The sequence below is a fragment of the Halomonas smyrnensis AAD6 genome (assembly GCF_000265245.1).
GTDB classification, from domain to species: Bacteria; Pseudomonadota; Gammaproteobacteria; order Pseudomonadales; family Halomonadaceae; genus Halomonas; species Halomonas smyrnensis.
The window spans coordinates 221,919-279,042 of record NZ_AJKS02000003.1; the positions used below are offsets into that span (position 1 = coordinate 221,919).

The window sequence follows — 57,124 nt, forward strand, 5'->3', positions numbered from 1 at the left end:
TCCAGGCCGAGGTCGACGCCCTGAAGCACAAGCCCGGCGCCCTGCTGCCGATCCTGCACGCCCTTCAGGACCGCTTCGACCATGTGCCCGAGGGCGCGGTGCCGATCATCGCCGAATCGCTGGGCCTCACCCGCGCCGAGGTGCACGGGGTGATCAGCTTCTACCACCATTTCCGCACCTCGCCGCCGGGCCGCCATGTGGTTCAGGTGTGCCGCGCCGAGGCCTGTCAGGCCCGCGGTGCCCGCCCCCTGGAGGCCCATGCCAAGGCCACCCTCGGCGTCGGCTATCACCAGACCACCGCCGACCGCGAGATCACCCTCGAGGCCGTCTACTGCCTGGGCAACTGCGCCTGCGGCCCCTCGGTCCGCGTCGACGACCAGATCCTCGGCCGCGTGACGCCCGAGCGCTTCGATGCCCTGGTCGATGAACTCCGCACCCAGCCGCTGGAGGTGCTCGGATGAGCGTCCGCGTCTTCGTTCCCCGTGATACCACCGCCCTCTCGCTGGGCGCCGACGCCGTCGCCACGCGCCTGGAGCGCGAGGCCGAACGTCGCGGCCTCGCGCTGACCGTGGTGCGCAACGGCTCCCGCGGCCTGGCCTGGCTCGAGCCGCTGGTCGAGGTCGAGACCCCCGCCGGCCGCGTCGCCTATGGCCCGGTGACGCCCGCCGACGTGCCGTCGCTGCTCGACGAGGGCCTGCTCGAGGGCCGCGACGGCCACGCGCTGGCCCAGGGGCCGACCGAGTCGATCCCCTATCTCGCCCGCCAGCAGCGCCTGACCTTCTCCCGCATCGGCGTGACCGATCCGCTGTCGGTCGATGACTACCGGGCCCACGACGGCTTCCGCGGCCTCGAGGCCGCGCTGGCCCTCGAGCCCCAGGACATCGTCGAGGAGGTCAAGGCCTCCGGCCTGCGCGGCCGCGGCGGCGCGGCCTTCCCCACCGGCATCAAGTGGCAGACCGTGCTCGACGCCCCGGCGGACCAGAAATACATCGTCTGCAACGCCGACGAGGGCGATTCCGGCACCTTCGCCGACCGACTGGTGATGGAGTGCGACCCCTACGTGCTGATCGAGGGCATGGCCATCGCCGGCCTCGCCGTGAACGCCACCCAGGGCTACATCTACCTGCGCTCCGAGTACCCGCTGGCCAAGCAGATCCTCGATGACGCCATCGCCCGCGCCGAGGCCGCCGGCTATCTGGGCGACGACCTCCGGGGCAGCGGCCGCGCCTTCCACCTGGAGGTGCGCCTGGGCGCCGGCGCCTACATCTGCGGCGAGGAGACCTCGCTGCTGGAGAGCCTCGAGGGCAAGCGCGGCCTGGTGCGCTTCAAGCCGCCGCTGCCGGCCATCGAGGGCCTGTTCGGCCGCCCCACCGTGGTCAACAACGTGCTGTCGCTGGCCGCCGTGCCCTTCATCCTCGCCGAGGGCGCCCAGGCCTACGCCAACCACGGCATGGGCCGCTCCCGCGGCACCCTGGCGCTGCAGCTGGCCGGCAACGTCAAGCGCGGCGGCCTGGTGGAGCTTTCCTTCGGCACCACCCTGCGCACCCTGATGGAAGACTTCGGCGGCGGCACCGCCAGCGGCCGTCCGCTGCGCGCGGTCCAGGTCGGCGGCCCGCTGTGTGCCTACCTGCCCGAGAGCCAGTGGGACATGCCGCTGGACTACGAGACCTTCGCCGAGGTCGGCGCGGGCGTCGGCCACGGTGGCGTGGTGATGTTCGACGACAGCGTCGACATGGCCGAGCAGGCCCGCTTCTCGATGGAATTCTGCAAGGAAGAGTCCTGCGGCAAGTGCACGCCCTGCCGCATCGGCTCGACCCGCGGCGTGGAGGTCATCGACCGCATCCGGGCAGGCCGTGACCGAGACGCCAACCTCGAGCTCCTCGGCGAGCTCTGCGAGACCATGGAAGACGGTTCGCTGTGCGCCATGGGCGGCATGACGCCCTTCCCGGTGCAGAGCGCCCTGAAACACTTCCCCGACGACTTCCTGCGCGCGCCGGAAGGAGACCGCTCATGATTCAGCACTTCGACCCCAGCCAGCACGACAAGACACTGGCCAAGGACCTGGGCACCCCGGCACCGGCCGCCGACGCGGCCCCGGTGAGCGTCGAGATCGACGGCGTCGAGATCACCGTGCCCGAGGGCACCTCGGTGCTGCGCGCCGCGGCCCTGGCCGACATCAACATTCCCAAGCTGTGCGCCACCGACAGCCTGGAAGCCTTCGGCTCCTGCCGACTGTGCGCCGTTCAGGTCGAGGGCCGGCGCGGCACGCCGGCGGCCTGCACCACCCCGGTGGCCGAGGGCATGAAGGTCACCACCCAGAACGACCGCCTGGCCCGGCTGCGCCGCAACATCATGGAGCTCTACATCTCCGATCACCCGCTGGACTGCCTGACCTGTCCGGCCAACGGCGACTGCGAGCTGCAGGACATGGCCGGCGCGGTGGGCCTGCGCGAGGTGCGCTACGGCTTCGAGGGCGAGAACCACCTGGCCGCCGAGACCGACCACTCCAACCCCTACTTCAGCTTCGATCCCAGCAAGTGCATCGTCTGCTCGCGCTGCGTGCGGGCCTGCGAGGAGGTGCAGGGCACCTTCGCGCTGACCATCGACGGCCGCGGCTTCGATTCGACCGTCGCCGCCGGCCAGGACGAGGCCTTCATGGACTCCGAGTGCGTGTCCTGCGGCGCCTGTGTCCAGGCCTGCCCGACCTCGACGCTGATGGAGAAGAGCGTCATCGACGCCGGCCAGCCCGAGCACAGCGTGGTCACCACCTGCGCCTACTGCGGCGTCGGCTGCTCCTTCGAGGCCCAGATGAAGGGCGACCAGCTGGTGCGCATGGTGCCCTACAAGGGCGGCGACGCGAATCACGGCCACTCCTGCGTCAAGGGTCGCTTCGCCTTCGGCTATGCGACCCATCCGGACCGCATCACCACGCCGATGATCCGCGATGCCATCGACCAGCCCTGGCGCCCGGTCGAATGGGACGAGGCGATCTCCTTCGCCGCCAAGCGCCTCAAGGCGATCCAGGACGAGCACGGCCGCGAGAGCATCGGCGGCATCACCTCCTCGCGCTGCACCAACGAGGAGACCTACCTGGTGCAGAAGCTGATCCGCGCGGCCTTCGGCAACAACAACACCGATACCTGCGCCCGAGTCTGCCACTCGCCAACCGGCTACGGTCTGAAGACCACCCTGGGCGAGTCCGCCGGCACCCAGACCTTCGACTCGGTGATGGCGGCCGACGCCATCATCGTGATCGGCGCCAACCCCACCGACGCCCACCCGGTGTTCGGCTCGATGATGCGCAAGCGCCTACGCCAGGGCGCCTCGCTGATCGTCGCCGACCCGCGCCGCATCGACCTGCTCAAGACGCCGCACCTCGAGGACGCCCAGCACCTGCCGCTGCGCCCGGGCACCAACGTGGCGCTGGTCAACGCCCTGGCCCACGTGGTGGTCACCGAGGGCCTGGAGGACCACGACTTCATCGCCAGGCGCTGCGACACCGAGGCGTATCGCGCCTGGCGCGACTTCATCGGTGAGGCGCGCCACTCCCCGGAGGCCACCGAATCGGTCACCGGCGTGTCCGCCGAGGCCGTGCGCCGCGCCGCACGCACCTACGCCACCGCCGGCAACGGCGCCATCTACTACGGCCTGGGCGTCACCGAGCACAGCCAGGGCTCGACCATGGTGATGGGCATCGCGAACCTGGCGCTGGCCACCGGCAACATCGGCCGCGAGGGCGTGGGCGTGAACCCGCTGCGCGGCCAGAACAACGTGCAGGGCTCCTGCGACATGGGCTCCTTCCCCCATGAGCTGCCGGGCTACCAGCACGTCGCCGACGTCGCCGCCCGCGGTCGCTTCGAGGCCGCCTGGGGCGTCAAGCTCGACGACGAGCCGGGCCTGCGCATCCCCAACATGTTCGACGCCGCCATCGAGGGCAGCTTCAAGGCGCTCTACGTGCAGGGCGAGGACATCGCCCAGTCGGATCCCGACACCCAGCACGTGGAGGCGGCGCTGCGCTCGCTGGACTGCCTGATCGTCCAGGACATCTTCCTCAACGAGACCGCCAAGTTCGCCCACGTGCTGCTGCCGGGCTCGAGCTTCCTGGAGAAGGACGGCACCTTCACCAACGCCGAGCGCCGCATCAACCGGGTGCGCAGGGTGATGCCGCCGCTGGCCGGCAAGGCCGACTGGGAAGTCACCGTCGATCTGGCCCGCGCCCTGGGCTATCCGATGGAGTACACGCACCCGTCCGAGATCATGGACGAGATCGCGCGACTCACGCCGACCTTCGCCGGGGTCAGCTACGACCGCCTCGACGAGCACGGCAGCCTGCAGTGGCCCTGCAACGAGGAGCATCCCGACGGCACCCCGACCATGCACGAGGTGGACTTCCCGATCGGCCGCGGCCGCTTCGCGATCACCGAGTACGTGGCCACCGAGGAGCGCGCCAGCCGCCGCTTCCCGCTGCTGCTGACCACCGGGCGGATCCTGTCCCAGTACAACGTCGGCGCCCAGACCCGGCGCACCGACAACCAGGTGTGGCACGACGAGGACGTGATCGAGGTGCACCCGTCCGACGCCGAGGTGCGCGGCATCCAGGACGGCGACTGGCTGGGCGTCACCAGCCGCGCCGGCCAGACGGTGCTGCGGGCGCGGCTCAGCGAGCGCATGCAGCCGGGAGTGGTCTACACCACCTTCCACCACCCGGGCAGCGGCGCCAACGTGATCACCACCAGCAGCTCCGACTGGGCGACCAACTGCCCCGAGTACAAGGTGACCGCGGTGCAGGTCGAGAAGGTCAGCCAGCCGTCCCAGTGGCAGCGCCGCTTCGACGAGGCCGACCGCCGGCAGCGCGAATACCTGGCCACGGCCAGGGACGCCGCCTCATGAGCCGCGGAGGGACGCCCTCGTCCGGCGCCGGCGCCCCTCCCCTGACGCACCGGCGCGTGGAGATCTACCGCGGTGCGTCGGGACGGGGCGGCGACGTGGTCGTCGACGCCCTGGCCCTCGAGGTCCCGGTGGCGCTGGTCTACAACGGCATCTCCCATGCGGTGATGATGGCCAGCCCCGCCGACCTCGAGGACTTCGCGCTGGGCTTCAGCCTCACCGAGGGCATCCTCGCGCACCCCCACGAGTGCTACGACCTGGAGGTGCACGAGGAGCCCGGCGGGCTGACGGTGCAGCTGACCATCGCCGGCCAGCGGCTGGCGGAGCTCAAGGAGCGCCGTCGCAGCCTGGCCGGCCGCACCGGCTGCGGCCTGTGCGGCACCGAGGCGCTGGATCAGGCGATTCGCCCGATCCCGAGGGTCCGGGCGCCGGCACTGAGCGACGACGCCATCCAGCAGGCCCTCGGGGCCCTGGCCGATCATCAGGCGCTGCAGGCGGCCACCGGCGCCACTCACGCCGCGGCGTGGTGCGAGGCCGACGGCCGCATTCGCCTGGCGCGCGAGGACGTGGGACGCCACAACGCCCTCGACAAGCTGATCGGCGCCCTGACCCGCGAGGGCGGTCCGGGCGAAGGCGGCTTCGCGCTGGTCTCGAGTCGCGCCAGCTACGAGATGGTGCACAAGAGCGCCAGCGCCGGCATCGGCGCCCTGGTGGCCGTCTCGGCGGCCACCTCGCTGGCGGTGGAGCAGGCCGAGCAGGCCGGGCTGCTGCTGGTCGGCTTCGCCCGCCCCGGTCGCCACCTGATCTATCATCGCCCCGCCGACGCTCCGTCGGCGCGGGCCCAAGGTTGTTGAGGAACAGCGCATGTCGCACGATCAAGGCGAGACCCTGGTGCATATGGTCAATCAGATTGCCACCAACCTGAGCGGCGGCCGCGAGGAAGCCGAGGCCGTGGAAGGCGTCTGCAGTCATCTGGAGAAGTTCTGGGCCCGGGCCATGAAGCAGCGCATCGTCGCCTGCCTCGACGAGCCCGACGCCGGCGGCCTGGCGCCGGTGGCACGCCAGGCCGTGGAACGGCTGGCCGAGCACCAGGCCCGCAAGGCGGGCTGACAACGCTCGCGCCGCTCCACGAAGCCGGCACAATGCAGAAGGGCCGCCCCCATGGGGCGGCCCTTCTGTTTCCTGCCTAGGCCTACTGGCCTGGTGCCGGCGCTTGCCGCACGTCGGGGGCGAATCAGCCCTGGCTGCGGGGCTCGCCCCACTGCGGTTCGCCGTTCACGACGCGCACCGTCTCGCCCTGGGGACGCTGGTCCAGCCGGCTGGTGTGGGACTGGCCGTCATAGCGCCAGCTGACCTCGTAGCCGGTGGTTTCCTCGCGGGAATCGGTGACGGTGTGGCAGCGCTGCTCGGTGGTGGAGACGGTCTGGCCGGCCTCGACCCGCTGCTGCACCTCGCGGCCGGCGAGGCCGCCGCCGATGGCACCGGCCACGGTGGCGATCTTCTTGCCGCTGCCGCCGCCGACCTGGTTGCCCAGCAGTCCGCCGACGATGGCCCCGGCCGCCGTGCCGACCACGCTGTGCGGGTCGCGGGTCGGCGCCTGACGCTGCACCACCACGTTCTCGCACACCTCACGCGGGGTCTCCACCGTGCGGGTCAGGGGTTCCACGCCGGTGATATCGGCGAACTGGGGCTGGCGGCTTTCCTGCACCTGCCAGGCGCCGAAGGCCATGCCACCGAGGCCCAGTACCGCCAGAACGCTGCCCACCACGATCGACTTGCTCATGTTCGTAACCTCTTATCGGGCGTTCGACACGCCTCTCGCCGGAATCCTGGAAACCTGCTCCAGCGGTTGCAATGGCGGGCGAGGCTTCCCGCCCCGCGCCGATGCCCGACAGTATCGGCCGCCATTGATCGCGGCTCCAGCCCATCCGATGCGGTTCCACACTTGCTGCGCCGCTGTCGCCGGACGCGGACACCCCGGTCGATCACGCCGCCATCAGCGCGCCTGCACCTCGGACCACAGCTGCTGGAAGGTCTGCAGCGACTCGCCGGACAGCGTGGGAATGAAGCGCAGGGCCTCCATGTCCTCGTCGCTCGGCATGATCGGCGGCTGGGTCAGCACCTCGTCGAGATAGGGCTCGGCGGCGGCGTTGGGGCTCGCGTAGTAGTTGTAGTTGGACAGCTGGGCACCGACCTCGGCGTCGAGCAGGAAGTCGATGAACTGGTGCGCCAGCTCGGGATGCGGCGCCTCGGAGGGGATCATCATGGCGTCGACCCACATCTCGGCGCCCTCCTCCGGAATCATGAACGCGAGGTTCTCGAAGGCCTCCGGGTTCTCGTCCTTCTGGTAGAAGTAATCGCCATTGAAGGACATGCCGGCCTGGATCACGCCGCGGGACAGCTGCTGCAGCGCCGGCGTGCCGTCGCTGAAGCCGCTGAAGGTGTCGCGCCCCTTGGTGTCGATCATCAGCCGCGCCGCCTCGCGCCAGGCATCCAGGCCGGTACAGTCATAGCCGTGGCCCAGGTAGGCGCAGGCGCCGCCCATGGTGACCTGACCGTCGCCGATCATGGCGAACGGGTACTCGCCGTTGACCGCCGGATCGAACATCAGCGACCAGCTCCTGGGCGCGTCGGGGAAGGTCTCGGTGTTGTAGACGATGCCGGTGGTGCCCCACTGGTAGGGCACGGAGTAGCGGCCGCCGGGATCGTAGGAGGGATCCTGGAACTGCGCCATAACGTTGTCCAGGTTGTCGAGCCGCGCCTTGTCCAGCGGCTGGACCAGCCCGGTCTCGATCAGGCGCGGCACGTAGTAGTTGGACGGCACGACGATGTCGTACTGGGAGGCGCCGCCGGCGTTGAGCTTGGCGAACATCTCCGGCAGCGAGTTGAAGTAGTTCTGCACCACATCGACGTCGTACTCGGCCTCGAAGGCCTCGATGATCGCCGGGTCCATGTACTGGGTCCAGTTGAAGAGATAGAGCTTGTCCGCCTCTTGCTGCGCCTGGGCCTGTCCGGCGAGGGCGAGCCCGCCCAGCGAGAGGGCCATGGCGAGGGTGCTGCGTGTCATGGTGGTCATGTTCGTTCCCTTGGCGTTTCTGGTGGTCGAGGTGATCGGTGGATGCCGCCGGTTCAGGGCGACCGGCGACGGCTGAAGACAAGACTCAGCATAGCGGCGATGGCCACGGCGGCGATCATCAGCGCGGCGATGGCGTTGATCTCCGGCGACACGCCCTTGCGGATCGCGCCCCAGATGTAGATCGGCAGGGTCGCGCTCTCCGGCCCGGCGGTGAAGAAGCTGATCACGAAGTCGTCCACCGACAGCGTGAAGGAGAGGAAGAAGGCCGCCATCAGCGCCGGCTTGAGCGTCGGCAGCATGAAGTGCACCAAGCGCTGGCGAGGCGTCGCATAGAGATCCCGCGCGGCCTCGAACAGCGCCGGGTCCAGCCCCACGAAGCGCGAATAGACGATCAGCGCCACGAACGGAATCTGGAAGGTCACATGGGCGATGATCATGGTGCCGAGCCCCGGCGACAGCCAGCCGGTCCACTCGTTGATCTGCACGAAGAAGGCCATCTCGGCGATGCCGAAGACGATGTCCGGCAGCACCAGCGGCAGGTAGATCACCAGGATCAGCCAGCCCAGGCGGCGCCGCCGATGGCGATACATGCCATAGCCGAGCACGCCGCCGACCACCAGCGCGATCAGCGACGAGACCACCGCCAGCATCAGGCTGTTGCCGAAGGCCGAGAGGATCTCCTCATTGCCCATCAGCCGGTGATACCAGCGCAGCGAGAAATCGGCGAAACGCGCCGAGCTGTTGGCCGAGTTGAAGGAAAACAGCACCACCACCGCCAGCGGCAGGTAGAGGAAGGCCAGGGTCAGCCACCAGAAGACGGCCAGGCCGCGGTGCAGGGTACGCTTGGTCATATCACCACCTGCTCGCCGCCGCCCAGCCGCTTGCCGAGGCGGCGCATCACGAAGAGCCCGAGGAAGGTCGCCAGCAGCATCAGGATCGCACCGGCCGCGCCCAGCGGCCAGTTGGCGGCGCCGGCGAACTGGCTGGCCACCAGGTTGCCGAGCATCATGCCCTTGCCGCCACCGAGCAGCTCGGACACGACGTACATGCCGAAGGCGGGAATCGCCACCAGCACGATGCCCGCCAGCAGTCCCGGCAGCGTCTGAGGGAAGATCGCGTGGCGAAAAGTCCTGAGCGGATTGGCGTAGAGGTCCTGGGCGGCCTCCACCTGGGCCACATCGAGCCTCTCGAAGGCACTGTAGAGCGGCAGCACCATGAACGGCAGGAAGTTGTAGACCAGCCCCAGGGTGACCGCGAAGTTGGAGGGATAGAGCCCCATGTGCGGCGAGATCAGCCCCAGGCTCGCGGCCAGGTCGGACAGCGGCGTGCCCGGCGCCAGCAGGTTCATCCAGCCGAAGGAGCGGATCACCTGATTGGTCCAGGACGGCACCACCACCGCCAGCAGCAGCAGCGGCCGCCACTTGGCGCGACAGGTGGTGATGTAGTAGGCCACGGGATAGGCGATCACCACCACCAGCGCGGTGGAGACCAGGGTCTGCCACAGAGAGCGCAGCAGGGTATAGAGATTGCCGGGGCTCCAGCCCAGGAAGCCGAAGCCGGCCAGACGCTCGAAGGCATCCAGCGACAGCGGCATCTGCGGCAGGCCGTAGGGGCCGCTGCTCATGAAGGCTACGCTCATCAGGTAGACGCTGGGCAGGACCAGGAACAGCAGGATCCACAGCGCCCCCGGGGTCACCGTCCACAGCAGGTGGCGGGTCTCGCGTCCCAGGCTTCGTGAGGAGGAAGCCGTTACGCCGGTATCGGTCATGCGCTGCCTCATTCGCTCAGGGTCACCAGATCTTCCGGCGCCACCGTCACCGTCACCGTCTCGCCCACCTCGGGCAGGTGGCGACCGCGGTTGCTGACCATGGCCTGAAGGGTGGTGTCGCCGACCGCCAGCCGGAACTCCGCGTGGCTGCCGCGATAGAGCCGCTCGGCCACGGTCGCCGGCAGATGGTTGGGGCCCTCCACCGCGCCGGGCAGCAGGTCCAGGGTCTCGGGCCGAATCAGCAGCAGCGCGCCGTCGCCGGGGTCCTCGGCGTCGAGCGTGCCGAGCGCCGTGGTCAGCCGCCGGCCGTCGCGGGCGCGGATCGCAAAGAGATTGTCGTGGCCCATGAAGCGTGCCACGAAGCCGTTGACCGGGCGTTCGTAGACCTCCCGCGGCGCGCCGACCTGCTGGATGCTGCCGCCGTTCAGCACGGCGATACGATCGGACATGACCATGGCCTCGTCCTGATCGTGGGTAACGAACACGAAGGTCATGCCGAGACGCTGCTGGACGCGCAGCAGCTCCACCTGCAGCTGGCCGCGCAGGCCGGCGTCCAGGGCCGAGAGCGGCTCGTCGAGCAGCAGCACGTCGGGCTCGCAGACCAGCGCCCTAGCCAGGGCGATGCGCTGGCGCTGGCCGCCGGAAAGCTGGTCGACGCGGCGCTCGACCAGGTCGCCGAGCTGGATGAAGCCGGCGATCTCGTCGACCCGGGCGTTGCGCTCGGCGGCCGGCAGGCCGCGCATCTTGAGCCCGAAGGCCAGGTTGTCGCGCACCGAGAGATGCGGAAACAGCGCATAGGACTGGAAGACCGTGTTGACGCTGCGCCGGTGAGGCGGCACCTCGGTGATGTCGCGCCCCCCTACCGCCAGCGCGCCGGCATCGGGCGCCTCCAGGCCGGCGAGGATCCGCAGCAGGGTCGTCTTGCCACAGCCGGAGGGCCCCAACAGGGTGAAGAACTCGCCGGCCCGGATGGTCAGATCAACCCCGTCCAGGGCCACGGTGTCATGCCCGAAGCGCTTGTGCAGGCCCTGCATCTCGATCGACGACGCCTGGCGGCGCGTCTCGCTTCGGGCGGAATTCTCGGCGGCCGGATCGCTGCCCGGCCGGTCGGCGATATCCGCCGTCATGGTCTCGCTCATGGACTCGTCTCTTCGCTGCGTCGGCCGCGCCCGCTGTTCGCGTCGGCTCGCCCGAGCTCATGACGCGCAGAGGCCGCCAGAGTGGAGGTCGCTCCTCCCCGGGGCTCGCATTGGCGTCAGATGGTGGCAAAGGGGAATTTTCTAGGGTCAGGGCCCCGGCGGCAAGGGCCAGAGACGCAATCGGGCAGGAAAACCCGCCTCCCGGCGGGCGGAAGGCGGGACGAGCGGGGCGTGGATGTCGTCGCTTGTCGCGATGCGCCCCTTCATGGGAGGGGGCTGCCGACGGCCTGTGGCATGACCTCCAGTCGGCCATGTCGCCATGGTGGAGACGCTAGCGGCCCGGCCTGCTCCGCCGATGGGGCGGGCCCGATGACATGAGCCGGAGGCCGTCGTGAGACAGGGGCCTTACCTGCTTGCGAAGCGACAGGGCTGTCATTCCCCAGGGGGAAGACCGGGCCAGGTACCACTCGGCCGGCGAGCCGGGCAATACCTGGCCCCAGACGTCGACAGCTTCAGGGAAGCGCATCGCCGTATCGCTCGGGCCGAGCGGCACTGTCCATCGCCTCCCAGCCGTGCCCACCGAAGGGATCGACGCCGAGCTGCTGCATGACCGACGGAAAGTCGACCATGACCCAGTTATCGACGATCTTGCCGTCCACCACCTTCCAGAAATCCATGTAGCGGATCACCACTCTCTTGCCGGTGGGGGCGATGCCCATGAACTCACCGCTGTGCACGGCCTCCTGGCGGCCGAAGGCGGCACACCATTCGCCCTGGGCCAGGCGAGCCTCGTCGATGCACACCTTGTCGGAAAAGGCCGCCTGGAAGGGCCGCTGCCAATGAGACTGGAACTCCTCCAGCCCTTGCTTGAAGCCGCAACCGGCATTGCCCATCCAGCGGAAGGCATCGCTGAAGAAACGCCCCATGTTGTCGATGTCGTGGTCGTTGAGGCCATCGACCATGGCATCGATGGTGGCTAGGGTCTCGTCGGTTTTGGAGAGGTCATTGTGCCGCGTCAGGGCGGCCTGTTGAGGGCGTGCGCCGGGCATGGAAACACCTTTGGGTCATGAATCGATAAAGTGCGAAGCAACCCGGACAACTTAGCTCCCCCCTCCCCTGCCCACCATGTCCCGCCGCCCTCTTTGCATGTGTTTTTGCACCTCCTGGCTGATATTCTAGGGTATATGCTCCATCCCGCGACGCCTCGCCGCTATCCGCCCGCGACAGGAGAGCCCCCACCATGTCCTGCTTCCCGGCGCCCCTTTCGGACCTGACCGACGCCCTGCGCTGTCGCATCGACTGGTCGACCCATCGCAGCGATCACTGCGTCAACACCGGTTGGCGGGTGCTTCCCTACTGGGTGGTCCTGCATGTGGTGGAGGGCGCCTATCACTGTGAATGGGCCGAGGGAGGCGGCGTCAGCGCGACGCCGGGGGAGGTACTACTGGTGCCCGCTGGGACGCGTCACGCCCTGTCGTTCGAGGCAGGCACGGTCACCGACGGCCTGCATATCGACTTCAGCCTGCATCACGCCGTCGATGTGTTTTCCGGCCATGCGGTGCCGACCGTCATCGCCGACGAGGCGGCCGGCGTGGCCCGGGCCACCGCGGCACTGACCGCCCTTCTGGCGAATCAGCACACCGATGCCCTGCAGGGGGCCGCGGCCCGCCAGGCCGCCGCCTACGACTTCCTTGCACAGGTGCTTGCCGTGTCCCGGGAACGCCCGGAACGCCGGCATCATCTCGCCGCCCTCAAACGGCTCGAGGCCGCCCTGGCGCTGATCGACGGGCATGTCGATCGGGCGCCTACGGTCGAGGAGCTCGCCGCCCGCTGCGCGCTGTCCCGCAACCGCTTCACCGAGCTGTTCAAGGCGACCCTGGGCCAGAGTCCGAAGCAGTACCTCGACCAGCAGCGCCTGCGCAGGGCCATGTCGTTGCTGGTCCACAGCGATCAGGCCGTCGCCGAGATCGCCGACGGCCTGGGATTCTGCGACCCCTTCCACTTCAGCAAGCGCTTCAAGCGGCTGACCGGCGAGAGCCCCAGCGACTACCGACGCCAGGTGCGGCAGACCCTGTTGCGCTGACACCGGCGACCGGCTCTCAGGCGTCCCGGGCCACCTCGTGAGCCAGCAGCTGCTTCCAGACCGCCACCTCGTCGACGGTGATCCATTCCTGGGTGACCCGGCCATCGACCATGTGAGCGTGAGACAGCCCCATGATGTAGCCCGGCGCCCCGGTCGGCGCGCCGAAGTGGCCCCAGCCGCCGTGGGTGGCACGCATTGTCCAGCGCATGGCGAGGCGCACCGGCTGACCGGGGTCGCGATTGATGATCAGATGCTCGACCCGGAAGTCGACATCGGGGAAGGACGCCAGGTAGCCGAGGCAGAAGCGATCGATATCGCCGTGGCCGTTGATGCTGTCACCGCAGGGAATATTGACCGTGGCCCCCGGATGGTAGAGATCGAAACTCGAGTTCTCCGAATGCATGGTAAGGAAGCCGCCGATATTGGCGGCTACCTTGTCACCGAGCGGCGACACAAGACTCTAGGCCAAGACTCTGGATTTCTCGAGATGATGGCCGCTCCCTAACCGATCCCCAGCCGCGTCTTGACCCTTCCAAAGGCCGCCAAAGCCCCCTCCAGGTCCTCGCGGCTCAGGGCCGCCGATACCTGGGTACGAATGCGTGCCTTGCCCTTGGGCACCACCGGATAGGAGAAGGCGATCACATAGACGCCCTCCTTGAGCATTTCCTCGGCGAAACGCGCCGCCAGGGCAGCGTCATGAAGCATCACCGGCACGATGGGGTGCTCGCCGGGTAGCAGCTCGAAGCCCAGCTCCTCGAGTCCGCGGCGGAAGTAGGCCGTGTTATCGCGCAGCCGGTCGCGCAGCTCGCGAGATTCCGCCGCCAGTTCCAGGGCCTTGAGGGCACCTGCGACCACCGGCGGCGCCACGGTGTTGGAGAACAGGTACGGCCGCGAGCGCTGGCGCAGCAACTCGACGATCTCACCTCGAGCACTGGTGTAGCCACCACTGGCGCCGCCCAGGGCCTTGCCCAGGGTGCCGGTGAGGATATCGATCCGACCCAGGCAGTCGCGGTACTCATGGCTGCCGCGACCGCCCTCGCCCAGGAAGCCGGTGGCATGGCAGTCGTCGACGTGGACCAGGGCCCCATAGCGCTCGGCCAGAGCGCAGATCTCGTCGAGCCGGGCGATATAGCCGTCCATGGAGAACACGCCGTCGGTGGTGATCAGCTTGAAGCGCGCCCCCGCCGCATCGGCGGCCTGCAGTTGAGCCTCAAGATCGGCCATATCGCTGTTGCGGTAACGGTAGCGCTTGGCCTTGCACAGCCTCACCCCGTCGATGATGCTGGCATGATTGAGCTCATCGGAGATCACCGCGTCCTCGGGGCCCAGCAGGGTCTCGAACAGCCCGCCGTTGGCGTCGAAGCAGGAAGGATAGAGGATGGTGTCCTCGGTGCCGAGGAACTCGCTGAGCTTCGCTTCCAGGGTCTTGTGCAGGGATTGGGTGCCGCAGATGAAGCGCACCGAGGCCAGCCCGTAGCCCCACTCGTTCAGGCCCTCCATGGCGGCCGCCTTGACCTCGGGATGCTGGGCGAGCCCCAGGTAGTTGTTGGCGCATAGGTTCAACACCTCGCCGTCGTTCGCCACGCCCACATGGGCGCCCTGGGGGGTCGCCAGCTCGCGCTCGCGCTTGGTCAGCCCGGCCGCGTCGATGGCCGCCAGTTCGTCGCGAAGATGTTGTTGAAAGTCGCCGTACATGGTGTCGTATCCCTTCTACTAGATGGCTCATCGAGTGTCGAAGATCCTAATGCGATGCGCTGTACCGGCGACAAGCCTTCGCGAGGCGCTGTAACCCCATCCCTGGGCTACGTTTGCCATTCATAGCAATAACACCCCGCTGCGCCTTATCCCCGGTGACCATCGCTTCCATGCGTTCTCACTCCCAGTTAAGAATCACCTTGCTGGCCTCTCCCGCCAGCATGGCATCGAAGCCCTGCTGAAACTCGCTGTAGTGCAAGCGATGGGTGATCACCGGCGAGATATCCAGGCCGGAGTCGATCATCACGGACATCTTGTACCAGGTCTCGTACATCTCCCGGCCGTAGATGCCCTTGATGGTCAGCATGTTGAAGATCACGGTGTTCCAGTCGATGGCCAGCTCCTCGCCGGGAATGCCGAGCATCGCGATCTTGCCGCCATGACACATGTTGGCGAGCATGTCCTGGAAGGCCGACGGATTACCGGACATCTCGAGACCCACATCGAAGCCCTCGGACATGCCCAGCGAGCGCTGGACGTCGACCAGGCTCTCCTCGGCGACATTGACGGTGCGGGTGGCTCCCAACGTCTTGGCCAGCGCTAGCCGCTGGGGATTAACGTCGGTAATCACCACATGTCGCGCCCCGGCGTGGCGGCAGACCGCGGCGGCCATGGCGCCGATCGGCCCGGCCCCGGTGATCAACACGTCCTCGCCGAGCAGGTCGTACTGCAAGGCGGTATGCACGGCGTTGCCCAGGGGATCGAACAGCGCTGCCACGTCCAGATCGATGCCGGGGCGATGCTCCCAGACATTGGACATCGGCAACGCCACGTACTCGGCGAAGGCCCCGGGGCGATTGACGCCGATGCCACGGGTATGGGCACACAGGTGGCGCCGCCCGGCCAGGCAGTTGCGGCAGCGCCCGCAGACCACGTGCCCCTCTCCGGAAACGATCTGCCCGGGGTGGAAATCATTGACGTTGGAGCCTACCTCGACGATCTCGCCGACGAACTCGTGGCCCACCACCATCGGTACCGGAATGGTTTGCTGGGCCCAGCTATCCCACTTGTAGATATGCAGGTCTGTGCCGCAGATCGCCGTTCGCTTGACCTTGACCAGGACATCGTTGATGCCGACGTCCGGCTCGGGCACGTCATCGAGCCAAAGCCCCGGTGCCGCCTCTCGCTTGACTAGCGCCTTCATGCACGCCTCCTCGCTATGGTGGATGTCTCTTCGACTAGGTCTCCGGCTGGCAATCCCTGACAGGATGATTACCATGAAGGAATTAATTCCAGCATAGTGGACAAATTCCTCTATGCAAGAAAAAAATCCAACATACTGAACATCCAAGGAGACCAAGGTGCCAACGACTTCCCCCCTGCCGCCGGAGCATGGCGGCCAATTGCTCTGCGATCGCGTCATCGCCCTGCGCAAGAAGCGCGGCCTGACCCTCGACCAGTTGGCCTCGGCCTGCGGCGTCAGCCGCTCGATGCTCAGCCAGATCGAGCGCGGGCGAGCCAACCCCACCCTGGCGGTGACCCTGCGCATCGCCCAGGCCTTCGGCCTGAGCATCGGCGACCTGGTCGACCAACCCTGGACCGCTTCCACCATCGAAGTGGTCCGAGGCGACGACGCGACCCACCTGTTCCGAGACGACCGCGAGTGCCGGATTCGCACCCTTTCGCCACTGCACCTGGAGAAAAGCGTCGAATTCTACGAGCTACGCATCGCGCCCCGGGCGCAGCTATATAGCGCCCCCCACTTCGAGGGCACCCGGGAACTACTGACGATCACTCGGGGAAGCGCCCGAGTGATCGCCGGCGACAACGAATGCCAACTGGGCGTGGGCGACTCGGCCCACTACCACGCCGACCAGGAGCACACCATCGAGAACGACAGCGAGGAGGAACTGCTGGCCTTTTTGGTGGTGACCTACGAGTAGTCGGTGCCCACCAGCCCTGCGGTGCGCTCGAGGATGTCGAGGCCTTGCTGCTTCAACCAGTATGGCAGGTCGATCAGCACCCAGTTCTCGGCCAGCTTGTCGCCCTCGCGGCGGTAGATGTCCACCACCCGCATGTCGGCGCGAACGTCGCTGCCGGGCAGCCCCAGGAAGCCACCGATAGGCGTATTGGTCAGGTTCGGCCAGCCAAAGAAACCGGCGTAGTCACCCTCGGCGAAGCGCGTCACGTGGCCATTGAAGACCTTGCCGGTCAGCCCGGTGCGAAACGGTAGCTGGTGCTGTTCCTGGTAACGGGGAATCGTGTAGGTCGCGCCGATGCCCGCGGGGCCATACCAGATCATGTCATCGTGCCAGCTGCGCGCCAGCAGCTCCGGTGGCGGCAGGTCATCGCCGCTCAGGTTGAGGGCGGTCAGGTCGTCGACCATGCGGTTGACCAGCGCCAGGGTCTTCTCCCCCGCCGCCGGGTCCTGGGCCTCGAACAACAGGCCATCATGTGTCCGCGGGCCGGGGTAGACGAAGGAAGCGCCGGTCTGGGGTGGCAGCGGATTGATGCCGGCCTGATGCATCACGTCGATGATGTCGCAGAAGAAGCCGCTGCGAACGATCCTGCCATCACGGATGCAATGGAAATCCGCATAGCGCAGGAAGCCGATCCTGCGGGTCGCCGGGATACCCAGCCAGGGGCGATCCCTGAGCCCCATGAAGTGGCCCATGCTGACCACCCAGTCGGTACCGTCGCGGGTGTTGGTACCGGCGAAGAACACATCCTGGCGCCGCTGAACCGACGACCAGGCGGCGAGGAAAGGCCGCCAGAAGGCATCGGTGACGGCCTCGGCGCCATGCTGCTCCTCGAAGGGATAGACACCGTGCCATTGGTAGTCGGCGGAGGTATAACGATCGACGATGCCGCCGACCGTCTCGGCATCGGCGCCCTCGAGCTCGCGATAGAACTCGAGAATCAGGGCCTTGTTGGCTTGATGGGTGGTCATGACATTCTCCGGGATCGGGAAACAGACGACGGCCGCCCCCGGTATCGACGACACCGAGCGCGGCCAGGGACGAGGAAGAGGCCTAAACGCGACGCTTCTCGAAGGCCTCCCAGGCCTCCAACAGGGCATCAAAATCGAAGCCGGGCACTCTGGCGCTGGCCAGCAATTCCTGTTCGGCGCCGATGATCGTGGCGATGGCCTCGGGCAGCGCCTGGGCTTCGTCCGGGGTCAGCCGCACCGCGCCATGCTTGTCGGCATGAATCAGATCGCCGGGGGCGATATCCAGGCCGAAGACTCTGACCGGCACATCGACGGCAGTGACCCGCACATAGGCATGAGAGGGGCCGACTCGGCCGCCCAGAACGGTGAAATCCGGTTCCAGGTCGTCGAGGTCACGAATCACCCCATTGGTGAGCACGCCATCGACGCCCAGGCGCTTGTGCAGGCAGGTGTTAACCTCGCCCCAGTAGGCGCCCACGGTTTCCTCACCATCCTCGTCCTCGATCACCATCAGCGAATCGGCTGGACTGTCGGCGACATAGCGGTAATAGGCGAGGCGCCGCTCGCGGATGACCGCGGCGTCTTCCTCGGGAGGCGTCAGGGCGCGGATCTTCGCACAGCGAGCATAGCCGACCAGGGGCGCGGCGCCGGGGTCGGCGGCCACCAGCGGCAGCCGACTGAAGCCCTCGGCACTGCGAGTGCCACGCACCAGGTCGAGGGCATTGGCCACCGTGGGAGTGTCGAAGCGCCGCAGTTCGTTCAGCAGTTCCGGGCTCAGGGCCATGGGTCTCTCCGGGTCTAGGGGGTAGATGAGCGCTCGAGCCAGTGCGCCAGCGCCTGGTTGACGGCCTCGGGGGCCTGCAGAGTACTCAGATGGCCGACTCCCTTGAGGATCACCAGCTCAGCTCCGGGGATATGATCGGCCAGATAAGTGTGCCGGGATACCGGGCACAGCCGGTCGCCGTCGCCACACAGCACCAGGGTCGGCACGGAAATGGACGCAAGCGCGGCGCTGCCGTCGGGACGATCGCGCAGGGCGATGGCCTGACGCCGGAAGGTCTCGAGGCCACCGCGCTCGGCCATGGCCACCACCAGAGCACTGTGCTCGGGGTCCACGGCGGCGCCCTCGGCGGGATACAACGGCGCCAGCACCTCGCCGGCATAACGGGCCACGCCCAGGGCCTCGGCCTGGGCGATGTCGTCGGCCCGCTGTGCCCGGCGCTCGGGCGCCTCGGCGAAGGGGTTGGTATCGAGCAGCGCCAGCCGCTCGATGCGCTCCGGCGCCAGGCGCATCAGCGCCAGTGCCAGGATACCGCCCATCGACAGCCCGGCGACGCTGAAGCGTGGCCAGGGCGCCTGATCGAGGATGTCTCGGGCCAGGGCTTCCAGATCGTCACTGGCATCGAGGCGCGGCACCCGAATATCGGCCCGCCCTTCCAGGGCCTCGACCTGGGGTGCCCATAGCCGCTCGTCGCAGAGGGTGCCGGGAATCAGCAGCAGCGGCTGTCGCCGGGTCACATTATGCATACGTAGTCCTCTTTGCCCTTCAGGCAGCGCGACGCGGGCCGGTGGGCGCATCCCCGCCACGCACCACGACCACCTCGGCGTCGGCATCGGCCTCGAGGCGATGCGTCCAGCCCTGGGGCGAGGTGAAGGTATCGCCGGTGCCCAGCGCCAGCTCGCCGGCCTCGCTGACCAGACGCACGCCGCCGGACTGCACGAACAGCACCTCCGGTTCGTCGCAGTGGTAGTCCGGGGTCACGGCCCCTTCGGCGATGCGCAGCACGCGCAGCTGGAAACCATGGGGCCACCAGCCGCTGATCGGCCCCGGCCCGAAGCCGTCGCCACTGGCCGCCGGGGCGATGACGCCGCATTCCTCGACGCCGGGGGCGGCGAGCACGGCGTCAGCGTTGCCGCGCAAGGCCTCGTGGCGCACCATGCATTCGGCGAGGCGCTCCGGCGAAGGCGTCACCAGCCGCGCGATCTCTTCGCCGTCGGGGGCGGTCTCGATCTCCTCGTCCTCGGGGATGGTCTCGCCGGCGATGCGATCCACCAGGCGGCCGCTCTTGAGCAGCACCAGCCCATGATGCTCGGCCAGGTCGAAGACGCTGGGCGCCCAGCGCACCCGCCCCGGGTCGTCACCGCCCAGTACCACCCACAGGAAGCCGGTGCCGGCATCGAGCTTCTCGAAGCCGCGGAACATCTGGGTCGGCACGCTGACCACGTCGCCCGGGGCGATGTCCAAGGTACCCTCCTCCCGCTCCGGGCCGAAGAACAGCCGCCAGCGCCCGGTGTGCACCACGAACACCTCGGCCCCCTCGTGGGAGTGCTGGGAGTTCAGGCAGCCATCGGGCTGGCGGGCGCCGCCGACGTTGAAGCCGTGGGGCTCGGAGATATGCACGTGCTGGTCGGCGCTCTCTGCTACCCCGGGGCCGATGATGGTGAAGTTCTCCTTGCGATCGGAGCCCGGCGAGCGGGTATCGATGAAGGCATTGCGGCAGGGCACCAGGTCGTCGTAACGCACCCGGCGCTGGCGCAGCGTGTCGAGGGTCCAAGTCATGAGGCCTCCTGCTGTCGGTGTTGGGCGATCTGGGCGTGGATAGCGATCTCGTCGAGATGACGCCATTCGCGTGGCGCCACCCTGACGTCTTCGAGGTCGCCCCTGTGATGAAGGCGGCACCGGGAGGTGCCGAGGTAAGTGGTCATGTCAGGCCTCGCCTACGGGGAAGGGAATCTCCCCCACCACGCGAGCCTTGTTGAATTCGCGCAGACGCGCGAAGACGTCCACGCCCAGCTGGCGATAGGCATCCAGTAGATCGACCGTCACCCAGTTTTCCCGGATCTTGCCGTCTTCCAATCGCCAGAAATCCAGCGACCGCATGGCGATCTTCTTGCCCGAGGGCGCGATGCCCAGCCAGCCGTCGTCGGTCACCGTCTGCATCATGTTGGGCCAGCCGGTGACCGCCGCGTAATCGCCATCGCCGAAGAAGTGATAGGTGATCTCATCCAGATACTGACCGCGGTCGGGCATGCCGCTCAGGAAGGGAATCTGGTGCCAGTTTCGGAAGCCGGCGATGCCACGGCCCGTGCCGATGCCGGCCGGCCCGTACCAGTTCATCCGCTCATGCCAGAACCTTGGCATCTCCATCACTTCCGGCCCGCCCTGGCCGGGGTGTTTCGTCATATGGTCCAGCATCTCTACGATGTGACGGCAGGAGGCCTGTGACTTCTCCTCGTCCCAGGGACCCGGCACAACGCCATCCATCGTTGCCGGCCCGGGGATGCAGAATTCTAGACCGAGCGAAGGCGCCAGCGGCCAGGCCTTTGCCTGCATCATTACCTCCGGGATATCCCAGATGGCTTGGATCTCGACGACCCGGCCTTCCTCGAAGCGATAAAATTCATGGAAGCGCATGTGCGTCAAATGGCCGGTCGGTGGAATATCCAACCAGGGCTTCACGAAGGTGCCATAGTAATGGCCCCCGCAACCGATCCAGTCACCACCATGTTCGGTGCGCCCGCCCATGACGATCCAGTCACGGCGCTCCAGGTCGGGCATGGACTCGAACAGCGGCGCATAGCAGCTGTCGTAAAGCGCCTTCGGACCGGCCAGGTCGCCGAAGGGGTGGCACATGTGCACCACCGCGTCCGGGGCGATCAGCTCCTCCAGCGCGGTCCGCACGCCTTTCTCGCTAAAATCGCGCATCGCTTCCCGCATCGGGGCAATCAGCGATTTATTCCGGGTATGAGTGTCCGTCGTCATTCTGCAACCTCTCCATTGCACACATTCTTGCCGCCAAGCCTGGTTTTCTCGCCAACCCTCGCGGTCTGGAGCACCCATCACGCTCTCTATACCGATACTCGGTAATGGGAACAGAACAACCTGGCGCCAGAATTCCTGTTGAATACGAAATCAGTTGAGGCCGCCTTATGACCCGCCACTCACCACGACCCACCTCAACGTCGAGATGGGCCAGGAGCGATGCGATCGCCCCTGGTGAGAGGTAAAGACACCAGCGGCATCCAGCGCTAGTTCGGCGGTCGCACTCGCCGACCGCCCCCTGACATCAGGTCTTTTGTTGACGGTGCTGGGCGATCTGGGCGTGGATGGCGATCTCGTCGAGCTGGTGCCATTCGCGCACCACGGTGTCGCCGCACAGTTCGGCATGAGTGATGCCGAGCAGCACCACCGGGGCGCCGCTGGCCGGCCCGAAGACGCCGCCGCCCTGATGGGTGGTGGAAAGCGACCAGCGGAACGCCACCCGGCGCGGCTCGCCGGCGTCTTCACGATCGATCCAGTGATGAATGCGGAACTGCCCCATGGGGAAGGCGCCCTTGTAGCCGAACCAGAAGCGCTCCAGGTCATCGTGGCCACGCAGGGTGCGCGCTCCCGGCACCTTGGCATCGATGGCCCGGTCGTAGCCGTCGCGCAAGCGCTCGAGACGAGCGTGCTGCCAGAGATCCCGATAGCGCACGGCCACCGGCCCCAGGGCGTCGATGTCCAGGTCCCCCTCGGGGCCCCGCCAGCGCTCCACCAGGGCCTCGGCGTCGGGCAGCGCGGCCTTGGCCGCCAGGGCCTCGCCAAGCGCCGCCGGGGAATGACCCAGTTGCTGGGCCAGACCGGCCTGGTCGCGGACCAGCCATTCATCGACGATGCGATTCTCCCGACACAGGCAGTCGGCGATGGTCATCACACCGGCCCGCACGCCGGTGGGGGCACCGAAGGCGCCCTCCCCCGCGTGGGTCATATGGGAGAAGATGCGATGCGAGGAATAGTAGGTGCCGGGGGCATCCTCGCTGTCGATGACGTCCTCGCCGAGCAGGGTGCGATCGGGGAACTCCTGGAGGGTCTCCAGGGTACCGCGGATCACTCCTTCGACGCCGCTGAAGGCGCCTCCCGGGGTCTTCACCGGGCAGTCCTTGGCGTAGTAGTCGCGGATCAGGTCGATGCCGCGCCCCTCCCAGATCCACTCGGTGATCTTGAAGATGTAGTCACGCAGATCGACGAACTGCGCGTCGAAACCGGTCAGGCTCATGCCATGTCTCCTTGTGGGTTCAGTGGGCCGTCCAGCCGCCGTCGACCATCAGCGCGCTGCCGGTCACCAGGGCGGCGGCGTCCGAGGCGAGGAAGGCCACCGGGCCCATGATGTCCTCGATCCGGCCGAGACGCCCCAGCGGTATCTTCGCCAGCACCGCCTCGCGAAAGCCCGGCTGCTCGAAGAACGGCCGGGTCATCGGCGTCTCGACGAAGGTCGGGCAGACGCTGTTGACGCGGATGCCACGGGGGCCGAGTTCCACGGCCATGGCCCGGGTCATGCCCTCCACCGCGGACTTTGAGGCGCAGTAGAGGCTGCGGTCGGCGGCGCCCACGTGGCCCATCTGGGACGACATGTTGATGATCGAGCCGCCCTCCGGCATCGAGGCGATCACGGTCTGGGCCAGGAAGTAGGCGGCCCGCACATTGATGTCCATCACCGCCGCGTAGTCATCCTCGCTGATCTCGTCGATCGGCTTGGGCCGATTGGTGCCGGCATTGTTGACCAGGATATCGATGCGTCGGCCGCTGAGCGCCTCGCGCACCGCCGCGGTATCGGTGACATCCAGGACCAACGCCTCGGCCGAGTGGCCGGCGGCGGTCAGCGCCGCCACCGCCTCCTCGAGGACCGCGGGGTCACGGGCCACCAGGATCACCTTGGCGCCGACCTGGGCCAGGGCGCAGGCCGCCGCCAGCCCCAGGCCCTTGCTGGCCCCGGTGATCAGTGCCGTGCGGCCATCCAGCCGCTGGCTCGGTGTCTGGGGTAGCGTCATGATTGGCTCCTCAATCGGACCGCCTCAGGCTTCCACCTGGCCGGCATAGGGCACGTCGCGCTGGCCGTAGCGGCGCACGCGCTCGTTGGCCTGCTCGCCGTGACCGGCGAAGCCTTCAAGGGCACAGAGCCGCGAGCAGTAGCCACCGATGCGGGCGGAGGCCTCGTCGGTGAGCACGCGCTGGTAGGTGCAGGTCTTGAGGAACTTGCCGACCCACAGGCCACCGGTGTATCGCGCCGCCTTCTTGGTGGGCAGGGTGTGGTTGGTACCGATCACCTTGTCACCGTAGGCGACGTTGGTGCGCGGCCCCAGGAACAACGCGCCGTAGTTGACCATGTTGTCGAGGTACCAGTCGGCGTTCTCGGTCATGATCTGGACATGTTCGTAGGCCATGTCGTTGGCGACCTGAAGCATTTCCTCGTGGCTGTCGCAGACGATGATCTCGCCGTAGGTCTCCCAGGACTGACGGGCGGCATCGGCGGTGGGCAGCTTCTCGAGCAGCTCGGCGATCGCGGTCTCGGTATCGCGGGCCAGGGCCTCGGAGTTGGTCAGCAGCGCACAAGGCGAGTTGGTGCCGTGCTCGGCCTGGCCCAGCAGGTCGGTGGCGCACAGCAGGCCGTCGACGCTGTCATCGGCGATCACCAGGGTCTCGGTGGGGCCGGCGAACAGATCGATACCGACACGACCGAACAGCTGGCGCTTGGCCTCGGCGACGAAGGCATTGCCCGGGCCGACCAGCATGTCCACCGGGTCGATGCTCTCGGTGCCGATGGCCATGGCACCCACCGCCTGAACGCCACCGAGCACCAGGATCTCGTCGGCGCCGGCCAGGTGCATGGCGGCGACGATCGCCGGGTGGGCCTTGCCCTTGTAGGGCGGCGCCGCGGCGACCACGCGCTTGACGCCGGCCACCTTGGCGGTCAGCACACTCATGTGAGCCGAGGCCACCATCGGATAGCCGCCACCGGGGATGTAGCACCCCACCGCCTCGATGGGCACATGCTTGTGACCGAGGATCACGCCGGGGCTGTTCTCGATCTCGACCGGCTGCATGGACGCGAGCTGAGCCTCGGCAAAACGACGAACCTGCGCCTGGGCGAAGCGGATGTCTTCCAGCGACTGGGGGTCGACCTCGCTGATCGCCTGATCGATCTCTTCCTGGGTCAGGCGGAAGCTCTCCGGCGACCAGCCGTCGAAACGCTCGGAGAGTTCGCGCACGGCGCTATCGCCGCGGGCCTCGATGTCGGCCAGGGTGGTTTCGACGACGTCGCGCACCTTACGGTCGGCTTCGGCGCGCACATCCTGGGTGGCACCGGACTTGAGATAACGGATCATGGATTCACCTCGGAATTGCGGAATAGTGATGTTGGGTTCGGCGCCTTCGTTCGCGGCCCGGGCGCTGGCACAGGATCAACGTGGCGCTGATGGTAATCTGGCATTTTTTGCATACGAATGCAACAAGGAGGAAAAAGGGCTCCCCCGGGCATTAAACCATGCGAAATGTCGGCTCTAGATCCACGGCTTCGGCGGGAGCGCCATCATGTCAGGTGACAGCGTCCCACCAAGATAGTCCAGTACATTCTGCGCCGAGCGGGTCGCCATGCGAATCGCCCCTTGTCGGGTCATGGCGGCCGAGTGGGGCGTCACGAGTACATCCGACCGGCCAAGCAAGGGGTCTTCTAAGCTAGGGGGCTCGTTATCCAGCACATCCGTGGCATAGAAACCGAGGCGCCCCGCCTTGAGCGCGGACACCAGTGCCCGCTCATCGACGATACCGCCACGCGCGGTATTGACCAAGATGGCCCCCGGGCGGCATTTTCCCAGCACCTCGTGTCCAAACAGCCCCGCGGTTTGCTCGGTTCGGGGCATGTGGATACTGATTACCTCAGCCGTTTCCAGGGCCGTCGCCAAGTCGTCGACCCGCGCCATCCCCTCGGGTAGGGGGGCGTCGACGGGCATGAAGGGATCATAGATCGAGAGCCGTGCACCGAAGGCCGCCGCACGAGCGGCGTAGGCACGCCCAATACGCCCAAATCCAACCACCAGCGTATCCGCGCCCTCGAGATCTCGCGCCCCCAGGGAGTCACGTACTGTCCAGTCGCCAGATCTCACCGCCTCGGTAGCGACCCCGATATTCTTGCAAGCCCCCAATGTCAGGGCCATGGCGTGCTCGGCGACAGAAACCAAATTGCTGTCCGAAGCAATGGCTACACCAATGCCCAGCTCCGTCATCAAGTTGAAGTCGATATTATCGCAACCGACGCCATGGCGTGAAACCAATCTCAAGCGAGGGGCGGAGCGATAAGCGGACTCGGACAAACGCCGCGCGCGTAGAATAACAGCATCAGCGTCCTGAAGATGATCCAGAATCATCTCTTCAGTAGGCTCGGGAAGGTGAACAAGTTCCACATGAGGCGCATCACGCAACAGGGAAAGTCCTTCCTCACGGATGGGGTCAAGAGCTAGAACTTTTGTCATTACTCATCCCCCACTTTCACCGATGAGACAGAACCCTTAGAGAAGTACTCCTGCATTGGTTTATGCTCGCTGGCTACCGCTACCATATTCACACCACGCTCGAACCAGGCACGAGCATCTTCCATCTTCGGTACAAACGTCGCCACAGGCACGCCTCTGGTTGCACAAGCCTTGATGACACTTTCCACGGCCGACGTCACCTCCGGTGCGTCTAGATCATAAACGCCATAGGCAACGGCCAAGTCGGCCCGCCCCACGAAACAGGCACTCACACCCTCTACCGCGGCAATTTCATCGATGGCTTCCACACCCTCGGGATCCTCAATCTGCAGAATGACGGAAACATCACTGGCATTCTCAAGGTGCTCGGACATGGACACACGCCCATAGTTTCCCGCACGGTTAGTCGCCGAATACCCACGTCCTCCGGCACCGTAATGAGCCGCCTCGACAACCTCTCTCGCTTGCTCGGCACTCACGACATGTGGAACGAGGAAACCATCCGCCCCCATATCAAGCACACGAAGAATATCGGCGGGCGCTCCCTCCGTCAGGCGTACAAAAGCCGGGATTCCTACCGCCTTGGCGGCCAAGAGACAACTGTCGGTTTCTGAGATGCCAAAGGTCGAGTGCTCGGCATCGAGAACAATATAATCCAACCCACTTCCACCAAGGGCCTCAACGACAACATGATGAGGAGTCTTGATAAATGTGCCCAACAAAGGAGAGCCGCTAGAAATATCCTTGTTTATATGCATAACCACAACCCATTCAAAATAGAAGTTTAATTATCGCCAAAACCCGCTAAACAGCAGTGGAGTAGATTTTTTCTCTTAGCTATATCCGCTATCTCTTCAGCCACTTCTTTTGGCAACTCCAAACCAGAAACACACCGCTCTTTCAGGCGTTCTCGCTCGGGGTCTCCAGGTATCCTCACACGCTCGACTCCCTTCTCAGGGGCCGCTTGACGCAAAAAGGAAAGATAATCAGCCACCTCGGCGCCAAACCCATTCGTATCGTCCAACACTTCAGGACGAATAAAGATCGATAACATACCATTACCGAAGGAGTGATCCGTGGTTCCATTGGTGCCATTGCCGGTCAATGCCCCAGCCAGTAGCTCGCAGGCGAGAGCCAGCCCAGAGCCTTTATGTTCGCCAACAGTTCGCAAGGCACCGGTGCCGGCACGTGGGTCGGGCACCTTTTCATCCAGGGTTGCTCCATAGAGCTCACGGGGATCATCAGTCCGCTGGCCACTACCGGAAATCAAGGCGTCACGCGGCAAAGACTTCCCTCCTCGTCCCGCCACCAAAGCCTTGCCTTCTGCGACCAATGAAGTGGCAAAATCAAGGACGAAGTCATCCCCGGCACCATGAGGCACACCGATTGCGACGGGAGCCGTTGAAATGGCCCTCTGTGACGAACCGAAGGGGGCCACTAGGCGCGAGCCAGCCACATTCACAAAGTGGATACTCACCATTCCTTCCGCACAGGCCTGCTCGGCATAGGCCCCCAAACGCCCCACATGGCCCGCCCGCCGCAAGGCCACCAGCGATAGCCCATGCTCTCTGGCACGATCGATTCCCAAGGCGGCGGCCTCCGTCGCCAGCCGCTGGCCCATCCCGTCTTGGCCATCGAACTGCAACATCACACCGGTATCAAGGATAGTTTTCAAAGTCCGGTTCGCGTTGATCTTTCCAGTTCCCAACCAAGCGTGATACCGAAGAATTCGTATTACACCATGGCTATCATGCCCGCGTAGAGAAGCATCCACCAAATGGTCGCTTACGATTTTCGCTTCATATGATTCACAGCCATCCGACATAAGAATATCGCACAGCAAGTTAGCCAACTCACCGGGATCGACTATAGAGCTCGGCATCATACCGCCACCTTTTCTTTACAGGATTCTCCCTCACGCTCGAACAGACGCCGTGCGATGGCTTTCCCTATTGGTAAAGCTGAAGTCGCGGCTGGTGATGGCGCATTACAGACAAACACTGATCGCTCGGTATCGAGAAAAAGAAAGTCATGAATCAAGCTACCGTCACGAGACACCGCCTGGGCGCGAATCCCTGCCTCGATCGGCTTGAGATCATCATATGACAAATCCGGGCAGTATTTTCTACACTGTTTCAAATAATGCGACTTAGCCATAGAGTTGCAAAACTCACTCACTCCTGAAGAAAAATTCTTCCTCATCATTTTCCAGAAACCTGAAAACAACAGATATTCAGACATATCTCTGGCGTTCAATGAAAACTTGCGATAACCTTCGCGCGCCATCCCCAGCATGGCATTGGGACCTACCGTGGTGGAACCGTCCACCATATTGGTCAGATGAATACCCAAGAATGGAAGCGCAGGGTCGGGAACCGGATAAATAAGGTGATTTATTTTTCCTGTCCAGCGTGGAGAAAGGCGGTAATACTCGCCCCGGAAAGGCACAATTCGGAAGTCGGGATTCAAACCGGCGAGACGCGCGAGTCGATCGGCCTGCAAGCCAGGGCAGACAACCAGGCGCCTTGTGCTGATCATGTCAGACTCGGCATCCACCTCGACATATGAAGAGCATTCTCTAATCGCCAACACCTCAGCCTCAAGCTTTATCTCCCCTCCAAGAGAGATAATGTTTTTGGCCAAGGCATTACATACTTCACGATAATCTACAATAGCGGTACCTGGAACTCGCAGAGCGGCTATACCACTGACATATGGTTCCATGTCCCGCAACTCATTTTCACCCACCTTTTCAACAGCGACACCATTCTCGGCCGATCGCTGATAAAGATTTTCCATTCGATCCTTTTCCACACTGTCAGTAGCAACAATCAACTTCCCACAATCGTGGTAGTATATGTCATGCTCTCGACAGAAGGCTTTAGTCTCATGAGCCCCATCTCTACAAAGACGAGCTTTCAGTGAACCTGGAGAGTAGTAGATCCCTGAGTGAATCACCCCACTGTTGTGGCCAGTCTGATGCTTCGCGAGAGTCTTCTCTTTTTCCAGCAGCACCAAACTTGCGCCTGGACGTTTCTCCAGTATCGCGCGTGCCGTGGCCAACCCAACGATTCCGCCTCCAATGATGCAGTAGTCATAAGCCATGGAAAGGTACCTATAGACATTTCGAGAAGGCGTGGCTTATTAAGCCACGCCCTTCTCTATTATTTACTGCTCTTCGAGCTCGCTGAAGAACCGTGCGGAACCAGGGTGTTGCTCGATCCCGACGTCTTGGCCAAGTTGATCCTGGGTGGTGCCTTTGAGGGCCGCTACGGCAACGCCCAGATCATCCAGGCGGTCATGAATGGCTTCAGTGACCTTGTAGATTGCTTCCTCATCGGCGTTACAGGAAGCAATCACGTGAGTTCCAAAACTCACCGACGGGACAGGCCCCTCCATATCCGGATAAGCATCGGCTGGAATAACAAAGCGTTGATAACCGGAATTTGCCTCCTTCATGGTGGCAAACATTTCGTCCGTCACGGGCAACAAGCGAAGATCCCTCGAGGCTCCCACATCCATAATGACGCCAGCTGGAATCCCAGTAGCCTGAAAGAACCCATCCACTTGTCCGTCTTTCATCATGTTTACCTGATCCGACATCGATGAAAAAGCCACTTGATCGAGGTCTTCGTAGGTAACACCCGCCGCGTTCAGGGTTTGACGAGCGAGCTGCTCGGCGGTATTGCCCCTTGGCGTCACCGCCAAGCGCCTGCCTCGGAAATCTTCGAAGCTTTCCATTTCCATATTAACCACAGCGGCCTGAATCACCTGGGGATAAAGAAAAGCCACATTGCAAATATCACTGACAGGCTCGTCAAAAGGCGGATTTCCCTTGATCGCATCGACGGCGGAGATTGTATTACTCATCCCTAAGTCGGCCCTGCCCAAGCCAATGGCTTTGATATTCGCCAACCCCCCTCCAGGTCGCACATTAATCTGAATATCGTCGTTCAGGTCTTCCACCGCTGACTTGATAGCCCCCCCGGCCGGATACCAGGATCCACCAGGGCTTCCAGTGACAAATGTCAACTCTTCGGCTTGAGCGGTGGAGACTCCAGCCATCACAACCACAGCCCCGAACACCATTGATTTAACGTTCATCCTTCATCTCCTTGTTTTATATTAAAGGATATAATGCTGAAAGCATTATATGGTGGACACCGATTGCACTCGGTTTCGTTGAATGATATAGGCCAACCCAGCCATCGCGATCCCAACCAGATCTGTCAAGACACCCTGGTAAATAAGCACCATGGCTGACGCAACCAACAATACTCGCTCCACCGGGCCAAGAGGGCGTGTTAAATACCCATGCAGTCCCGATGCCAAAAATGTAACACCCAATATGGCGGAAAATGCGGCCATAGCAATTTGTAAAGGGGTCCCCTGAAGAATAAGAGCGGGACTATAGACAAACATGAAAGGCACGATGTAACCCGTCATCCCCAGCTTGAAGGCAGCAACACTTGCAGGCCAAAAACGCGCACCAGATATCGAATTAGCCGCAAAGAGCCCAATCGCCACCGGGGGAGTAATCGCCGACATAATAGCAAAGTAAAGAGCAAAGAGGTGTGCGGCCTCCAGTGTGACGCCCAGCTTTATCAAGGCCGGTATTAGCAATGCAGTCTGTAGGATATATGCTGGCGTCGTGGGAAGCCCCATGCCAATAATAATCCCAGCCACGGCGGTTAGTATTAACGCCAAAAGCATTGAGTCACTGGCTATATGGCGCACCACACCGGTGAATTCCAACCCTAGCCCACTATGCACCACTACACCAACGACGATACCCGCACAGGCACAGGCGAGTGCCACCTTAACCGCATTCACGACACCATTTTCTACACCTTCCAGCACCTTGATAGCACGAAATTCCTTCCGGGTTTCGCGCCGAAGCAATGAAGTAGGTATAATCGATATAATGCCCGCAAAGGCGGCATAAGCCGGGCTATAGCCTGAAACCAACACTCCGATCACAATAAACAGCGGAAGAATTTGGTGCCCCCGCTGCTTTATCACGGTCTTGAGCACCGGAATCGAAGCCTCATCTAGGCCACTAAGCCCCTGCCGCTTTGCCTCGAAATGAATGGCAAGAAAAACGCTGACAAAAAACAATACCGCCGGTATCAAAGCGATTAGCATGACATTGAGATAGCTAACCCCCATGACTTCAGCCATCACGAAGGCCGACGCCCCCATCACTGGCGGCATGATTTGTCCACCTGTCGAGGCCACCGCCTCTACTGAGCCCGCGAATGGAGCGCGATAACCCAGACGCTTCATCAGTGGAATGGTATAACTTCCAGTGGTCATGATATTGGCCACTGCGCTACCTGAAATAGACCCAAAAAGAGCAGAACTTATACTGGCAACCTTGGCGGGACCACCCGCTGTACGCCCCGCAACAGCCGTAGAGAAATCGATAAAGAATTTTCCAGTTCCCAGTTTTTCAGCCAAGGCGCCAAAAAGAACGAAGAGAAAAAGAAAGGTCGCGGAAACATTGAGAGGAATGCCAAAGATCCCCTCTGTTGTTAAGTAGAGAACATCAATAAGATACTCTGGCGTCAGTGTGCCTGACAACACCGCATAGATAATAAACAAGATCGCCGTCAAGGGTAGGGCCGGACCCAATGTCCGGCGACAGCCTTCCAACACCAGGCAGGTCAACACAACGCCGCACCAGAACTGCGAGGGAGTCAGCGGATCAACCAACTGAAAACGTGCATAGAGCACATCTTGGTTAATGATGAGGTATCCGACTGAAATGACCATTCCCGCAAAGCAGGCCAGGTCAAGGGCGCCCACAGCCTTGCCACCTCCCCTGACAAAGGGGAATAGAAGAAAGATGATGGCAAGGGAGAACCCCAAGTGGAGACCACGAAACACAAAGGGCTGAGGCGCGCCAAACATCACCACATAAACATGGAAGGCAGCCATCGACAATATGACCGCTAGCGAAACACCCCTTATCAGAGGACTAGATCTTGATTGCATAACCACCTCTAGGTATTTGATTATTCCTGGCAGGAATCTTGATTTTTTTGGCGACGCCAATTTCATTTTCTCCCGCCAGGCCTTTTCACAAGACTTCCCGCCTACGGTTCCGTCAAAATTCTTTCAGCATATTTTCACCAAGAAGGCCTCACGTCGTTATCCAGAGGAGAGCCATCGGGCCCCTTGGGTAATGTTCCTCGCATCAAGATCACTTAATGACTACGTATTCACAATATTGCCATCGATTGACCTCATCTCTTCCCTGCCCCCAATGACCTCATGAGGTTAGTATTGGCGGCCTTCAGTATCCACTAAGATCCTCCCGCTAGCCGTCGGCATCATGGCTCGCCTAACGACAACCTTGGCAACTATTGACTACGAATTCAATTCCTGTCGCCTACACCATTTGTCGAAGCCCGCCCGTCACGGACAGCCGAGTCGAGGCGTCAGATCCATGCCGCGAACAGGTACAGGAACAACAGCGTGGCCAGGAAGAACACCACCAGCAGCCAACTGACGCGATCCACCTTGCCGGGCATCAGGTACCAGCCCTCATCCTTGACCGGCAGGTTGCGGTCGCGATACATCGCCTTCTGGCCCTGGATGGTATACGCCGAGAGCTCCCCCTGGCGGCCATCCAGCAGCAAGCTGGCGACGATGGAGACCGGCACGTTGACCAGCACGCCGATGGCGCAGAACCAGGGCCAGGCAACCTCGCTCTGGGTCGCCACGTACCACACCGCCACGAAGCCGGCCGCCACCCCGATCAACAGCCCCCGCTCGCTGGTATGGCGGGAGAAGAACCCTAGGGCATACATGCTCAGCTTAGCGCCGACGAAGTAGGAACCGACCTTGGTGAGCAGCTGTAACACCGAGCCTTCGCTCTGGGCGAACAGGATCGCCGGCACGATGATCAGCACCGCCCAGCCAACGGTGAACCAGCGGGAAGCCTTCAGGTAATGGGACGAGGAAGCGCCCTTCTTGAAGTACTTCTCGTAGAAATCGAGGGTGGTCACCGTGGCCAGCGAGTTGAGCGCCGAGTCCAGACTGGACATGGAGGCGGCCACCACCGCGGCGGCGACGATGCCTAACAGGCCCGGCAGGCCATAGTCGGCGGCGAACTGCAGCACGATGGTATTGCTGTTGTCGAACTCGCGGCCACCGTAATAGCTATAGAACAACACCCCCAGCAACAGGAACAGGAAGTAGATGAAGAACGCCGCGAAGCCCATGAACAGGAAGGATTTCTTGGCATCGCCGATGTTCCTGGCGGCGAGCGCCCGCTGCACCACCATCTGGTTGGCGCCATAGACGGTGACATGATAGAGCACCATGGCGATAACCCCGGACCAGACGGTGGCCTCGACCCGAGGATCGAAGGAATAATTCAGGATATTCATCCTGCCCTCGGCCTTGAGCTCGCCCAGAGTGGTCGCCAGCGACTCCGGCATGCGGTCGAGCAGGGCGTAGAAAATGATCGCCGCCCCCACCAGCAGGATCACCGCTTGCAGTACGTCGGTCCAGATCACCGCACTGATCCCGCCCATCAAGGTATAGACCAGAGCGATCAGGGTGATCGCCAGGATCGCCGTGACAACATCCACGCCGGTGATGAAGCTCAGCACCAGCGCCGTGGCGTAGAGCACCGCCGCCGAGGACAGGGTCTGGGTCATCATGAAGATGACCGACATCACGCCTCGCGCCTTCTTGCCGAAACGACGCTCCTGATACTCGTAGATGGACGCCACGCCGCTGTTGTAGAAGAACGGCAGGAACAGGGTGATTACCAGGAACACCACCAGCGGGTAGTTGATCTGGATCATCATCACCCCGAGCCCGCTGCCATAGGACCAGGCGGGCCCACCCAAGAACGACATGGCGCTGACGTAAGTGGCCATCACCGACAGACCGATCGCCCACCAGGGGATGGTCTTGGTGCCCAGATAATAGTCTTCGGCGCTGTTGACCTTCTTGCTCAGCAGCGACCCCATCACCAGGTTACCGATGAGGTAGACGATCAGGATCGTCCAGTTGAGCGTCCCGAAACTTTCCATCAGTGGTGTCCCGTTGTCATTGTCGGTGGCTGTCGAGGATGCAAAGTGGCACACAATGAATACGATTGCAAAATTGAGCCGAACGCTTCCGCGCGACTGAAGGGCCTCGGAGAAAGCCTTAAAACCACTTTATAATCAATAACGTAAAGAATCTCGGCGACCACGCTCGATCACCGGCATTACGACTAAAGGTGGAATAGGGCATGCGGCGCGAGCCAAGGCGGGATCCGTCGGCCGTCCGCGAAGGAGCGCAGAGGCGTGGCCTCTCACCGTTCAGGACGGCGATCGGAGTCGGTTCGGGATTCGTCGAGCCTCTTCCTTGCCTGGGGAGACAAGGATCAGTCGGTAACCGGCTCTCGAGCGGGCTGACGAGCGCTGTGGCGCAGGATAGGGGTCACCGGCAGCACCCGGTTCTCGGCATTGAAATCGCCCTGGCGGATCTGCTTGAGCAGCAGTGCGGTGGCCTCCTCCACCATGCGATCCACCGGCTGGCGCACCGTGGTCAAGCGATAGCTCGGCCAGGCCGCGATCGGGGTGTCGTCGAAGCCGATCACCGACACATCCTCCGGCACACGGCGCCCCAGGTCGGTACGCAGGGTCTCCATCACCGCGACGGCCATGTGGTCGCTGGCGGCGAAGATGGCGTCGGGATAGGGAGGTTCGGCGAACAACCGCAGGGTCGCCAGCCTGGCCCGCTCGAAGTCGTAATCGCCCTGGGCGACCACCTGGCACTGCTGGCCCATCGAGGCCAGGCCATCGACCAGGCCCTGGTAACGATGGCGGCTGGTCGACGAGCTCTCGAGCCCCGCCAGATAGGCGACTCGTTCGTGGCCACCCATGGCCAGGTAGCTGCCGACCCAGTAACCGCCGTGATAGTTGTCGCTGTAGACCTGGCTGATCCCGGCGAAATCCACGTTGCGGTTGATCAGCACCACCGGAATGCCGGTCTCGACGCACTCGTGGGCCAGCGACGAGGTCAGGGAAGCGGACATCATTAGGATGCCGTCGACCTGGCTTTGCAGGATGCTGTCCATGACCCCGGCGAAGTCACCCTCCTCCGGCACCACGAACAGCAGCAGGTGGTAGTCCTCGGCTTGGAAGCGTAACGAGGCCTTCTCGACCACCAGCGGATAGAACATGTTATCCAGGTGCGAGAGCACCAGGGCGATGGTCCGCGACGAGCGAGTGATCAGCGAGCGGGCGATGCTGTTGGGACGATAGCCGAGCTCCTTGGCCGCCTTGAGCACCTTGAGCTTGGTCTTCTCCGAGATGCTGGCCTTGGGCGAGAAGCAACGACTCACCGCCGACTGCGAGACTCCGGCTCGCTCGGCGACATCCCGCGATGTGACGGCGGACTTCCTCTTCATCGGCATCGACTCAATGAGAATACGTAATCAATGTTAACAGCTTTCTCCACCGCTTTCCGCCATTCACGAGCGGGGCTCACCTACCGGACCCGCGCACTCGATGCCGGACGCACAGCCTACCCGGGCTCGCCGCCGACGTTCGTCTCAGTCGCCACACACCGGGCAAGCGGGATCCCGTGGCACCCGGAAGTGGCGCCACTGGCCACTGAGGCCATCGAAGGTGGAGAGCCCCTCGTGCACACGGCCGGCCCGGGCCATCAATTTCACCGCCTCGAGTGCCTGGAAGCAGCCGATCACCCCGACCAGCGGCGCCACCACCCCATTCTCGGCGCAGCGCAGTTCCTCGTCGCCACCCTCTCCCGGCGGATACAGGCAGGCATAGCAGGGGCTCGTCGGGTCACGCGGGTCGAACACCGCGAGTTGACCCGAGAAGCGGATCGCCGCCCCGGAGACCAGCGGCACGCCGGCGGCCCGACAAGCGGCGTTGATGGCATAGCGGCTTTCGAAGCGGTCGGTGCAGTCCAGCACCACGTCGGCCTCGGCCACCGCGGCGTCCAGCCCCCCGCCCTGGAGGCGCTCGGTGAACGTCCGGATACCACAATCGGGATTGACCGAAAGCGCGGCCTCGCGGGCCGATTCGGCCTTGGCACGCCCCAGGTCGGCCATGCCGTGGGCGACCTGGCGCTGCAGGTTGGAGAGTTCCACGATGTCATCGTCGGCGATACTCAGGCGGCCGACCCCGGCGGCGGCCAGGTAGAGGGCCACCGGAGAGCCCAACCCGCCGGCACCGATCACCAGAGCATGGCCGGCCAGCAGGCGCTCTTGGCCGGCGATCTCGATCTGTTCGAGCATGATCTGACGGCTGTAACGCAGCAGCGCCTCGTCGTTCATCTCGCTCACTTGTCCTCGAACTCCTCGATGTCGGGCACGTGAAGGGAGAACTCCTCCTTGACTTCCTCCATCACCACGTAGCTCTTGGACTCCTTGACCCCGGGCAGGGTCAGCACCACTTCGCCGAGCAGCTGGCGATAGGCCGACATCTCGGGAATCCGGCACTTGAGGATGTAGTCGAACTGGCCCGACACCAGGTGACACTCCTGGATCTGCGGCAGCTTGGCCACCGCGCGGCGGAACTCGTCGAACACCGAGGGCGACTGGGTCTCCAGACTGATCTCGACGAACACCAGCAGGTTGGCCTTCAGCGCCCGCGGATCGAGCAGGGCCTTGTAGCCGCGGATCACCCCGGCACGCTCGAGGCGCTTGACGCGCTCCAGGCAGGGCGTGGTGGACAGGCCGACCTGGGAGGCCAGGTCGACGTAGGAAATGCGGGCATTGTCCTGCAGGCAGCGCAGGATCTTTAAGTCGATGCGGTCGAGCGAACGGGTCTTGGTTTTCATTGTGGTCCTGGAACGTCGAACGGGTCACCGCCGAATCTTCTACTGAAAACCACCGCTAAACGGCGAGCTTTCGGGATTCACACATGAATAGGCGGCGGTGAGTGGCGTTTTTTACTGTTTCAACGTGTACCACAGGGCCGAGGGCCGGCTCCAGCCCCTCCGGCAGAAAGATGCCCCAGGATGTCGCTCACGGGCGGCCGGCCGGCGCCGCCACGCAAGCCCCCGGCCCGGGGAGGCTCAGCACCGCCCCAGGCTGATCCGCTCGTGCCCGCCGAGATCGCGGCGGCTCGCCACCTCGCGATAGCCGGCCGCGGCGAGGGCCCCACGCACCGCCGCGGCCTGGCCGGCCCCGTGCTCCAGCATCAGCCAGCCGTCGGCGGCCAGATGGTCGCGCGCCGTCGCCACCAGATGGCGCAGGTCGGCCAGGCCGTCGGCGGCGGCCACCAGGGCGCTGCGCGGCTCGAAGCGCACGTCGCCGCGGGCGAGGTGCGGATCGTCGTCGGCGATGTAGGGCGGGTTGGAGACGATCAGTTCGAAGCGGGCATCGCCGCCCTCCTCGACCAGCGCCGAAAACCAGTCGCTGACCAGGAAGCGGGCGTTGCCGAGGTCGTGGCGGGCGGCGTTGTCCCGCGCCAGGGCCACCGCCTCCGGCCGCAGGTCGACGCCGGTCACCGCCCAGCCCGGCCGCTCGCTGGCGAACGCCAGCGCCACCGCGCCGGTGCCGGTGCCCAGGTCGAGCAACCGCCCCGTCGCGCTGGCCACGGCCAGCGCCGCCTCCACCAGGGTCTCGGTGTCCGGGCGCGGAATCAGGGTGGCCGGCGACGTGGCGAGACTCAGCCCCCAGAACTCGCGTTCGCCGGTCAGGTGCGCGACCGGATGGCCGGCCTCGCGGGAGGCGATGAGCGTCTCGAAGCGCGCCTCGGTCTCGCCGTCGGCCTCGCGGTCGCCCCAGGTGTAGAGCCAGGTGCGATCGACCTCGAGCACGTGGCACAGCAGCACCTCGGCGTCAAGCCGGGCGCTCGGCGAGCCGGCATTCAGCAGCCGCTGGGCGGCCCGGGCCAGCAGCAGGTCGAGGCGCATCAGGCCTCCTGCTGCAGGGCGGCGAGCTGATCGGCCTGGTGTTCCTGGATCAGCGGCTCGATCACCTCGTCGAGCTGCTCGCCGCCGATCACCTCGCCCAACTTGTAGAGGGTCAGGTTGATGCGGTGGTCGGTCACCCGGCCCTGGGGAAAGTTGTAGGTGCGGATGCGCTCGCTGCGATCGCCCGAGCCCACCAGCGAGCGGCGCTCGTCTGCCTGCTGCTGGCGCTGGCTGTCCTGGGCGGCCTGCTTGAGGCGGGCGGCGAGCAGCGACATGGCCTTGGCGCGGTTCTTGTGCTGGCTGCGCTCCTCCTGGCATTCCACCACCACCCCGGTGGGCAGGTGGGTGATGCGGATGGCGGAATCGGTGGTGTTGACGTGCTGGCCGCCGGCGCCGCTGGAACGGAAGGTGTCGACGCGCAGATCGTTCTGGTTGATATCGACGTCGCCGACCTCGTCGGCCTCGGGCATCACCGCCACGGTGCAGGCCGAGGTATGGATGCGGCCCTGGGACTCGGTGGCCGGCACGCGCTGCACCCGGTGGGCGCCGGACTCGAACTTGAGCCGCCCGTAGACGCCCTCGCCCTTGATGCGCGAGATGATCTCCTTGTAGCCGCCCATGTCGCCGTGACTGGCGCTGACCACCTCGACCTTCCAGCCGTGCTGCTCGGCGTAGCGGGAGTACATGCGGAACAGGTCGCCGGCGAACAGCGCCGCCTCGTCGCCGCCGGTGCCGGCGCGAACCTCGAGGAAGACGTTGCCGGCATCGTCCGGATCGCGGGGGATCAGCAGCTGCTTGAGGCGCGCCTCAAGCTCGACCAGCCGCTCACGGCCCTCCTCGCGCTCCATCTCGGCCAGCTCGCGCATCTCGGCGTCGGCGTCGTCGGCCATGGCCTCGGCGGCCGCGATGTCGTCCTCCACGCCGCGATGCTCGCGCCAGGCCTCCACCAGGGGCTCGAGCTCGGTGTATTCGCGGGAGTAGTCGCGGAAGCGGGCCTGGTCGGTGATCACCTCGGGGTCCGCCAGCAGGGCGGCGAGCTCCTCGAAGCGCTCGGCAAAGGCGTCGAGACGCTGACGCAGGGAAGCTTTCATCAAGGATGTCCTATCGGGAAGTGTCGGAAGAGTCGTCGAGCAGCAGTGACGCGGCCGCGTCCAGCAGCTCGCGCTGTTCGTCGGCGGCGGCCTCGCGCAGGGCCACGGTGGGCCGGTGCAGCAGGCGATTGGTGAGTTGGTGGGCCAGCCGCGCCACCACCTCCTCGGGATTCTCGCCACGCGCCAGGCGCGCCAGGGCCTGGTCACGGGCCTCGTCGCGCAGGGCCTCGCCCCGGGCACGCACGTCGCGGATCAGCTCGCCGCCGCTGCGCAGCCGGCGATCGTGCTGCCAGCGGCCCACACCGTGCTCGATCAGCGATTCGGCCTCGTCGGCGGCGACCTGGCGATGGCGGCGATTCTCCTCGATGACCTCCTCCAGGTCGTCGACCGTATAGAGGAAGACGTCGGAGAGGTGGCCGACCTCGGGCTCGATGTCACGCGGCACGGCGATATCGACCATGAACACCGGGCGATGGCGGCGCTTCTTGAGCGCGCGCTCCATCATGCCCTTGCCGAGGATCGGCAGCGGCGCGGCGGTGGAGGAGATCACGATGTCCGCCTCGACCAGCGCCTCGGGGATCTCGTCGAGGGTGATGGCCTGGCCGCCCAGCGGTGCGGCCAGCTGCTCGGCCCGTTCGCGGGTGCGGTTGGCCACCGTCAGATGGCGCACCCCGGCCTCGTGGAGGTGGCGCGCCACCAGCTCGATGGTCTCGCCGGCACCGATCAGCAGCGCCGGCGAGCGCGAGAAGTCGTCGAAGATGCGGCTGGCCAGGCTGACCGCCGCATAGGCCACGGAAACCGGATTGCGGCCAATGCCTGTCTCCGTGCGCACCCGCTTGGCCACGGCGAAGGTCTGCTGGAAGAGGCTCTCCAGCTCGCCGCCCATGCCGCGAGCCTGGCGCGCGACCTGATAGGCCTCCTTGAGCTGGCCGAGAATCTGCGGCTCTCCGAGCACCATGGAATCGAGGCCGACGGCCACCCGCATCAGGTGGCGGGCGGCCTCGTCATCCATATAGTGATAGGCGCAGCGGGTCAGCTCCTCGACGGCGAGGCCGTGGAAGCGGCCCAGCCAGTCGAGCACCGCCCGCTCCCCCGACTCGCCGGTGACGCAGTACAGCTCGGTACGATTGCAGGTGGACAGCACCGCGGCCTCCTGCACTTCGGGCAGGCCACGCAGTTCGGTCAGCGCGGTCTCGAGCTGCGCAGGCGTGAAGGCGACCTGCTCGCGCACCTCGACGGCGGCGGTCCGATGGTTGATTCCCAGGGCAAGAAGCGTCATGCGTGTCGGCGTCTTCGCGATCGTGTTTCGGCGGTTTCGAGGGCGGCCCGGCGAGGCGTCGCCTGCCACTCCACGGCGCCACATTCTATCACAGGCCATGACCGCACGGCGCCCGCCGGGACTATCGAGGGCATCGATGCAGACCATCGGCGCGCCGCATCTCCCTCATCCATTGCGCCTTTGCCCCGCGCGATCAAGCCGTTATGCTGACGACTCGCCCGACACCACGAGACCGGCATGCCCCGAGGATTCCCCACGACGCTGTTCCGTCGCCGCCCCCTCGCCGCCATCGGCCTGGCCCTGGCGCTCGGCGGCTGTCAGAGCCTGTCCGCCGTGTCGGCCCCGCCGCCGCAGGACCCGATGGCCGATGCACCGCCGATCACCCGCGGCCTGGATGCCGAGGGCCTGTCGACGCTGCTGGTGGCGGAGATCGCCGGCCAGCGAGGCGACTATCGCCGCGCCACCCGCGGCTATCTGGCCACCGCCGAACGCTACCGGGCGCCGGAGCTCGCCGAGCGCGCCGCCCTGGCGGCACGCTTCGACGACGACCCGGCACTGCTCGAGGAGACCGCCCGCCGCTGGCAGTCGCTGGACCCCGCCAGCGAGGCCCCGGCCCGCCTGCTGTCCAGCCTGGCCGTGCAGCGCGGCGACTGGACGAGCGCCCTGGATCAGCGCCTGGCACTGCACGACGACGGCGACGCCGAGCTGCTGGGCTTCATCGAGGATGCGCTGGAGGCCGGCGCGGCGCCGGCGCCGCTGCTCGAGCGCCTGCGACAGGATGTCGCCGCGCCGGATGCCCCCGTCGACCGCGAACTGGCCATGGCGCTGCTGGAGGCCGCCACCGGCCAGACGCCCACGGCCCGACGCCGCCTCGACCGGCTGACCGCGACCCATCCGGACGATCCCGCGGTACAGCGCATCGACGCCGCCCTGGCGCTGGAGATGAATGCCCCCGAGCGCGCCGAGGCCGCCGCCCGTCGAGGCCTCGAGGCGTCGCCGGGCGACGCCCGCCTGATGCTGCTGCTGGCCCGCGCCCAGATTCGCCTCGGCCGACTGGACGCCGCCGAGGCCAGCACCGACGCGCTGCTCGAGGACCGGGGCGACCGGCCGCCGCTGCGCCTGGCCCTGGCCCGCCTCTATCTGGAGGAGGCGCATCCGCAGCCGGCCCGCCGCCTGCTGCTGCCGCTGCTCGATGACGACGACACGCCCGAGCTGGCCTTCCTGCTGCTTGGCGGCATCGCCGAGCAGCAGGGCGAGGTCGACAACGCCCTTCTTTATTACCGCCAGGTGCCCGAAGGCAACAGCTTCCTGCTCGCCCGGCTCCGCGCCGCGCGCATGCTGATCGAGGACGATCGGCTGGTCGACGCCCGCGCCTTCCTGCGCAACGAGCGCCTGACCCATCCCGATGCCGCCTCTCGACTCACCGGCCTGGAGGCCGAACTGCTCGACGAGGCCGGCGCCCGCGCCCAGGCCGACGCCCTGCTCGACAGCTATCTCGATCGCCACCCCGACGACGCCCAACTGCGCTACCAGCGGGCCATGCGCGCCTACGGCAACGGCAACCTGGCCGCCATGGAGCGCGACCTGCGCACCATCATCGAGCGCGACCCGGACAACGCCAACGCGCTCAACGCCCTGGGCTACACCCTGGCCGACGAGAATATAGAAGGACGACTCGAGGAAGCCCGCGCATTGATCGAGCGCGCGCTCGAGCTCGAGCCGAACAATCCGGCCATCCTCGACAGCCGCGGCTGGGTCGCCTACCGCCTCGGCAACGTCGACGCCGCCGTCCCGTGGCTGGAACGCGCCTGGTCGGCCATGCCCGACCAGGAGATCGCCGCCCACCTGGCCGAGGTGCTGTGGGTCGCCGGCGAACGCCAACGCGCCCGGGCACTGATCGCCACCGCCGTGGAGCGCTTCTCGCCGCGCCCCCGGATCGACGAGCTGCTCGAGCGCCTGCCCGCGCTCGCCCCCTGATGCCCCGCGACGGAGAAGGAAACCCGACCATGCGACGCCCCACGCTTACCCTGCTGCCCGGCCTGGCCCTCGCCCTGCTGCTGCTCGGCGGCTGCGCCACCCGGGGCCAGTCTCCCGACGCCCCCCGCGCCGCCGACGACTGGCAGGCCCAGAAGACACGCCTGGAGGCCATGCAGACCTGGGAGCTGACCGGCAAGGCCGGCCTGCGCACTCCCGAGGACAGCACCAGCGCCAATCTCGACTGGAACCAGACCCCCTACCATTTCCGCCTGCTGCTCAGCGGCCCCTTCGGCAGCGGCCGCAGCGTGCTGGAAGGCCGCGAGGGCCGCGTCTCGCTGACCACCGGCGAGGGCCGCTTCGAGGCCGAGAGCCCCGAGGCGCTGATGAACCAGCGGCTCGGCTGGTCGCTGCCGGTGGCCGCGCTGGGCGACTGGGTCCGCGGCCTGCCCGCCGACGACAGCCCGCACCGCATGAATCGCGATGCGCGCGGCTTCCCGGCCCGCCTGGAGCAGGACGGCTGGACCATCGATTACCAGGACTGGATGCGCGTCGAGGACCTGTGGCTGCCGCGCCGCATGAAGATGCAGTACGGCGAGCTGAACGTGACCCTGGTGGTGACCCGCTGGCAGCCGGAGACCAGCGATGCCTGATGCCGGCCGCCTGAGCCTGCCCGCCCCGGCCAAGCTCAACCGCATGCTGCATATCACCGGCCGACGCGACGACGGCTATCACGAGCTGCAGACCCTGTTCCAGTTTCTCGACCACGGCGACACCCTGACCCTGGCCCCGCGCGACGACGGCGAACTCCGCCTGACGCCGACGCTTTCCGACGTCGCCCCGACGGACAACCTGATCCTGCGCGCCGCAACGGCGCTGCGCGAGGCCACCGGCTGCCGCCAGGGCGCCGACCTCCATCTCGACAAGCGCCTGCCCATGGGCGGCGGCCTCGGCGGCGGCAGCAGCGATGCCGCCACCGCCCTGCTCGGCCTGAACCGCCTCTGGGGACTCTCCCTCTCTATAGGGGAGCTGGCCGAACTGGGTCTGGCGCTGGGAGCGGACGTCCCGGTGTTCGTGCGCGGCCACGCCGCCTGGGCCGAGGGCGTGGGCGAACGCCTGACCCCGGTGGAGCTCGACACGCCCTGGTTCGTGGTCGTCCACCCCGGCGTGAGCGTCTCCACGCCGGCGGTGTTCCAGGCGCCGGAATTGACACGGGACACGCCTCCCATTACTATGGCGCGCGCACTTCAGGGGGGAACGGCGAGCTGGCGCAACGACTGCGAGCTCACGGTCCGGGAGCTGCATCCCGAGGTCGCGAGTGCGCTCGACTGGTTGAGCGACAGGGCACCGGCCATGCTGACCGGCACCGGCGCCTGTGTATTCGCCCGCCTGGACCATGAAGCCGATGCCACGGCGCTGCTGGACGACCTGTCCGGCCGCTGGACATCCTTCAAGGCCAGGGGACTGAATCGCTCTCCTCTCCATGATGCACTGGATCGATGACCGCCATGCCATGGCGCATCACGCATCGGTCCGGTACGGCAAAGGTTGCTGGGGTATAGCCAAGCGGTAAGGCACCGGTTTTTGGTATCGGCATGCGCAGGTTCGAATCCTGCTACCCCAGCCATTTCCCTTCCCGAACATCCGACCCAAACCCTGATGACCCAACACTGCAAAGGTGGCTGCGCGTGTCTAAATTGATGGTTTTCGCCGGGAACGCCAATCCCGAACTCGCCCAGAAGGTTGCCGAGAGCCTGGATACCCGGCTTGGCAACGCAACGGTCGGCCAGTTCAGTGACGGCGAAGTTGCGGTCGAGATCAACGAGAACGTGCGCGGCAAGGACGTCTTCGTCCTGCAGCCCACCTGTGCCCCGACCAACGACAACCTGATGGAAATGGTGCTGATGGTGGACGCCCTGCGCCGGGCCTCCGCCACTCGTGTCACCGCCGTGGTGCCCTACTTCGGCTACGCCCGTCAGGACCGTCGCGTCCGCTCTGCCCGCGTGCCGATCTCGGCCAAGCTGGTGGCCGACATCATGGTCAAGGCCGGCGTCGACCGCGTCATGACCATGGATCTCCACGCCGACCAGATCCAGGGCTTCTTCGACGTGCCGGTGGACAACGTCTACGGCTCACCGATCCTGCTCGACGACATCGAGCGCCAGAACTACGACGACCTGGTGGTGGTCTCCCCCGACGTGGGCGGCGTGGTACGTGCCCGGGCCATCGCCAAGCAGCTCAACGCCGACCTGGCGATCATCGACAAGCGCCGCCCCCAGGCCAACCAGGCCCAGGTGATGCACATCATCGGCGACATTCAGGATCGCACCTGCGTGGTGGTCGACGACATGATCGATACCGCCGGCACCCTGTGCAAGGCCGGCGAGGCGCTCAAGGAGCACGGCGCACGCCGCGTGGTGGCCTACGCCACCCACCCGATCCTGTCCGGCCCGGCCGTCGACAACATCTCCGGCTCGGTGCTGGATGAGCTGGTCGTAACCGACACCATTCCGCTGACCGAAACCGCCCGCCGCAGCGGCAAGATCCGCCAGCTGAGCGTGGCCGGCCTGATCGCCGAGGCGATCCGCCGGGTCAGCAACGAGGAATCCGTCAGCGCCATGTTCCACTGACGACACCGTCGTCGGCGCATCGCGCGGATAGCGTGCCCCGGTTCGCCGGGGCGACTGGAAACCACCGCTCAGTCTGGTCGCGGACGACGGTGGTTTCCTGACTTTCTACCAAGAGGCAACATCATGTCCGAATACACTCTCACAGCGAACGTGCGCAACGACCTGGGGAAAGGTGCGAGCCGCCGCCTGCGTCGTGCGAACGAGCAGGTCCCGGCCATCATCTACGGTGGTGAGCAGACCCCGCAGCCGATCGCCGTCGACAAGACCGCCTTCTACAAGGCGCTCGAAGACGAGGCGTTCTTCGCTTCCGTGATCAACCTCGAGCTGGACGGCAAGCCGCAGCAAGTCGTAGTCCGCGACCTGCAGCGCCACCCGTACAAGCCGCTGGTGACCCACGCCGACTTCATGCGCGTCGACGCCACTCACGCGATCACCATGCGCGTGCCGCTGCACGTGCTGAACGCCGAGACCGCACCGAGCATCAAGGACGAGGGCGGTGAACTCCACGTCCTGTCCAACGAAGTCGAAGTCAGCTGCCTGCCGAAGGACCTGCCGGACTACCTGGAAGTCGACGTCGCCAACGTCGCTCTGGGCAGCACCCTGCACCTGTCCGACCTGAGCCTGCCGGCCGGCGTGACCTCCGTCGAGCTCAGCCACGGCGAAGACCACGACCAGGCCATCCTGAGCATCACCGCGGCCAAGGTCAGCAGTGAGCCCGAGGAAGGCGAAGAAGGCGAAAACGGCGAGTCCGCCGAAGGCGAGGACAGCGCCGAGTAAGTCCGGCACTGTTCAGGGCCGCGCCACCGGCGCGGCCCTCGTCCTTCCGATCAAGCGCTCCGGCGCTTGATTTTTTTTGTGGCCCGCCCGCCCCTGCGGCACCGCCACCGGGGCGACGCCACATCGTTTCGGATGATTGTTTGGAGGCAGTGAAGATGAGTCAGGTCAAAGCCATCATCGGACTGGCCAACCCCGGCACCGAGTACGAGGCCACCCGCCACAACGCCGGGGCCTGGCTACTCGAGGCCCTGCTGCGCCGGGCCGGCGGCGAGCTGCGCGCGGAGAAGAAGTTTCTCGGCCGCCATGCCCGCATCCACCTCGACGGGCAGGAGCTTCACCTGCTCGAGCCCACCACCTTCATGAACCGCAGCGGCGGCGCCGTGGCGGCGATGGCGAAGTTCTTCAAGCTCGCCCCCGACGAGCTGCTGGTCGCCCACGACGAGCTCGACCTGGATCCCGGCACCGCCCGCTACAAGACCGGCGGCGGCCACGGCGGCCACAACGGCCTGCGCGACATCATCCAGGCGCTGGGCAACGACAAGGGCTTCCATCGCCTGCGGATCGGCATCGGCCATCCCGGCGACGCCCGCCAGGTGACCAACTACGTGCTGGGCCGCCCCGGCAAGGCCGAGCGAGGCGCCATCGATGCCGCCATCGACGAGTGCCTGGCCACCCTGCCCCAGGCCGTGAGCGGCGACTGGACGAAGGCCATGCAGCGGCTGCACAGCTTCAAGCCCTAGGCATTGCCCGAAGGGTGCCGGCTTACAGCCGCGCCGTTATCTCGTAGAATAGCGGCCAATCACACGCCTCGAACTCTCTTTCCAGGAAGATCCCATGGGTTTCAACTGCGGTATCGTCGGCCTGCCCAACGTCGGCAAGTCCACCCTCTTCAATGCCCTGACCAAGTCGGGCATCGACGCCGAGAACTTCCCGTTCTGCACCATCGAGCCCAACGTCGGCATCGTGCCGATGCCGGACCCGCGCCTCGACCGGCTGGCGGAGATCGTGAAGCCCGAGAAGACCATCCCCACCACCATGGAGTTCGTCGACATCGCCGGACTGGTGGCGGGCGCCTCCAAGGGCGAAGGCCTCGGCAACCAGTTCCTGGCCAACATCCGCGAGACCCAGGCCATCGCCCACGTGGTGCGCTGCTTCGATAACGACAACGTCATCCACGTGGCCAACGAGGTCGATCCGCGCGCCGACATCGAGACCATCAACCTCGAGCTGGCCCTGGCCGATCTGGACACCGTCGACCGCGCCATCCAGCGCCTGGTGCGCGTGGTCAAGGGCGGCGACAAGGAAGCCATCGCCACCAAGGCGATCCTCGACCGCATCCAGCCGCACCTGGCAGAGGGCCAGCCGCTGCGCAGCTTCGGCCTCGACGACGACGAGAAGCAGCAGCTCAAGAACTTCGGCTTCCTGACCCTCAAGCCGACCATGTACATCGCCAACGTCAACGAGGACGGCTTCGACGACAACCCCTATCTCGAGGTGGTCAAGCAGATCGCCGCCGAGGAAGGCGCCGTCGTGGTCCCGGTGTGCAACCAGATCGAGGCCGAGATCGCCGAGCTCGACGACGAGGAACGCGCCATGTTCCTCGACGAGATGGGCATGGAAGAGCCCGGCCTCGATCGCGTGATCCGCGCCGGCTACGAGCTGCTGGGCCTGCAGACCTACTTCACCGCCGGGGTGAAGGAAGTCCGCGCCTGGACCGTCAAGATCGGCGCCACCGCCCCGGAGGGTGCCGGCGTGATCCACACCGACTTCCAGAAGGGCTTCATCCGCGCCGAGGTGATCGCCTATGACGACTTCGTCTCGCTGGGCGGCGAACAGGGCGCCAAGGATGCCGGCAAGTGGCGCCTGGAAGGCAAGGACTACGTGCTCAAGGACGGCGACGTCGTGCACTTCCGCTTCAACGTCTAACGCAGAAAAAGTTTGACGACACGGGGCGTTATCCGTAATATACGCCTCCGTTGTCCGGCTACGTAGCTCAGTTGGTTAGAGCACATCACTCATAATGATGGGGTCCCCTGTTCGAGTCAGGGCGTAGCCACCAAACACCGAAAAGCCCGCCTGGTTCGCCAGGCGGGCTTTTTTCGTTGGCGGGACTGTTTGGCAGATTGGCAGACCATTCTCCCACCGACGCCCGAAGGCGCCGGCGGTCACGAGGCCTCAGGGCAGCTCGCGGCGATCGACGAAGGCGGTCAGTACCCGGGTCAGGTGAGCCACATCCCTGGCGCCCGCGGTCTCGCGGATCGAGTGCATGGCCCACTGGGGCACGCCCACGTCCAGGGTCGGCACGCCGAGCTCGGTGGCGGTGATCGGACCGATGGTGCTGCCGCAGCCCATGTCGGCACGGGTGACGAAGGTCTGCACCGGCACCTCGGCCTCCTGGCACAGCGCCCGGAACAGCGCCGCGGTGGCGCTGTTGGTGGCGTAGCGCTGATTGGCATTGACCTTGATCACCGGCCCCTCGTTGAGGGCCGGGCCATGAGCGGCGTCGTGCTTGTCGAGGAAGTTCGGGTGCAGCGCATGGGCATTGTCGCAGGAGATCATCCGCGAGGCCTGGATCAGACGGATGACCCCCTCCTCGCTGGCGTCGCCCAGCTGGGCATTGACCCGCCGCAGCACGTCGCCCAGGAAGGGCCCCTGGGCGCCGCAGGCGCTGGCACTGCCCACTTCCTCATGATCGTTGGCCACCAGCACCGCCCCTTGCGTCCCGTCCGAATCGAGCAGGGCCTCGAGGCCGATAAAGCACGACAGCAGGTTGTCTAGCCGCGCCGAGGCGATCAGCTCGCCCTCCACGCCGACCCGGGCCGGCGGCTGCATGTCGTGGAAGCCGAGCTCGAAGTCGACGATCTCGACGCCGTCGAGGCCATGCTCGGCCGACAGCCAGCTCCGCAGCAGCCGATCCAGGTCGGCCGACTCGCCGCCCTGGAGGAAGACCGGCGCCATCTGCGTCTGGGCATTGATCGCCCGACCGCTGTTGGCCTCGCGATCGAGATGGATCGCGAGGCTGGGGATGATCGCCACCGCGCGGTCGACGTTGAGGAGCACGCCTTCCAGGCGGCCGTCGGGGTGGCGCACGTGAACCCGGCCGGCGAGGCCCAGGTCACGGTCGTACCAGGGCGCCAGCAACGCCCCACCGTAGACCTCGACGCCGAGCTGCAGCCAGCCGGCGGAGGTCTGGGGCGCATGGGGCTTGAGGCGCAGCCCGGGGCTGTCGGTGTGGGCGCCGATCATGCGCAGCGCCGACAGCGGCTCGCTCGGCAGCTGCAGGGCAATGATCGAGGAATCGTTGCGCGTCACGTAGACCCGCTCGCCGGGCGTCAGCTGCCAGGCCTGGGTTTCGTCGAGGCGGCGGAAGCCGGCGGCCTCGAGGCGCTCGGCCATGTTGGCCGTAGCGTGCCAGGGAGTGGGCGAACGGCGCAGGAAGTCGAGCAGTCGCTCGAGCAGGGCATCCTGGGGCATGGGACTCCTCTCGGTGTCGCATCTTGGGGGCATGGGACTCGACCGAGCTGCTACAATGGCCTTTCTGTCCGTGCAACTCGTGAGCCGAATCACGGTCTGGACGCTAGAGTGTACATGAATCCGGGAGTGCTTCATCGATGAGCCTGAATGTGACCCTGGGTCGTACCGCGGCCCTGGCCCTGCTGCTGGGCACCGTCCCGGCCCAGGCGGCGATCACCGCCACCGACGCCCAGCGCGAGGCCGCGGTGGAAGTCGCCGAATCGCTGCGCTACGGCCACTACGCGGATATCAGCTTCGACGACGACTGGTCAGAGCAGGCCTTCGACCGCTACCTGGACCTGCTCGATGGCCAGCGCGCCTACCTGCTGGCCGGCGACGTCGATGACTTCGCGGCGCTGTCGACCACCATGGACGACGCCATCCTCGACGGCGACCTCAGCCGCCCCTACGCCCTCTACCAGCGCTATCACGAGCGCGCCGAGGCACGCCTGGAATGGCTGCTGGAACGCATCGACGCGGGGCTCGACTTCGACTTCGACGGCAATCGGCGCATGGCGCTGGACCGCGAGGACGCCGCCTGGCCGCAGCGCGAATCGTCGCTGGACGAGCTGTGGCAGAAACGACTCGAGAACGCCGCCCTGACGCTGTCGATCAGCGACCAGAGCCCGGAGGAAGTCGAGGAGACCCTCCACCAGCGTTACGAGAACCAGCTGAACCGCCTGCGCCAGACCAACGCCGAGGACGTCTTCGGCCTGATGATGGCCGCCGTGACCGGCAGCATCGACCCCCACAGCGAATACCTGTCGCCGCGCCAGAGCGAATCCTTCGACATCCAGATGCGCCTCTCGCTCGAGGGCATCGGCGCCCTGCTCCAGGCCGACGGCGAGTACGTCAAGGTCGCGAGCCTGGTGCCCGGCGGCCCCGCCGAGAAGGCCGGCGTGCTCAAGCCCGCCGACCGCATCGTCGGCGTCGGCCAGGAGGGCGAGGAGATGGTCAACGTGGTCGGCATGCGCCTCGACGACGTGGTCGACATGATCCGTGGCCCCAAGGGCTCGGTGATACGCCTCGACGTGGTGCCCGCCCAGGCCGTCGACACCACTCGCTCCGAGGTCGTCGAGATCACCCGTGATACGGTCAAGCTCGAGGACCAGGCCGCCCAGAGCGAGGTCATCGAGGTCGAGCGCGAGGACGGCGTGCATCGTCTGGGCGTCATCGAGGTGCCGGCCTTCTACGTCGACTTCGACGCCTGGCAGGCCGGCGAACCGGACTACCGCAGCACCACCCGTGACGTGGCCAAGCAGGTCGAACGCCTCAAGGACGAGGACGTGGAAGGCATCGTGCTCGACCTGCGCAACAACGGCGGCGGCGCCCTTCAGGAGGCCAACTCGCTGATCGGCCTGTTCATCGACCGTGGCCCCACCGTCCAGGTGCGCGATGCCGAGGGCCGCATCAGCCTCTACGGCGATACCGACAGCGGCACCCTCTACGACGGCCCGCTGGCGGTGCTGGTCAACCGGCTCTCGGCCTCGGCCTCGGAGATCTTCGCCGGCGCCATCCAGGATTACGGCCGCGGCCTGGTGGTCGGCGGCGACACCTTCGGCAAGGGCACCGTGCAGACCCTCGACGAGCTCAACCACGGCCAGCTCAAGCTGACGCGCGCCAAGTTCTACCGCATCTCCGGCGAGAGCACCCAGCATCGCGGCGTCACGCCCGACATCAGCTTCCCGAGCCTGATCGATCCCGAGATCATCGGCGAGAGCAGCCTCGACAACGCCCTGGCCTGGGATCAGGTGCGCAAGGTGCAGTATCGCCGCTACGGCGAACCGGAGCGCTATCTGGACACCCTGCGCCAGCGCCATCGCCAGCGCGCCGATGCCCACCCCGACTTCCACTACCTGGAGCGCGAGGCCGAGCTCGCCGACCGCCTGCGCGAGCAGCACACCAGCGTCAGCCTCAATCGCGAACAGCGTCAGCGCGAGGCCGAGGCCCAGGAGGCCGAACAGCTGGCCCTGGAGAACCAGCGCCGCGAGGCCCTGGGGCTCGAGCCGCTGGAAGAGTGGGCGGATGCCCGGGACGAGGACACCGAACAGGCGCAGCCCATCGACCGCGCCCAGGTGATGGAGAGCGCCGAGATCCTGCTCGACTACGCCCGCCTCGATCACGGCCTGCGACTCGCCGACTACCACGACTGACCCCCCCCCACCTCACCGAGCCATACACGACGCCGGGCCATGCGCCCGGCGTCGCCGAACACGACGCCGAGGTAACGGCCAGACACGACGAATGCCGGCGGAAAGCCGGTAGCATCACGAGGCGATCGGGAAAGGCGTGGAGCGGAAGATTCAGGACATCAGCGCAGGCATGGCTGAAGAACAAGCATTGGCTCCCCGAACAGGACTCGAACCTGTGACCCAATGATTAACAGTCATTTGCTCTACCAACTGAGCTATCGGGGAACGACTTGTGTGCCCGGACGGGCTGACCTCAGGGGCCTGATGGCCGGAACCTGACGGTCTGGAAGAGGTAAAAGGTGGCTCCCCGAACAGGACTCGAACCTGTGACCCAATGATTAACAGTCATTTGCTCTACCAACTGAGCTATCGGGGAATGACCTTTTTTACCGTTCGACGCCTCTCAGCGCCGCCGTGCTCGTTGCTCTGGGAAGAAGCTGGCTCCCCGAACAGGACTCGAACCTGTGACCCAATGATTAACAGTCATTTGCTCTACCAACTGAGCTATCGGGGAATGGCCTCGAGCACGGTGCGTAGTATACGGATCCGCTTGTGAACGTCAAGAGCCAAAACCCTCACACGCCGCTCGCACCGCCGGAAAGCAAGACGCCCGCCGGGCGATGTGCCGGGCGGGCGTCTCATGCTGTCCTGGTGGCTACGCCCTGATTCGAACAGGGGACCCCATCATTATGAGTGATGTGCTCTAACCAGCTGAGCTACGTAGCCATTTTTCATCTCGGGAGGGATGCCCCCGACGACGGATGCAGATTATGCACGGCGGCCCGCCCCAAGGCAAGCCCGCCATGCGACAGGCCGCATCAGAGAGACAGCGCCTCCTTGACCGCGGGCAGCCCCGGCTCGCCGTCGGCGGTGGTCACGCCGTCGAGCCAGCCCTCGAGCACGTCGGGATGTGCCTGGAGATAGGCCCGGGCCGCATCGCGCGGATCGCTGCCCTCGTCCATGATCTCGCCCATCAGCTGGTTCTCCATCTCCAGGGTGAAGGAGAGATTGCTCAGCAGCGACCCGACGTTGGGGCAGGCCTCGGCGTAGCCGGCACGGGTATTGGTGTAGACGGTGGCACCGCCCAGGTTCGGGCCGAAGTAGTCGTCGGCGCCCTCCAGATAGGCGATGTCGAAGTTGGTGTTCATGGGATGCGGCTCCCAGCCGAGGAACACCATCCACTGCTCGTTCGGCTCGCGGGCGCTGAGCTCGGCCAGCATGCCCGCCTCGCTGGAGTCCACCAGCCGCCAGTCGCCCAGGCCGAAGGCGTCGTCGTCGATCATGTCCTGGATCAGCAGGTTGCCGTCGTTGCCGGCCTCGATGCCGTGCAGCGTTGACGCGAAGCGGTCGGCGTGAGCGTCCAGATCGGCCACCGAGGTGACGCCGGCGTCATACACGTACTGAGGCACTGCCAGGGTGTACTTGGCGCCCTCCAGGTTGGCGCCCAGGCGATCCACCTGTCCCCGCTCGACGTAGGGGTCACTGATCGACGCCATGGACGGCATCCAGTTGCCGAGGAAGACATCGAAGTCGCCGTTCTTCATGCCGGAATAGGCGATAGGCACCGAGACGGTATCGATCCGGGTCTCGTAGCCGAGTGTCTCGAGCACCTCGGTGGTCAAGGCGGTGGTCGCGGTAATGTCGGTCCAGCCCACCTCGGCGAAGCGGACGGGCTGACAGCCCTCTTCGGCGGCCAGCAGCGGCGAGGCGGAAAGCGCCAGCGCGGTGGAGGCCAGGCCCATGGTCATCTTGTTCATTGCATCGCTCCCTTGAGTGGATCGCGCGTATTATTGGAGGAAACATCGTGCTCGCCATTTTTATTGATTGAACGTTCAATAAAAAAATGGCAAGCTATCGCTATCTTAACCATGTCGAATGCCATGGTAGCAAGATGCTCTCGGGAGAGGAGTCAACGCAGTGCCCAAGGTCGGAATGGAACCCATTCGTCGCCAGCAGCTGATCACGGCCACCATGGCGGCCATCGACGAAGTCGGCCTGGCCGACGCCACCGTGGCGCGCATCGCCCGCCACGCAGGCGTCTCGGCCGGCATCATCAGTCACTACTTCGGCGGCAAGGACGGCCTGCTGGAAGCGACGATGCGCCAGATCCTCAATGATCTGGGCGAGGCCGTCTCGCGTCGACGCAAGGCGCTGACCACCGACGCGCCGGAGGCCCACCTGGCGGCGATCATCGACGGCAACTTCGATCGCACCCAGGTCTCCGGCCCGGTGGCCAAGACCTGGCTGGCCTTCTGGGCCAGCAGCATGCACCGCCCCGCCCTGGCGCGCCTGCAGACGGTCAACGACCGGCGCCTGTACGCCAACCTCAGCCACGAGTTCCGGCGCCTGCTGCCCAACAAGCACAAGGCCCGTGACGCCGCCCGCGCCCTGGCCGCCATGATCGACGGCCTGTGGCTGCGCGGCGCCCTCGCCCCCGAGGGGCTGGACAGCGACCGCGCCCGGCGCCTGGCCCGCGACTACCTGGAGCAGCTGCTCAAGGCCTACGGCCTCGGCGCTCGCTCTTCCGAATCCCTATCACTCGAGTCCTGACTGGAGGTTTCCATGACCCACGCAATCGAATCCCTGTACATCGACGGCCGCCGGGTGGATGCCACCTCCGGCGAGACCTTCCCGGTCGTCAACCCCTATGACGGCAGCACCCTGGCCGAGGTCCAGCAGGCCAGCGAGGCCGACGTGGACGCCGCCGTCGCCGCCGCCCGCCGCGGCCAGCGCGTCTGGGCCGCCATGACCGGCATGGAGCGCGGCCGAGTGCTGCAGCGCGCCGTGGCACTGCTGCGCGAGCGCAACGACGAGATCGCCGACCTGGAGAGCCGCAACACCGGCAAGCCGGTCAGCGAGACCCGCGAGGTCGACATCGTCACCGGCGCCGACGTGCTCGAGTACTACGCCGGCCTGGCCCCGGCTATCGAGGGCAGCCAGGTCCCGCTGCGCGACACCTCCTTCGTCTACACCCGCCGCGAGCCGCTGGGCGTGATCGGCAGCATCGGCGCCTGGAACTACCCGATCCAGATCGCCTGCTGGAAGTCCGCCCCGGCCCTGGCCGCCGGCAACGCCGTGGTCTTCAAGCCCAGCGAGGTCACGCCGCTGACCGCCATGGCGCTGGCCGAGATCTTCACCGAGGCCGGCCTGCCCGACGGCGTGTTCAACGTGGTCCACGGCGACGCCCGCGTCGGCCAGCTGATCACCGGCCACGGCGACATCGACAAGGTCTCCTTCACCGGCGAGGTAGGCACCGGCAAGAAGGTGATGTCCGCCTCCGCCGCGTCCAGCCTCAAGGACGTGACCATGGAGCTGGGCGGCAAGTCGCCGCTGATCGTGTTCGACGACGCCGACCTGGACCGCGCCGCCGACGCCGCCATGATGGCCAACTTCTACTCCAGCGGGCAGATCTGCACCAACGGCACCCGGGTGTTCGTGGCCAGCGCGGTCAAGGAGGCCTTCGAGGCCAAGATCGCCGAGCGCGTGGCCCGCATCAAGGCCGGCGATCCGATGGATCCGACGGTCAACTTCGGCCCGCTGGTGAGCTTCGAGCATCAGGAGAAGGTGCTGTCCTATATCGCGCTGGGCAAGCAGGAAGGCGCCCGGGTGCTGGCCGGCGGCGAGGCCTGGGACCAGGGCGAGTGGGCCAACGGGGCCTGGGCCGCGCCCACCGTGTTCACCGACTGCAGCGACGAGATGCGCATCGTGCGCGAGGAGATCTTCGGCCCGGTGATGTCGATCCTGGCCTTCGACGACGAGGAAGAGGTGATCCGCCGCGCCAACGACACCGCCTACGGCCTGGCCGCCGGCGTGTTCACCGAGGGGCTGAACCGCGCTCACCGCGTCATCCACCGGCTGGAAGCCGGCATCTGCTGGGTCAACACCTGGGGCGAGTCCCCCGCCGAGATGCCGGTGGGCGGCTACAAGCAGTCCGGCGTCGGCCGCGAGAACGGCGTCGAGACCCTGGCCCACTACACCCAGACCAAGTCGGTGCAGGTCGAGATGGGCGCCTTCGAATCGGTGTTCTAAGACCGGCGTAGGACCCGGGGAGGTAAGGCGCTTCCCCGGGGACGGCTCTGCGAGGAGGCGCTGTGAACCCTTCCCTGGGCGCTACCGACGCCATCCCTGGCGTAGGACCTCCTCTTCGAGCCGCCCCCGGCGCGCCTTACGCCCGGCGTCGGAGACGTCCCCTCCGACCCCCTTTCAAGAGCATGACCGGAACGCGGGACCACCGGCGTTCCCGACCGGCGAGCGGCGCCCCAGCCGCTCGCCACGAGACCCTTTTGACTGTTTCAGGGAGGCTCCATGTCGCAGTCCCGTGAGTTCGATTACGTCATCATCGGCGCCGGTTCGGCCGGCAACGTCCTGGCCACCCGCCTGACCGAGGACCCGAACGTCAGCGTGCTGCTGCTCGAGGCCGGCGGCAAGGACCACCGCTTCGACTTCCGCACCCAGATGCCGGCGGCGCTGGCCTATCCGCTACAGGGCAAGCGCTACAACTGGGCCTTCGAGACCGACCCCGAGCCGCACATGGACGGCCGGCGCATGGAGTGCGGCCGCGGCAAGGGCCTGGGCGGCTCCTCGCTGATCAACGGCATGTGCTACATCCGCGGCAACGCCCTGGACTACGACAACTGGGCCAAGCGCTCAGGCCTCGAGGACTGGACCTATGCCGACTGCCTGCCCTACTTCCGCAAGGCCGAGACCCGCGACATCGGTCCCAACGACTATCACGGCGGCGACGGCCCGGTCAGCGTGACCACGCCGAAGGACGGCAACAATCCGCTGTATCACGCCTTCATCGAGGCGGGCCAGCAGGCCGGCTATCCGGCCACCGAGGACGTCAACGGCTATCAGCAGGAAGGCTTCGGCCCCATGGACCGCTTCGTCACCCCGAACGGTCGCCGCGCCTCCACCGCTCGGGGCTATCTGGACCTGGCCAGGCCGCGTCCCAACCTGACCATCGAGACCCGCGCCACCACCGACGTCATCACCTTCGAGGGCAAGCGCGCCACCGGCGTGCGCTACGAGCGTGGCGGCCAGCCCCAGGAGGTCAAGGCGCGTCGCGAGGTGCTGCTGTGCGCCGGCGCCATCGCCTCGCCGCAGATCCTGCAGCGCTCCGGCATCGGCCCGCAGGACCTGCTCGACGAGCTCGGCATCACCCCGGTGCAGGTCAACGAGAACGTCGGCCAGCACCTCCAGGACCACCTGGAGATGTACATCCAGTACGAGTGCAAGAAGCCGATCTCGCTGTATCCGGCGCTGAAGTGGTACAACCAGCCGAAGATCGGCGCCGAGTGGATGCTGTTCGGCACCGGCGTGGGCGCCAGCAATCAGTTCGAGGCCGCCGGCTTCATCCGCACCCGCGACGAGGAGGAATGGCCGAACCTGCAGTACCACTTCCTGCCGATCGCCATCAGCTACAACGGCAAGAGCGCGGTGCAGGCCCACGGCTTCCAGGCCCACGTCGGCTCCATGCGCTCCGAGAGCGAGGGCCGGGTGCGCCTGACCTCGCTGGATCCCAAGGCCGCGCCCTCGATCCTGTTCAACTACATGTCAACCGAGAAGGACTGGCAGGAGTTCCGCGACGCCATCCGCCTGACCCGCGAGATCATCGAGCAGCCGGCCATGGACGAATACCGCGGCCGCGAGATCTCCCCGGGGCCGGAGGTGAAGACCGATGCCGAGCTCGACGCCTTCGTCCGCGAGCACGCCGAGACCGCCTACCACCCCTGCGGCAGCTGCCGCATGGGGGACGGCGACGACGCGGTGGTCGACGGCGCCGGCCGGGTCCACGGCGTGGAGGCCCTGCGGGTGGTCGACGCCTCGCTGTTCCCGGTGATCCCCACCGGCAACCTCAATGCGCCGACGATCATGCTGGCCGAGAAG

50 protein-coding genes and 6 tRNA genes (2 of these 56 only partly in view) are annotated in these 57,124 nt (G+C 65.8%); 20 read left to right on the forward strand and 36 right to left on the reverse strand.

Annotated features, from left to right (window positions below):
- The 5 genes in view from UYS_RS0205205 to UYS_RS0205225 are tightly spaced (at most 10 nt apart) and all read left to right on the forward strand, a layout consistent with a single transcriptional unit that may run on beyond the window.
- Positions 1-461, forward strand: partial view of a formate dehydrogenase subunit gamma gene (locus UYS_RS0205205; protein ID WP_016854449.1) — the 3' portion only. The gene continues 34 nt to the left of window position 1, outside the view; 461 of the gene's 495 nt are visible here — the last part of the coding sequence; the start codon falls outside the window, past its left edge; its stop codon occupies positions 459-461.
- The gene (locus tag UYS_RS0205210) at positions 458-2,014 is read left to right on the forward strand and encodes a formate dehydrogenase beta subunit (RefSeq protein WP_016854450.1); all 1,557 of its coding nucleotides are present in this window, start codon (positions 458-460) and stop codon (positions 2,012-2,014) included. Before UYS_RS0205205 ends, UYS_RS0205210 begins: the two co-directional genes overlap by 4 nt.
- Entirely contained in the window at positions 2,011-4,890 is a 2,880-nt protein-coding gene (gene fdhF / locus UYS_RS0205215; protein ID WP_016854451.1) for a formate dehydrogenase subunit alpha, read from the forward strand. The genes UYS_RS0205210 and fdhF overlap by 4 nt, the downstream gene beginning before the upstream one ends.
- Positions 4,887-5,741, forward strand: a complete 855-nt coding sequence (fdhD, locus tag UYS_RS16940) for a formate dehydrogenase accessory sulfurtransferase FdhD (RefSeq protein ID WP_051008805.1) — start codon at positions 4,887-4,889, stop codon at positions 5,739-5,741. The genes fdhF and fdhD overlap by 4 nt, the downstream gene beginning before the upstream one ends.
- A gap of 10 nt (positions 5,742-5,751) precedes the next feature.
- Complete coding sequence (locus tag UYS_RS0205225; protein WP_016854453.1) at positions 5,752-5,997, forward strand: formate dehydrogenase subunit delta; 246 nt, start codon at positions 5,752-5,754, stop codon at positions 5,995-5,997.
- 124 nt (positions 5,998-6,121) lie between these two features.
- Here UYS_RS0205225 and UYS_RS0205230 read toward each other — a convergent pair whose 3' ends face one another.
- From UYS_RS0205230 to UYS_RS0205260, 6 genes are all read right to left on the reverse strand, one after another.
- Positions 6,122-6,670 (reverse strand): glycine zipper 2TM domain-containing protein, encoded by a 549-nt coding sequence (locus UYS_RS0205230; RefSeq protein ID WP_016854454.1) that lies wholly within the window; start codon positions 6,668-6,670, stop codon positions 6,122-6,124.
- 213 nt (positions 6,671-6,883) lie between these two features.
- Positions 6,884-7,963, reverse strand: a complete 1,080-nt coding sequence (locus tag UYS_RS0205235; RefSeq protein ID WP_016854455.1) for an ABC transporter substrate-binding protein — start codon at positions 7,961-7,963, stop codon at positions 6,884-6,886.
- Positions 7,964-8,016: 53 nt separating this feature from the next.
- On the reverse strand, positions 8,017-8,814 hold the full coding sequence (locus tag UYS_RS0205245; protein ID WP_016854456.1) for an ABC transporter permease: 798 nt from the start codon (positions 8,812-8,814) through the stop codon (positions 8,017-8,019).
- The gene (locus tag UYS_RS0205250) at positions 8,811-9,731 is read right to left on the reverse strand and encodes an ABC transporter permease (RefSeq protein ID WP_016854457.1); all 921 of its coding nucleotides are present in this window, start codon (positions 9,729-9,731) and stop codon (positions 8,811-8,813) included. The genes UYS_RS0205245 and UYS_RS0205250 overlap by 4 nt, the downstream gene beginning before the upstream one ends.
- An 8-nt stretch (positions 9,732-9,739) precedes the next feature.
- The gene (locus tag UYS_RS0205255) at positions 9,740-10,870 is read right to left on the reverse strand and encodes an ABC transporter ATP-binding protein (RefSeq protein ID WP_016854458.1); all 1,131 of its coding nucleotides are present in this window, start codon (positions 10,868-10,870) and stop codon (positions 9,740-9,742) included.
- A 512-nt stretch (positions 10,871-11,382) separates the two neighbouring features.
- A complete protein-coding gene (locus UYS_RS0205260; protein WP_016854459.1) occupies positions 11,383-11,919 on the reverse strand; it encodes an ester cyclase in 537 nt (178 codons plus the stop codon).
- A 191-nt stretch (positions 11,920-12,110) separates the two neighbouring features.
- Between UYS_RS0205260 and UYS_RS16945 the strand changes: the two genes are divergently transcribed.
- On the forward strand, positions 12,111-12,953 hold the full coding sequence (locus UYS_RS16945) for an AraC family transcriptional regulator (RefSeq protein ID WP_016854460.1): 843 nt from the start codon (positions 12,111-12,113) through the stop codon (positions 12,951-12,953).
- Positions 12,954-12,969: 16 nt separating this feature from the next.
- Here the strand turns inward: UYS_RS16945 and UYS_RS16950 are convergent, their stop codons facing one another.
- From UYS_RS16950 to tdh, 3 genes are all read right to left on the reverse strand, one after another.
- A complete protein-coding gene (locus UYS_RS16950; protein WP_156821544.1) occupies positions 12,970-13,356 on the reverse strand; it encodes an ester cyclase in 387 nt (128 codons plus the stop codon).
- A gap of 98 nt (positions 13,357-13,454) precedes the next feature.
- A complete protein-coding gene (gene kbl / locus UYS_RS0205275; protein ID WP_016854462.1) occupies positions 13,455-14,648 on the reverse strand; it encodes a glycine C-acetyltransferase in 1,194 nt (397 codons plus the stop codon).
- 178 nt (positions 14,649-14,826) lie between these two features.
- On the reverse strand, positions 14,827-15,852 hold the full coding sequence (gene tdh / locus UYS_RS0205280) for an L-threonine 3-dehydrogenase (RefSeq protein WP_016854463.1): 1,026 nt from the start codon (positions 15,850-15,852) through the stop codon (positions 14,827-14,829).
- Positions 15,853-16,009: 157 nt separating this feature from the next.
- On the opposite strand from tdh, the gene UYS_RS0205285 reads away from it, so the two are divergent.
- On the forward strand, positions 16,010-16,591 hold the full coding sequence (locus tag UYS_RS0205285; RefSeq protein WP_026068364.1) for a helix-turn-helix domain-containing protein: 582 nt from the start codon (positions 16,010-16,012) through the stop codon (positions 16,589-16,591).
- On the opposite strand, the gene UYS_RS0205290 is transcribed toward UYS_RS0205285, so the two are convergent.
- The 21 genes from UYS_RS0205290 to hemA form a co-directional block, all read right to left on the reverse strand.
- Positions 16,582-17,598 (reverse strand): nuclear transport factor 2 family protein, encoded by a 1,017-nt coding sequence (locus UYS_RS0205290; RefSeq protein WP_016854465.1) that lies wholly within the window; start codon positions 17,596-17,598, stop codon positions 16,582-16,584. The genes UYS_RS0205285 and UYS_RS0205290 overlap by 10 nt on opposite strands.
- A gap of 82 nt (positions 17,599-17,680) precedes the next feature.
- On the reverse strand, positions 17,681-18,382 hold the full coding sequence (locus UYS_RS0205295) for an RraA family protein (RefSeq protein WP_016854466.1): 702 nt from the start codon (positions 18,380-18,382) through the stop codon (positions 17,681-17,683).
- 14 nt (positions 18,383-18,396) lie between these two features.
- Complete coding sequence (locus tag UYS_RS0205300) at positions 18,397-19,125, reverse strand: alpha/beta fold hydrolase (protein ID WP_016854467.1); 729 nt, start codon at positions 19,123-19,125, stop codon at positions 18,397-18,399.
- A 19-nt stretch (positions 19,126-19,144) separates the two neighbouring features.
- Positions 19,145-20,158, reverse strand: coding sequence for a cupin domain-containing protein (locus UYS_RS0205305; protein ID WP_016854468.1), 1,014 nt, complete (start codon positions 20,156-20,158; stop codon positions 19,145-19,147).
- Between the two features lie 147 nt (positions 20,159-20,305).
- The gene (locus UYS_RS0205315) at positions 20,306-21,361 is read right to left on the reverse strand and encodes an ester cyclase (protein WP_026068365.1); all 1,056 of its coding nucleotides are present in this window, start codon (positions 21,359-21,361) and stop codon (positions 20,306-20,308) included.
- Between the two features lie 304 nt (positions 21,362-21,665).
- Complete coding sequence (locus tag UYS_RS0205320) at positions 21,666-22,634, reverse strand: nuclear transport factor 2 family protein (protein WP_016854471.1); 969 nt, start codon at positions 22,632-22,634, stop codon at positions 21,666-21,668.
- Positions 22,635-22,653: 19 nt separating this feature from the next.
- Positions 22,654-23,406 carry an SDR family NAD(P)-dependent oxidoreductase gene (locus UYS_RS0205325; protein ID WP_016854472.1) on the reverse strand — a complete coding sequence of 251 codons (753 nt, stop codon included), beginning with the start codon at positions 23,404-23,406 and terminating at the stop codon, positions 22,654-22,656.
- Between the two features lie 24 nt (positions 23,407-23,430).
- Positions 23,431-24,741, reverse strand: a complete 1,311-nt coding sequence (gene hisD / locus UYS_RS0205330; protein ID WP_016854473.1) for a histidinol dehydrogenase — start codon at positions 24,739-24,741, stop codon at positions 23,431-23,433.
- Between the two features lie 174 nt (positions 24,742-24,915).
- Entirely contained in the window at positions 24,916-25,884 is a 969-nt protein-coding gene (locus UYS_RS0205335) for an NAD(P)-dependent oxidoreductase (RefSeq protein WP_026068367.1), read from the reverse strand.
- Positions 25,884-26,642 carry an HpcH/HpaI aldolase family protein gene (locus tag UYS_RS17915; protein ID WP_083868089.1) on the reverse strand — a complete coding sequence of 253 codons (759 nt, stop codon included), beginning with the start codon at positions 26,640-26,642 and terminating at the stop codon, positions 25,884-25,886. Before UYS_RS17915 ends, UYS_RS0205335 begins: the two co-directional genes overlap by 1 nt.
- Positions 26,643-26,668: 26 nt before the next feature.
- Positions 26,669-27,769 (reverse strand): Ldh family oxidoreductase, encoded by a 1,101-nt coding sequence (locus UYS_RS17920; protein WP_156821545.1) that lies wholly within the window; start codon positions 27,767-27,769, stop codon positions 26,669-26,671.
- Positions 27,766-28,989: an L-2-hydroxyglutarate oxidase gene (gene lhgO, locus UYS_RS17925; RefSeq protein ID WP_083868090.1), complete on the reverse strand. Its 1,224-nt coding sequence runs from the start codon at positions 28,987-28,989 to the stop codon at positions 27,766-27,768. Before lhgO ends, UYS_RS17920 begins: the two co-directional genes overlap by 4 nt.
- A gap of 63 nt (positions 28,990-29,052) precedes the next feature.
- Positions 29,053-29,988, reverse strand: coding sequence for a TAXI family TRAP transporter solute-binding subunit (locus UYS_RS0205345; RefSeq protein ID WP_016854477.1), 936 nt, complete (start codon positions 29,986-29,988; stop codon positions 29,053-29,055).
- A gap of 45 nt (positions 29,989-30,033) precedes the next feature.
- Positions 30,034-31,947: a TRAP transporter permease gene (locus UYS_RS0205350; RefSeq protein ID WP_337587456.1), complete on the reverse strand. Its 1,914-nt coding sequence runs from the start codon at positions 31,945-31,947 to the stop codon at positions 30,034-30,036.
- Positions 31,948-32,327: 380 nt separating this feature from the next.
- A complete protein-coding gene (locus tag UYS_RS0205355) occupies positions 32,328-33,935 on the reverse strand; it encodes a sodium:solute symporter family transporter (RefSeq protein WP_016854479.1) in 1,608 nt (535 codons plus the stop codon).
- Between the two features lie 338 nt (positions 33,936-34,273).
- The gene (locus UYS_RS0205360; RefSeq protein WP_337587457.1) at positions 34,274-35,308 is read right to left on the reverse strand and encodes a LacI family DNA-binding transcriptional regulator; all 1,035 of its coding nucleotides are present in this window, start codon (positions 35,306-35,308) and stop codon (positions 34,274-34,276) included.
- Positions 35,309-35,446: 138 nt separating this feature from the next.
- Positions 35,447-36,193 (reverse strand): HesA/MoeB/ThiF family protein, encoded by a 747-nt coding sequence (locus tag UYS_RS0205365; RefSeq protein WP_040478011.1) that lies wholly within the window; start codon positions 36,191-36,193, stop codon positions 35,447-35,449.
- A 5-nt stretch (positions 36,194-36,198) separates the two neighbouring features.
- Entirely contained in the window at positions 36,199-36,699 is a 501-nt protein-coding gene (locus UYS_RS0205370; RefSeq protein WP_016854482.1) for an Lrp/AsnC ligand binding domain-containing protein, read from the reverse strand.
- 237 nt (positions 36,700-36,936) lie between these two features.
- Entirely contained in the window at positions 36,937-37,779 is an 843-nt protein-coding gene (gene prmC / locus UYS_RS0205375) for a peptide chain release factor N(5)-glutamine methyltransferase (protein WP_016854483.1), read from the reverse strand.
- The gene (gene prfA / locus UYS_RS0205380; protein ID WP_016854484.1) at positions 37,779-38,870 is read right to left on the reverse strand and encodes a peptide chain release factor 1; all 1,092 of its coding nucleotides are present in this window, start codon (positions 38,868-38,870) and stop codon (positions 37,779-37,781) included. The genes prmC and prfA overlap by 1 nt, the downstream gene beginning before the upstream one ends.
- Positions 38,871-38,880: 10 nt before the next feature.
- The gene (gene hemA / locus UYS_RS0205385; protein ID WP_016854485.1) at positions 38,881-40,149 is read right to left on the reverse strand and encodes a glutamyl-tRNA reductase; all 1,269 of its coding nucleotides are present in this window, start codon (positions 40,147-40,149) and stop codon (positions 38,881-38,883) included.
- Positions 40,150-40,386: 237 nt separating this feature from the next.
- On the opposite strand from hemA, the gene UYS_RS0205390 reads away from it, so the two are divergent.
- The 9 genes from UYS_RS0205390 (at position 40,387) to UYS_RS0205430 (ending at position 47,589) form a co-directional block, all read left to right on the forward strand.
- Positions 40,387-42,126, forward strand: a complete 1,740-nt coding sequence (locus UYS_RS0205390) for a tetratricopeptide repeat protein (RefSeq protein WP_016854486.1) — start codon at positions 40,387-40,389, stop codon at positions 42,124-42,126.
- Between the two features lie 29 nt (positions 42,127-42,155).
- On the forward strand, positions 42,156-42,776 hold the full coding sequence (gene lolB / locus UYS_RS0205395) for a lipoprotein insertase outer membrane protein LolB (protein ID WP_016854487.1): 621 nt from the start codon (positions 42,156-42,158) through the stop codon (positions 42,774-42,776).
- Positions 42,769-43,626 (forward strand): 4-(cytidine 5'-diphospho)-2-C-methyl-D-erythritol kinase, encoded by an 858-nt coding sequence (gene ispE / locus UYS_RS0205400; RefSeq protein WP_016854488.1) that lies wholly within the window; start codon positions 42,769-42,771, stop codon positions 43,624-43,626. The genes lolB and ispE overlap by 8 nt, the downstream gene beginning before the upstream one ends.
- A gap of 49 nt (positions 43,627-43,675) precedes the next feature.
- Positions 43,676-43,750: transfer RNA gene (locus tag UYS_RS0205405), tRNA-Gln, on the forward strand.
- A 61-nt stretch (positions 43,751-43,811) separates the two neighbouring features.
- Positions 43,812-44,753, forward strand: coding sequence for a ribose-phosphate pyrophosphokinase (locus tag UYS_RS0205410; protein WP_026068372.1), 942 nt, complete (start codon positions 43,812-43,814; stop codon positions 44,751-44,753).
- Between the two features lie 123 nt (positions 44,754-44,876).
- Positions 44,877-45,530, forward strand: coding sequence for a 50S ribosomal protein L25/general stress protein Ctc (locus UYS_RS0205415; RefSeq protein ID WP_016854490.1), 654 nt, complete (start codon positions 44,877-44,879; stop codon positions 45,528-45,530).
- A 155-nt stretch (positions 45,531-45,685) separates the two neighbouring features.
- Positions 45,686-46,270 carry an aminoacyl-tRNA hydrolase gene (gene pth / locus UYS_RS0205420; protein WP_016854491.1) on the forward strand — a complete coding sequence of 195 codons (585 nt, stop codon included), beginning with the start codon at positions 45,686-45,688 and terminating at the stop codon, positions 46,268-46,270.
- A 94-nt stretch (positions 46,271-46,364) separates the two neighbouring features.
- Positions 46,365-47,456: a redox-regulated ATPase YchF gene (gene ychF, locus UYS_RS0205425; protein WP_016854492.1), complete on the forward strand. Its 1,092-nt coding sequence runs from the start codon at positions 46,365-46,367 to the stop codon at positions 47,454-47,456.
- A gap of 56 nt (positions 47,457-47,512) precedes the next feature.
- Positions 47,513-47,589, forward strand: a tRNA-Met gene (locus UYS_RS0205430).
- A gap of 116 nt (positions 47,590-47,705) precedes the next feature.
- Here UYS_RS0205430 and UYS_RS0205435 read toward each other — a convergent pair.
- Positions 47,706-49,004 (reverse strand): M18 family aminopeptidase, encoded by a 1,299-nt coding sequence (locus UYS_RS0205435; RefSeq protein WP_016854493.1) that lies wholly within the window; start codon positions 49,002-49,004, stop codon positions 47,706-47,708.
- 137 nt (positions 49,005-49,141) lie between these two features.
- Here UYS_RS0205435 and UYS_RS0205440 point away from each other — a divergent pair, with 137 nt between their 5' ends.
- Positions 49,142-51,196 (forward strand): carboxy terminal-processing peptidase, encoded by a 2,055-nt coding sequence (locus tag UYS_RS0205440; protein ID WP_016854494.1) that lies wholly within the window; start codon positions 49,142-49,144, stop codon positions 51,194-51,196.
- Positions 51,197-51,384: 188 nt separating this feature from the next.
- Here the strand turns inward: UYS_RS0205440 and UYS_RS0205445 are convergent.
- The 5 genes from UYS_RS0205445 to UYS_RS0205465 all read right to left on the reverse strand — a co-directional run bounded on the left by UYS_RS0205445 (position 51,385) and on the right by UYS_RS0205465 (position 52,992).
- A tRNA-Asn gene (locus UYS_RS0205445) sits at positions 51,385-51,460 on the reverse strand.
- Between the two features lie 75 nt (positions 51,461-51,535).
- Positions 51,536-51,611 (reverse strand) — tRNA-Asn (locus UYS_RS0205450).
- Between the two features lie 62 nt (positions 51,612-51,673).
- Positions 51,674-51,749: transfer RNA gene (locus tag UYS_RS0205455), tRNA-Asn, on the reverse strand.
- A gap of 135 nt (positions 51,750-51,884) precedes the next feature.
- Positions 51,885-51,961 (reverse strand) — tRNA-Met (locus UYS_RS0205460).
- Between the two features lie 92 nt (positions 51,962-52,053).
- On the reverse strand, positions 52,054-52,992 hold the full coding sequence (locus UYS_RS0205465; protein ID WP_016854495.1) for a choline ABC transporter substrate-binding protein: 939 nt from the start codon (positions 52,990-52,992) through the stop codon (positions 52,054-52,056).
- A gap of 160 nt (positions 52,993-53,152) precedes the next feature.
- On the opposite strand from UYS_RS0205465, the gene betI reads away from it, so the two are divergent.
- The 3 genes from betI to betA all read left to right on the forward strand — a co-directional run.
- Positions 53,153-53,785, forward strand: a complete 633-nt coding sequence (gene betI / locus UYS_RS16955) for a transcriptional regulator BetI (protein WP_192813914.1) — start codon at positions 53,153-53,155, stop codon at positions 53,783-53,785.
- A 12-nt stretch (positions 53,786-53,797) separates the two neighbouring features.
- The gene (gene betB, locus UYS_RS0205480; RefSeq protein ID WP_016854497.1) at positions 53,798-55,264 is read left to right on the forward strand and encodes a betaine-aldehyde dehydrogenase; all 1,467 of its coding nucleotides are present in this window, start codon (positions 53,798-53,800) and stop codon (positions 55,262-55,264) included.
- 276 nt (positions 55,265-55,540) lie between these two features.
- Positions 55,541-57,124, forward strand: partial view of a choline dehydrogenase gene (gene betA, locus UYS_RS0205485; RefSeq protein ID WP_016854498.1) — the 5' portion only. 108 nt of this gene lie beyond the right edge of the window; only the first 1,584 of its 1,692 coding nucleotides appear in the window; the start codon lies at positions 55,541-55,543; the stop codon falls past the right edge of the window.

Bases quoted from the DNA above. Each gene is read 5' to 3' on its own strand.
- UYS_RS0205210 (WP_016854450.1), top strand. From the start codon at position 458: ATGAGCGTCCGCGTCTTCGTTCCCCGTGATACCACCGCCCTCTCGCTG.
- fdhF (WP_016854451.1), top strand. From the start codon at position 2,011: ATGATTCAGCACTTCGACCCCAGCCAGCACGACAAGACACTGGCCAAG.
- fdhD (WP_051008805.1), top strand. From the start codon at position 4,887: ATGAGCCGCGGAGGGACGCCCTCGTCCGGCGCCGGCGCCCCTCCCCTG.
- UYS_RS0205225 (WP_016854453.1), top strand. From the start codon at position 5,752: ATGTCGCACGATCAAGGCGAGACCCTGGTGCATATGGTCAATCAGATT.
- UYS_RS0205230 (WP_016854454.1), bottom strand. From the start codon at position 6,670: ATGAGCAAGTCGATCGTGGTGGGCAGCGTTCTGGCGGTACTGGGCCTC.
- UYS_RS0205235 (WP_016854455.1), bottom strand. From the start codon at position 7,963: ATGACCACCATGACACGCAGCACCCTCGCCATGGCCCTCTCGCTGGGC.
- UYS_RS0205245 (WP_016854456.1), bottom strand. From the start codon at position 8,814: ATGACCAAGCGTACCCTGCACCGCGGCCTGGCCGTCTTCTGGTGGCTG.
- UYS_RS0205250 (WP_016854457.1), bottom strand. From the start codon at position 9,731: ATGACCGATACCGGCGTAACGGCTTCCTCCTCACGAAGCCTGGGACGC.
- UYS_RS0205255 (WP_016854458.1), bottom strand. From the start codon at position 10,870: ATGAGCGAGACCATGACGGCGGATATCGCCGACCGGCCGGGCAGCGAT.
- UYS_RS0205260 (WP_016854459.1), bottom strand. From the start codon at position 11,919: ATGCCCGGCGCACGCCCTCAACAGGCCGCCCTGACGCGGCACAATGAC.
- UYS_RS16945 (WP_016854460.1), top strand. From the start codon at position 12,111: ATGTCCTGCTTCCCGGCGCCCCTTTCGGACCTGACCGACGCCCTGCGC.
- UYS_RS16950 (WP_156821544.1), bottom strand. From the start codon at position 13,356: ATGCATTCGGAGAACTCGAGTTTCGATCTCTACCATCCGGGGGCCACG.
- kbl (WP_016854462.1), bottom strand. From the start codon at position 14,648: ATGTACGGCGACTTTCAACAACATCTTCGCGACGAACTGGCGGCCATC.
- tdh (WP_016854463.1), bottom strand. From the start codon at position 15,852: ATGAAGGCGCTAGTCAAGCGAGAGGCGGCACCGGGGCTTTGGCTCGAT.
- UYS_RS0205290 (WP_016854465.1), bottom strand. From the start codon at position 17,598: ATGACCACCCATCAAGCCAACAAGGCCCTGATTCTCGAGTTCTATCGC.
- UYS_RS0205295 (WP_016854466.1), bottom strand. From the start codon at position 18,382: ATGGCCCTGAGCCCGGAACTGCTGAACGAACTGCGGCGCTTCGACACT.
- UYS_RS0205300 (WP_016854467.1), bottom strand. From the start codon at position 19,125: ATGCATAATGTGACCCGGCGACAGCCGCTGCTGCTGATTCCCGGCACC.
- UYS_RS0205305 (WP_016854468.1), bottom strand. From the start codon at position 20,158: ATGACTTGGACCCTCGACACGCTGCGCCAGCGCCGGGTGCGTTACGAC.
- UYS_RS0205315 (WP_026068365.1), bottom strand. From the start codon at position 21,361: ATGACGACGGACACTCATACCCGGAATAAATCGCTGATTGCCCCGATG.
- UYS_RS0205320 (WP_016854471.1), bottom strand. From the start codon at position 22,634: ATGAGCCTGACCGGTTTCGACGCGCAGTTCGTCGATCTGCGTGACTAC.
- UYS_RS0205325 (WP_016854472.1), bottom strand. From the start codon at position 23,406: ATGACGCTACCCCAGACACCGAGCCAGCGGCTGGATGGCCGCACGGCA.
- hisD (WP_016854473.1), bottom strand. From the start codon at position 24,741: ATGATCCGTTATCTCAAGTCCGGTGCCACCCAGGATGTGCGCGCCGAA.
- UYS_RS0205335 (WP_026068367.1), bottom strand. From the start codon at position 25,884: ATGACAAAAGTTCTAGCTCTTGACCCCATCCGTGAGGAAGGACTTTCC.
- UYS_RS17915 (WP_083868089.1), bottom strand. From the start codon at position 26,642: ATGCATATAAACAAGGATATTTCTAGCGGCTCTCCTTTGTTGGGCACA.
- UYS_RS17920 (WP_156821545.1), bottom strand. From the start codon at position 27,769: ATGATGCCGAGCTCTATAGTCGATCCCGGTGAGTTGGCTAACTTGCTG.
- lhgO (WP_083868090.1), bottom strand. From the start codon at position 28,989: ATGGCTTATGACTACTGCATCATTGGAGGCGGAATCGTTGGGTTGGCC.
- UYS_RS0205345 (WP_016854477.1), bottom strand. From the start codon at position 29,988: ATGAACGTTAAATCAATGGTGTTCGGGGCTGTGGTTGTGATGGCTGGA.
- UYS_RS0205350 (WP_337587456.1), bottom strand. From the start codon at position 31,947: ATGAAATTGGCGTCGCCAAAAAAATCAAGATTCCTGCCAGGAATAATC.
- UYS_RS0205355 (WP_016854479.1), bottom strand. From the start codon at position 33,935: ATGGAAAGTTTCGGGACGCTCAACTGGACGATCCTGATCGTCTACCTC.
- UYS_RS0205360 (WP_337587457.1), bottom strand. From the start codon at position 35,308: ATGCCGATGAAGAGGAAGTCCGCCGTCACATCGCGGGATGTCGCCGAG.
- UYS_RS0205365 (WP_040478011.1), bottom strand. From the start codon at position 36,193: ATGAACGACGAGGCGCTGCTGCGTTACAGCCGTCAGATCATGCTCGAA.
- UYS_RS0205370 (WP_016854482.1), bottom strand. From the start codon at position 36,699: ATGAAAACCAAGACCCGTTCGCTCGACCGCATCGACTTAAAGATCCTG.
- prmC (WP_016854483.1), bottom strand. From the start codon at position 37,779: ATGCGCCTCGACCTGCTGCTGGCCCGGGCCGCCCAGCGGCTGCTGAAT.
- prfA (WP_016854484.1), bottom strand. From the start codon at position 38,870: ATGAAAGCTTCCCTGCGTCAGCGTCTCGACGCCTTTGCCGAGCGCTTC.
- hemA (WP_016854485.1), bottom strand. From the start codon at position 40,149: ATGACGCTTCTTGCCCTGGGAATCAACCATCGGACCGCCGCCGTCGAG.
- UYS_RS0205390 (WP_016854486.1), top strand. From the start codon at position 40,387: ATGCCCCGAGGATTCCCCACGACGCTGTTCCGTCGCCGCCCCCTCGCC.
- lolB (WP_016854487.1), top strand. From the start codon at position 42,156: ATGCGACGCCCCACGCTTACCCTGCTGCCCGGCCTGGCCCTCGCCCTG.
- ispE (WP_016854488.1), top strand. From the start codon at position 42,769: ATGCCTGATGCCGGCCGCCTGAGCCTGCCCGCCCCGGCCAAGCTCAAC.
- UYS_RS0205415 (WP_016854490.1), top strand. From the start codon at position 44,877: ATGTCCGAATACACTCTCACAGCGAACGTGCGCAACGACCTGGGGAAA.
- pth (WP_016854491.1), top strand. From the start codon at position 45,686: ATGAGTCAGGTCAAAGCCATCATCGGACTGGCCAACCCCGGCACCGAG.
- ychF (WP_016854492.1), top strand. From the start codon at position 46,365: ATGGGTTTCAACTGCGGTATCGTCGGCCTGCCCAACGTCGGCAAGTCC.
- UYS_RS0205435 (WP_016854493.1), bottom strand. From the start codon at position 49,004: ATGCCCCAGGATGCCCTGCTCGAGCGACTGCTCGACTTCCTGCGCCGT.
- UYS_RS0205440 (WP_016854494.1), top strand. From the start codon at position 49,142: ATGAGCCTGAATGTGACCCTGGGTCGTACCGCGGCCCTGGCCCTGCTG.
- UYS_RS0205465 (WP_016854495.1), bottom strand. From the start codon at position 52,992: ATGAACAAGATGACCATGGGCCTGGCCTCCACCGCGCTGGCGCTTTCC.
- betB (WP_016854497.1), top strand. From the start codon at position 53,798: ATGACCCACGCAATCGAATCCCTGTACATCGACGGCCGCCGGGTGGAT.